General features: G+C 68.0%; 52 protein-coding genes and 3 pseudogenes (1 of these 55 only partly in view). 32 read left to right on the forward strand and 23 right to left on the reverse strand.

Going from position 1 to position 55260, the window contains the following annotated elements; translation table 11 throughout:
* On the forward strand, positions 1 to 461 hold a 461-nt coding region (locus tag J5837_RS09255; RefSeq protein ID WP_210536471.1), incomplete at its 5' end, for a hypothetical protein.
* A 183-nt stretch (positions 462 to 644) separates the two neighbouring features.
* Here J5837_RS09255 and J5837_RS09260 read toward each other — a convergent pair.
* From J5837_RS09260 to gshB, 3 genes are all read right to left on the reverse strand, one after another.
* Positions 645 to 2546: a CocE/NonD family hydrolase gene (locus J5837_RS09260; RefSeq protein ID WP_244755853.1), complete on the reverse strand. Its 1902-nt coding sequence runs from the start codon at positions 2544 to 2546 to the stop codon at positions 645 to 647.
* 83 nt (positions 2547 to 2629) lie between these two features.
* Positions 2630 to 3505: an energy transducer TonB gene (locus tag J5837_RS09265; protein WP_210536472.1), complete on the reverse strand. Its 876-nt coding sequence runs from the start codon at positions 3503 to 3505 to the stop codon at positions 2630 to 2632.
* Position 3506: 1 nt separating this feature from the next.
* Positions 3507 to 4454: a glutathione synthase gene (gene gshB, locus J5837_RS09270; protein WP_210536473.1), complete on the reverse strand. Its 948-nt coding sequence runs from the start codon at positions 4452 to 4454 to the stop codon at positions 3507 to 3509.
* 171 nt (positions 4455 to 4625) lie between these two features.
* Here gshB and pilG point away from each other — a divergent pair, with 171 nt between their 5' ends.
* The 11 genes and pseudogenes from pilG to J5837_RS09320 all read left to right on the forward strand — a co-directional run bounded on the left by pilG (position 4626) and on the right by J5837_RS09320 (position 16750).
* Positions 4626 to 5024 carry a twitching motility response regulator PilG gene (gene pilG, locus J5837_RS09275; RefSeq protein WP_210536474.1) on the forward strand — a complete coding sequence of 133 codons (399 nt, stop codon included), beginning with the start codon at positions 4626 to 4628 and terminating at the stop codon, positions 5022 to 5024.
* 8 nt (positions 5025 to 5032) lie between these two features.
* A complete protein-coding gene (locus tag J5837_RS09280) occupies positions 5033 to 5401 on the forward strand; it encodes a response regulator (RefSeq protein ID WP_210536475.1) in 369 nt (122 codons plus the stop codon).
* A complete protein-coding gene (locus J5837_RS09285) occupies positions 5401 to 5934 on the forward strand; it encodes a chemotaxis protein CheW (protein ID WP_210536476.1) in 534 nt (177 codons plus the stop codon). The genes J5837_RS09280 and J5837_RS09285 overlap by 1 nt, the downstream gene beginning before the upstream one ends.
* A 29-nt stretch (positions 5935 to 5963) precedes the next feature.
* Positions 5964 to 8000, forward strand: coding sequence for a methyl-accepting chemotaxis protein (locus J5837_RS09290; RefSeq protein WP_210536477.1), 2037 nt, complete (start codon positions 5964 to 5966; stop codon positions 7998 to 8000).
* 52 nt (positions 8001 to 8052) lie between these two features.
* Positions 8053 to 9822 (forward strand): annotated as a pseudogene (locus J5837_RS16630) (Hpt domain-containing protein); the annotation flags it as partial.
* 1398 nt (positions 9823 to 11220) lie between these two features.
* Positions 11221 to 13827 (forward strand): annotated as a pseudogene (locus J5837_RS16635) (response regulator); the annotation flags it as partial.
* Positions 13814 to 14860: a chemotaxis protein CheB gene (locus J5837_RS16570; protein ID WP_210536479.1), complete on the forward strand. Its 1047-nt coding sequence runs from the start codon at positions 13814 to 13816 to the stop codon at positions 14858 to 14860. The pseudogene J5837_RS16635 and the gene J5837_RS16570, both read left to right, overlap by 14 nt.
* Before the next feature lie 9 nt (positions 14861 to 14869).
* The gene (locus J5837_RS09305) at positions 14870 to 15340 is read left to right on the forward strand and encodes a chemotaxis protein CheW (protein WP_210536480.1); all 471 of its coding nucleotides are present in this window, start codon (positions 14870 to 14872) and stop codon (positions 15338 to 15340) included.
* 52 nt (positions 15341 to 15392) lie between these two features.
* Entirely contained in the window at positions 15393 to 15791 is a 399-nt protein-coding gene (locus J5837_RS09310; RefSeq protein ID WP_210536481.1) for an OsmC family protein, read from the forward strand.
* Complete coding sequence (locus J5837_RS09315; RefSeq protein ID WP_210536482.1) at positions 15788 to 16297, forward strand: L,D-transpeptidase family protein; 510 nt, start codon at positions 15788 to 15790, stop codon at positions 16295 to 16297. The genes J5837_RS09310 and J5837_RS09315 overlap by 4 nt, the downstream gene beginning before the upstream one ends.
* Positions 16298 to 16426: 129 nt before the next feature.
* On the forward strand, positions 16427 to 16750 hold the full coding sequence (locus J5837_RS09320) for an EF-hand domain-containing protein (RefSeq protein WP_210536483.1): 324 nt from the start codon (positions 16427 to 16429) through the stop codon (positions 16748 to 16750).
* A gap of 33 nt (positions 16751 to 16783) precedes the next feature.
* Here the strand turns inward: J5837_RS09320 and J5837_RS09325 are convergent, their stop codons facing one another.
* The gene (locus tag J5837_RS09325; protein ID WP_210536484.1) at positions 16784 to 17515 is read right to left on the reverse strand and encodes a 16S rRNA (uracil(1498)-N(3))-methyltransferase; all 732 of its coding nucleotides are present in this window, start codon (positions 17513 to 17515) and stop codon (positions 16784 to 16786) included.
* 178 nt (positions 17516 to 17693) lie between these two features.
* On the reverse strand, positions 17694 to 19097 hold the full coding sequence (bioA, locus tag J5837_RS09330) for an adenosylmethionine--8-amino-7-oxononanoate transaminase (RefSeq protein WP_210536485.1): 1404 nt from the start codon (positions 19095 to 19097) through the stop codon (positions 17694 to 17696).
* Between the two features lie 47 nt (positions 19098 to 19144).
* Between bioA and nudE the strand changes: the two genes are divergently transcribed.
* The 3 genes from nudE (at position 19145) to mazG (ending at position 21667) form a co-directional block, all read left to right on the forward strand.
* A complete protein-coding gene (gene nudE, locus J5837_RS09335; RefSeq protein WP_210536486.1) occupies positions 19145 to 19690 on the forward strand; it encodes an ADP compounds hydrolase NudE in 546 nt (181 codons plus the stop codon).
* On the forward strand, positions 19687 to 20481 hold the full coding sequence (gene cysQ / locus J5837_RS09340; protein ID WP_210536487.1) for a 3'(2'),5'-bisphosphate nucleotidase CysQ: 795 nt from the start codon (positions 19687 to 19689) through the stop codon (positions 20479 to 20481). The genes nudE and cysQ overlap by 4 nt, the downstream gene beginning before the upstream one ends.
* A gap of 364 nt (positions 20482 to 20845) precedes the next feature.
* Positions 20846 to 21667, forward strand: coding sequence for a nucleoside triphosphate pyrophosphohydrolase (mazG, locus tag J5837_RS09345; protein WP_210536488.1), 822 nt, complete (start codon positions 20846 to 20848; stop codon positions 21665 to 21667).
* Here the strand turns inward: mazG and J5837_RS09350 are convergent.
* From J5837_RS09350 to J5837_RS09360, 3 genes are all read right to left on the reverse strand, one after another.
* Positions 21658 to 21930: a DUF4242 domain-containing protein gene (locus tag J5837_RS09350; RefSeq protein ID WP_210536489.1), complete on the reverse strand. Its 273-nt coding sequence runs from the start codon at positions 21928 to 21930 to the stop codon at positions 21658 to 21660. The genes mazG and J5837_RS09350 overlap by 10 nt on opposite strands.
* A 66-nt stretch (positions 21931 to 21996) precedes the next feature.
* Positions 21997 to 22335, reverse strand: coding sequence for a DUF4242 domain-containing protein (locus J5837_RS09355; RefSeq protein ID WP_210536490.1), 339 nt, complete (start codon positions 22333 to 22335; stop codon positions 21997 to 21999).
* Between the two features lie 385 nt (positions 22336 to 22720).
* Positions 22721 to 25318, reverse strand: coding sequence for an ATP-binding protein (locus tag J5837_RS09360; protein WP_210536491.1), 2598 nt, complete (start codon positions 25316 to 25318; stop codon positions 22721 to 22723).
* A 189-nt stretch (positions 25319 to 25507) separates the two neighbouring features.
* Between J5837_RS09360 and J5837_RS09365 the strand changes: the two genes are divergently transcribed.
* Entirely contained in the window at positions 25508 to 25810 is a 303-nt protein-coding gene (locus J5837_RS09365) for an Mpo1-like protein (protein ID WP_210536492.1), read from the forward strand.
* Here J5837_RS09365 and J5837_RS09370 read toward each other — a convergent pair.
* The gene (locus J5837_RS09370) at positions 25800 to 26156 is read right to left on the reverse strand and encodes a DMT family protein (RefSeq protein WP_210536493.1); all 357 of its coding nucleotides are present in this window, start codon (positions 26154 to 26156) and stop codon (positions 25800 to 25802) included. The two genes, J5837_RS09365 and J5837_RS09370, sit on opposite strands and share 11 nt — an antisense overlap.
* A gap of 104 nt (positions 26157 to 26260) precedes the next feature.
* Between J5837_RS09370 and J5837_RS09375 the strand changes: the two genes are divergently transcribed.
* The 6 genes from J5837_RS09375 (at position 26261) to J5837_RS09400 (ending at position 33075) form a co-directional block, all read left to right on the forward strand.
* On the forward strand, positions 26261 to 26962 hold the full coding sequence (locus tag J5837_RS09375) for a response regulator transcription factor (protein ID WP_210536494.1): 702 nt from the start codon (positions 26261 to 26263) through the stop codon (positions 26960 to 26962).
* 53 nt (positions 26963 to 27015) lie between these two features.
* Positions 27016 to 28284, forward strand: a complete 1269-nt coding sequence (locus J5837_RS09380) for a sensor histidine kinase (RefSeq protein WP_210536495.1) — start codon at positions 27016 to 27018, stop codon at positions 28282 to 28284.
* A gap of 172 nt (positions 28285 to 28456) precedes the next feature.
* Complete coding sequence (locus tag J5837_RS09385) at positions 28457 to 29995, forward strand: efflux RND transporter periplasmic adaptor subunit (RefSeq protein WP_210536496.1); 1539 nt, start codon at positions 28457 to 28459, stop codon at positions 29993 to 29995.
* Positions 29992 to 30717 carry an ABC transporter ATP-binding protein gene (locus J5837_RS09390; RefSeq protein WP_210536497.1) on the forward strand — a complete coding sequence of 242 codons (726 nt, stop codon included), beginning with the start codon at positions 29992 to 29994 and terminating at the stop codon, positions 30715 to 30717. The genes J5837_RS09385 and J5837_RS09390 overlap by 4 nt, the downstream gene beginning before the upstream one ends.
* Entirely contained in the window at positions 30714 to 31949 is a 1236-nt protein-coding gene (locus J5837_RS09395; protein WP_210536498.1) for an ABC transporter permease, read from the forward strand. The genes J5837_RS09390 and J5837_RS09395 overlap by 4 nt, the downstream gene beginning before the upstream one ends.
* Positions 31950 to 32136: 187 nt before the next feature.
* Complete coding sequence (locus J5837_RS09400) at positions 32137 to 33075, forward strand: isoaspartyl peptidase/L-asparaginase family protein (RefSeq protein ID WP_210536499.1); 939 nt, start codon at positions 32137 to 32139, stop codon at positions 33073 to 33075.
* A 16-nt stretch (positions 33076 to 33091) separates the two neighbouring features.
* On the opposite strand, the gene J5837_RS09405 is transcribed toward J5837_RS09400, so the two are convergent.
* Complete coding sequence (locus J5837_RS09405) at positions 33092 to 33796, reverse strand: sel1 repeat family protein (protein ID WP_210536500.1); 705 nt, start codon at positions 33794 to 33796, stop codon at positions 33092 to 33094.
* Positions 33797 to 33866: 70 nt separating this feature from the next.
* On the reverse strand, positions 33867 to 34583 hold the full coding sequence (locus tag J5837_RS09410) for an SGNH/GDSL hydrolase family protein (RefSeq protein WP_210536501.1): 717 nt from the start codon (positions 34581 to 34583) through the stop codon (positions 33867 to 33869).
* A 229-nt stretch (positions 34584 to 34812) separates the two neighbouring features.
* Between J5837_RS09410 and J5837_RS09415 the strand changes: the two genes are divergently transcribed.
* From J5837_RS09415 to J5837_RS09450, 8 genes are all read left to right on the forward strand, one after another.
* On the forward strand, positions 34813 to 35196 hold the full coding sequence (locus J5837_RS09415) for a diacylglycerol kinase (RefSeq protein WP_210536502.1): 384 nt from the start codon (positions 34813 to 34815) through the stop codon (positions 35194 to 35196).
* A gap of 39 nt (positions 35197 to 35235) precedes the next feature.
* On the forward strand, positions 35236 to 35985 hold the full coding sequence (locus J5837_RS09420; RefSeq protein ID WP_210536503.1) for a TerC family protein: 750 nt from the start codon (positions 35236 to 35238) through the stop codon (positions 35983 to 35985).
* 99 nt (positions 35986 to 36084) lie between these two features.
* Positions 36085 to 36741: a LemA family protein gene (locus J5837_RS09425; RefSeq protein ID WP_210536504.1), complete on the forward strand. Its 657-nt coding sequence runs from the start codon at positions 36085 to 36087 to the stop codon at positions 36739 to 36741.
* Positions 36742 to 36760: 19 nt separating this feature from the next.
* On the forward strand, positions 36761 to 37663 hold the full coding sequence (locus tag J5837_RS09430; RefSeq protein ID WP_425504835.1) for a TPM domain-containing protein: 903 nt from the start codon (positions 36761 to 36763) through the stop codon (positions 37661 to 37663).
* Entirely contained in the window at positions 37663 to 38154 is a 492-nt protein-coding gene (locus J5837_RS09435; RefSeq protein WP_210536505.1) for a TPM domain-containing protein, read from the forward strand. The genes J5837_RS09430 and J5837_RS09435 overlap by 1 nt, the downstream gene beginning before the upstream one ends.
* Positions 38155 to 38223: 69 nt before the next feature.
* Positions 38224 to 39111, forward strand: coding sequence for a prolipoprotein diacylglyceryl transferase (lgt, locus tag J5837_RS09440; protein WP_210536506.1), 888 nt, complete (start codon positions 38224 to 38226; stop codon positions 39109 to 39111).
* Positions 39108 to 39902, forward strand: coding sequence for a thymidylate synthase (locus J5837_RS09445; RefSeq protein ID WP_210536507.1), 795 nt, complete (start codon positions 39108 to 39110; stop codon positions 39900 to 39902). Before lgt ends, J5837_RS09445 begins: the two co-directional genes overlap by 4 nt.
* A 4-nt stretch (positions 39903 to 39906) precedes the next feature.
* On the forward strand, positions 39907 to 40419 hold the full coding sequence (locus J5837_RS09450) for a dihydrofolate reductase (RefSeq protein WP_210536508.1): 513 nt from the start codon (positions 39907 to 39909) through the stop codon (positions 40417 to 40419).
* Between the two features lie 80 nt (positions 40420 to 40499).
* Here the strand turns inward: J5837_RS09450 and J5837_RS09455 are convergent.
* The 9 genes and pseudogenes from J5837_RS09455 to J5837_RS09495 all read right to left on the reverse strand — a co-directional run.
* Positions 40500 to 41348: pseudogene (locus J5837_RS09455) on the reverse strand (symmetrical bis(5'-nucleosyl)-tetraphosphatase); the annotation flags it as partial.
* 12 nt (positions 41349 to 41360) lie between these two features.
* A complete protein-coding gene (gene apaG / locus J5837_RS09460) occupies positions 41361 to 41741 on the reverse strand; it encodes a Co2+/Mg2+ efflux protein ApaG (RefSeq protein WP_210536510.1) in 381 nt (126 codons plus the stop codon).
* A gap of 22 nt (positions 41742 to 41763) precedes the next feature.
* Positions 41764 to 42564, reverse strand: coding sequence for a 16S rRNA (adenine(1518)-N(6)/adenine(1519)-N(6))-dimethyltransferase RsmA (rsmA, locus tag J5837_RS09465; RefSeq protein WP_210536511.1), 801 nt, complete (start codon positions 42562 to 42564; stop codon positions 41764 to 41766).
* A 198-nt stretch (positions 42565 to 42762) separates the two neighbouring features.
* On the reverse strand, positions 42763 to 43752 hold the full coding sequence (gene pdxA / locus J5837_RS09470; protein WP_210536512.1) for a 4-hydroxythreonine-4-phosphate dehydrogenase PdxA: 990 nt from the start codon (positions 43750 to 43752) through the stop codon (positions 42763 to 42765).
* Positions 43752 to 45113 carry a peptidylprolyl isomerase gene (locus tag J5837_RS09475; protein ID WP_210536513.1) on the reverse strand — a complete coding sequence of 454 codons (1362 nt, stop codon included), beginning with the start codon at positions 45111 to 45113 and terminating at the stop codon, positions 43752 to 43754. The genes pdxA and J5837_RS09475 overlap by 1 nt, the downstream gene beginning before the upstream one ends.
* Positions 45110 to 47569: an LPS-assembly protein LptD gene (lptD, locus tag J5837_RS09480; protein WP_210536514.1), complete on the reverse strand. Its 2460-nt coding sequence runs from the start codon at positions 47567 to 47569 to the stop codon at positions 45110 to 45112. Before lptD ends, J5837_RS09475 begins: the two co-directional genes overlap by 4 nt.
* Before the next feature lie 134 nt (positions 47570 to 47703).
* Positions 47704 to 48612, reverse strand: a complete 909-nt coding sequence (locus J5837_RS09485) for a histone deacetylase family protein (RefSeq protein WP_210536515.1) — start codon at positions 48610 to 48612, stop codon at positions 47704 to 47706.
* Positions 48613 to 48849: 237 nt separating this feature from the next.
* Positions 48850 to 49407 (reverse strand): cob(I)yrinic acid a,c-diamide adenosyltransferase, encoded by a 558-nt coding sequence (locus J5837_RS09490; protein ID WP_210536516.1) that lies wholly within the window; start codon positions 49405 to 49407, stop codon positions 48850 to 48852.
* Positions 49408 to 49539: 132 nt separating this feature from the next.
* Positions 49540 to 50130, reverse strand: a complete 591-nt coding sequence (locus tag J5837_RS09495) for a hypothetical protein (protein WP_210536517.1) — start codon at positions 50128 to 50130, stop codon at positions 49540 to 49542.
* A 145-nt stretch (positions 50131 to 50275) separates the two neighbouring features.
* Here J5837_RS09495 and ubiH point away from each other — a divergent pair, with 145 nt between their 5' ends.
* The gene (ubiH, locus tag J5837_RS09500; protein ID WP_210536518.1) at positions 50276 to 51484 is read left to right on the forward strand and encodes a 2-octaprenyl-6-methoxyphenyl hydroxylase; all 1209 of its coding nucleotides are present in this window, start codon (positions 50276 to 50278) and stop codon (positions 51482 to 51484) included.
* The gene (locus tag J5837_RS09505) at positions 51481 to 52656 is read left to right on the forward strand and encodes a UbiH/UbiF family hydroxylase (RefSeq protein WP_210536519.1); all 1176 of its coding nucleotides are present in this window, start codon (positions 51481 to 51483) and stop codon (positions 52654 to 52656) included. Before ubiH ends, J5837_RS09505 begins: the two co-directional genes overlap by 4 nt.
* Positions 52657 to 52766: 110 nt before the next feature.
* On the opposite strand, the gene J5837_RS09510 is transcribed toward J5837_RS09505, so the two are convergent.
* From J5837_RS09510 to J5837_RS09520, 3 genes are all read right to left on the reverse strand, one after another.
* Entirely contained in the window at positions 52767 to 53489 is a 723-nt protein-coding gene (locus tag J5837_RS09510; protein WP_210536520.1) for a hypothetical protein, read from the reverse strand.
* 175 nt (positions 53490 to 53664) lie between these two features.
* A complete protein-coding gene (gene rlmM, locus J5837_RS09515; RefSeq protein WP_210536521.1) occupies positions 53665 to 54705 on the reverse strand; it encodes a 23S rRNA (cytidine(2498)-2'-O)-methyltransferase RlmM in 1041 nt (346 codons plus the stop codon).
* A 100-nt stretch (positions 54706 to 54805) separates the two neighbouring features.
* Positions 54806 to 55260 carry the 3' portion of a nucleoside deaminase gene (locus J5837_RS09520; RefSeq protein ID WP_210536522.1) on the reverse strand. It continues 109 nt past the right edge of the window, so 455 of the gene's 564 nt are visible here — the last part of the coding sequence; the start codon falls outside the window, past its right edge — the gene reads right to left on this strand; its stop codon occupies positions 54806 to 54808.

Below are 55260 nucleotides of genomic sequence, written 5' to 3' on the forward strand. Positions count from 1 at the left end.
TTTGGCGTTGGGACCGGAGCAAGTTCATGCGTATATTGAAGGCCGCATTGATCTACTTCCTGATTGTCTTTGGCGCCGGCTTCGCTCTCGCCTTTGTCCGACTGCCCTTCCTGGTGCCACATTTCGGCGTTCGCATCGCCGAGCTGCTTGAAATGCCGGTCATGCTGGCCGTCATTGTTTGGGCGTCCCAGCGTCTGGTACGCCGCAACCCTGGACTTGGCCGCCTTGCCCGTCTGCTCTCAGGCCTGCTTGCGCTCTCGCTGCTCGTAGGCGCGGAGCTTCTGGTGGCCTATTCCCTTGAGGCTCGTTCCCCGGGCGAGTACATCGCATCCCGGGATCCGGTTTCGGGCGGTGTTTACCTGCTGTCGCTTGTATTCTTCGCCTTGGCACCTGCCTTGTGGAACGGCCGGTCGCGGCACAACAATTCATTCAAGTCGAATCCGCTTCGCGGCTCGGCTTAGTTCAGGCGGTAGCTGCTGCTGGTGCATCACCCAGCCCCGGTAGGCGAGGCCGACGGGGCTGCGCCTGACAGTTCGTTGATGCCGACGCCGCTTCGCGCTCTAACTTGATCTGGGCATTACGTGCGCGAGCGGCGCCTGCTCATGGCCGGTGACCGGAACAGCCCGCCAACCGGGCCGGGCGACTCAGTTCGCCGCCACCGGCAACACCACCGAGCTCGGCGTGTCCCCGCCGTAATACACGCTCTGCGTCGCCTTGACGTAGTCCGTCGGTTTCGCGTCGAAGATGTTCGGCACGAAGGTTTGCGGGTTGCGGTCGTACAGCGGGAACAGCGACGACTGCACCTGCACCATGATGCGGTGGCCCGGCAGGATCGTGTGGTCGACGTTCGGCAGGCCGAAGCGATAGCGCTCCACCTTGCCCGGCACCAGCGCGGCGGGCTTGTCGAAACCGTGCGCATAGCGGCCGCGGAAGATCTCGATGCCGACCGGCAACTCGAAGCCCGACATCTCAGGCGTATAGCCGTTGTCGTCCGGATACACATCGATCAGCTTTACCACCCAATCGCTGTCGGTGCCGCTGGTGGCTGCGTACAGATCGACCTGCGGCGCGCCCATGATGTGCACGGGCTTGTCCACCGGCTCGCTGAGGTAGACCAGGGTGTCCGGGCGATCGGTGACGAAGCGCTGGTCGTGCACCAGCCAGGTCGTCCACACGGCGCGGTCGCCCATATGCACCGGGCGCGGCACGAACGGCACCGGCTTGGACGGATCGGAAACGTATTCGTCATGGCCGCCCGAAGCTGGCGCGGCGAAACCGAGCGATCCATTCGCCTTGAGATAAAGCGGCGTCGGCTTGCCCGCCGGCCACTGCTGCGACGCATCCCACTTGTTGACGCCGGTCTGGTAGGTGACCACCGGAGCGATGCGCGGATCGGGCGCGCCCTTCAGGTAATGGTCGAGGAACGGCTTCATGTAGCGCGTGCGGAATTCCAGCGCGGTGTCGCCGGGGAATTTCAGCGCGCCGAGGCTGTCGCCCTGGTAGTTCACCCCCGAGTGCCGCCACGGCCCGATGACCAGGTGCAGCCGGTCCTTCGCGTTGGGCTTGTCCTTCAGCGCCTGGTACACCGCCGGTGCGCCATAGCTGTCTTCCTGGTCCCATTGGCCGACCACCAGCATCGTCGGCACCGTCAGCGGACGCGCGCCCAGCCACCTGTCCACGGCCTGCTCCGACCAGAACGGCGTGTAGGCCGGGTTCTGCGCGAGCTTCTGGTAGAACGGGAACTTGTCCACGCCCCACTGCCGCGCGTAGTCGCCGACCGAACCGGCGCGCAGGAATTTCAGGTAATCGTCGCTGCCGCCGGATGGCACGCTGCCGCCGCTGCCGGCATCGGTGGTCTGCCCGGTGATGTAGTCGAGGTTGGTCACGCGGAACGCGCCGTTGTGCAGCCAGTCGTCGCCGAGCCAGCCGTCGACCATCGGGCTTTGCGGCACCGCGGCCTTCAGCGCCGGATGCGGGTCGATCGTCGCCATCAGCGAGGTGAAGCCGAGATAGCTGGAACCGGTGATGCCGACCTTGCCGTTGCTTTCCGGGACGTGCTTCACCAGCCAGTCGATGGTGTCGTAGGCGTCGGTCGATTCATCGATGCCGGTGTCATTGAGCGGGCCGCGGATCGGCCGGTTCATCACGTACGCGCCTTCGCTGCCGTCGCGGCCGCGGATGTCCTGGTAGACGCGGATGTAGCCGTCGTTGACGAACTCGGCGTCCATCAGCGGCAGGATGTCGATGATGCGCGTGCTGGGGATGCGCAGGGTCGCCTTGGCAGCGTTGTACGGGGTGCGGCTGAGCAGGATCGGACCGTTCTTCGTGCCTTTCCTGAACACGATGACGGTGTAGAGCTTGGTGCCGTCGCGCATCGGGACCATCTCCACGCGGCGCACGTAGTCGTTCGCCTGTTCGACCTTCTTGTAGGCCGGATACATGTCCGGCGTCATCGGGGTCAGCGGCGTGTCCTGGGCGACGGCGGAAATCGCGCCGGCGAGGGCGACGCAGAGCAGGGCGGGGACGAACGAACGGGCGCGTGGCATGGCATCGCCTCTGCAAGAAGGGATGCCCCTATCTTCCGCGCGCAGCGCGGGCCGATGCAAGTTGCGGGTCCCGTTCGAAAGGATTACTGGTCGACGACTTCGCCGCCCGGCAGGAATTGCCAGGTGCGGGTGATGTGCAGGATGTCGATGTTCTCGTCGGTCTTCGGCAGCGGCGGGAACGGCGCGGCCAGCCTGACGATGCGCAGTGCGGTGGAATCGAGCAGCGGGATGCCACTGGACTGGATGATCCGGGTCTGTTCCACCGAACCGTTGCGGCGCACGGCGACGCTGATCACCAGCTGCCCGGCCAGGCGCTTGCGTCGCGCTTCGTCGGGATAGTTGAGGTTGCCCACGCGCTCGGCGCGCGCGACCCATTCGCGCAGGTATTCGGCGTACACGTATTCGCGCGTGCTGGCGGAGACGAACTTGCGCTTCGGCCGCTTGGCGTACAGCTCCGAACGCAGGTGGTACTCCGCCGCGAGCCGGGTCATTTCCGCGTCGTGCCGCTCCTTGCGCGGATCGACCTGCGGCGGTGTCGGCTCGGTGGGCGGGCGCGTCTCGGCGGGCGGCACGCTGGCGTCCGCCTCGCGGGTGCTGACGATGCGGGTTTGCGGCGGAGGCGTGGCGGCGGGAACGGCCACCTGCGGCGGCAGTGGCGCGGTGCCGGACGGATCGGGCGACAGCTTGCCGGGTCGGTCGTCGCGCGGGCGCTTGGCGAAGTCGCTGTCGCCGCCGCCCTGCTGGTTGGCCGCGGCGAGGAAGTCGGCCTGCTTCGGGGTCAGCGGCGTCGGCGTCTGCGCCAGCACCACGTCCAGGGTCGGCAGCACCGGCGCGGCGTCGGCCAAGGTGTAGCCGACGCCCAGCACCAGCAGCCCGTGCACGATCAGCGACAGCGCCAGGGTGGCGCCGAGGCGAGCGCTTTCGCCCGGCCGGGCCGATGCGGGCGCGACGGCCGCCACTTCAGGCCGCGAGCTTGCGTTCGATCGCGTCGAACAGCAGGCCGGCGATGTTCAGGCCGAACTGCGCATCGAGTTCGCGCACGCAGGTCGGGCTGGTGACGTTGACTTCGGTCAGGTAGTCGCCGATCACGTCGAGGCCGACGAACAGCATGCCGCGGCGTTTCATCTCGGGCCCGACCTGGGCGGCGATCCAGCGGTCGCGTTCGCTCAGCGGGCGGCCCTCGCCGCGGCCGCCGGCGGCCAGGTTGCCGCGGAATTCGTCGCCCTGCGGGATCCGCGCCAGCGCGTAGTCGACCGGTTCGCCATCGACCAGCAGCACGCGCTTGTCGCCGTCCTTGATCCCGGGGATGAAGCGCTGGGCCAGGGTCAGGTGGCCCGGCCCGACCAGGGTCTCGAGGATCACGTTGGTGTTCGGGTCGCCGGCCTTGACCCGGAAGATCGAGCGCCCGCCCATGCCGTCGAGCGGTTTCAGCACCGCCTCGCCGTGTTCGTGGACGAAGACCTTCAGCGCGGCGGGGTCGCGGCTGACCAGGGTCGGGGGGCAGCATTGCGGGAACAGCAGCGCGGCCAGCTTCTCGTTGAAGTCGCGCAGGCCCTGCGGGTCGTTGACCACCAGCGCACCAGCCTGCTGGGCGATGCCGAGGACATGGGTGTCGTACAGGTATTCGCCGTCGACCGGTGGATCCTTGCGCATCAGCACGACCTGGCCGGGGCCGAAGCGCCATTCGGCGAACTCGCCCAGCGTGTACCAGCCGGCCTTGTCCTCCTTCACCGTCAGGGGGGCCGCCGTGGCCACCGCCTCGCCGCCGCGCAGGGCCAGCCCGCCGGGGCGGACGTAGTACAGGCGGTGGCCGCGGCGCTGGGCTTCCAGCAGCATGGCGAAGGTGGTGTCCTTGGCGATCTTGATCGCGGCGATGGGGTCCATCACCACGAGGACGTCGAATGGCATGCGTGCGTGTTCCGCGTGTTTTTGTGCCCGCAGATGTTAGCAGGGCGGTAATGCGACGCAGGTCGCATCGCCGCGTTCAGTTTGCGCCGGAACTTGACAGGGTTCTCACAGACTGGGATATAGGAAGCTTCGCACCGCGGGAGTCTGCCGCCGCGTGCAGGGGAAAAACTTATGAATAACGAGAACCCGGCCGGCGTGTTCGGCGGCCTGAGGGTCATGGTCATCGACGATTCCAAGACCATCCGCCGCACCGCGGAGACGTTGCTGCGCCGCGAAGGCTGCGAGGTGGTCACCGCCACCGACGGTTTCGAGGCGTTGGCCAAGATCGCCGACCAGCATCCGCAAATCATTTTCGTCGACATCATGATGCCGCGCCTGGACGGCTACCAGACCTGTGCGCTGATCAAGGGCAATTCCGAGTTCAAGGACGTGCCGGTCATCATGCTGTCATCCAAGGATGGCCTGTTCGACAAGGCCCGCGGCCGCATCGTCGGCTCGCAGCAATACCTGACCAAGCCGTTCACCCGCGAGGAGCTGCTCGGCGCCATCCGCAACCACGTCAACGCCTGAAGAAGAACATGGCGCGCATCCTCCTGATCGAAGACTCACCCACCGACCGCGCGGTGTTCGCGCAGTTGCTGCAACGGCATGGCCACGAAGCCCTGATGGCGAGCAACGCCGAGGACGGGCTGGACATGGCCCGCGAATACCACCCCGACCTGGTGCTGCTGGACGTGGTCCTGCCCGGCATGAGCGGTTTCCAGGCGCTGCGCGCGATGCGCCGCGACCCGGAGACCAGCGGCATTCCGGTGGTCATCGTCAGCACCAAGGGCATGGACACCGACCGCAACTGGGGCCTGCGCCAGGGCGCGGCGGACTACTTCGTCAAGCCGCCGCAGGAAGACGCGCTGATCGCGCGGATCAACGAGCTGGTGGGAGCCGGCTGATGCGCGGGCCGTTCGACATCCTGGCGGAATACGAACGGCGCAGCCTGGGCCACGCGGTGGCGGCGCCGACGCAGGCCGCCGCGACGGACAACATCTGGCGCGGCGTGGCCTACCGGATCGGCACGCGCCGGCTGGTGTCGCGTTTCGCCGACGTGGTCGAGATCGTGCCGGTGCCGGCGGTGACCCCGGTGCCCGGCGCGCAGGCCTGGCTGCTGGGCGTGGGCAACCTGCGCGGCAACCTGCTGCCGGTGGTGGACCTGAAGCTGTTCCTCGAAGGCGAGCGCAGCGTGCTGCACGAAGGCCAGCGCGTGCTGGTGGTGCGCCAGTCCGGCGGCGACGTGGCCGTGCTGATCGACGAACTGTACGGGCAGCGCAGCTTCGACGAACACAACGAAGCCCCGATCGAAGGATCCGACCAGGGGCGCTACGCGCATTTCATCGACAACGCCTATCGCACCGGCGAGCAGATCTGGGGCGTGTTCGACCTGGACCGCCTGACCCGCACCCCTGAATTCCGTCAGGCCGCCGCCTGACCCGACCACGAAATACGGAACCGCAGCGCATGAGTACCGCTTCCAACACCGGCTTCCTCGACAGGCTGCGCAATGCCGGCACCGCCTTCTGGCTGGTGCTGCTGGGCTTGTCGGTGGTGCTGTTCGCCGCCAACACCGGTGTGGCCACCTGGCAGGGCAGCCGCCTGGCGGGCGCCAGCGCCGGCGCTTCGGACTTGCGCGTGCTGTCGCAGCAGTTGGCGGTGCAGGCGGACACGGCCGCCGGCGGCGACGCCGCGGCGTTCGAGGCATTCAAGCGTTCCAAGGCGGAAATCGAGAGCAATATCTCCAGCCTGCAGAGCCGCTACGGCAACGAAGTGGGCGTGTCCGACCCGATCAAGCAACTGGTCGCGACCTGGACGCCGCTGGGCAAGAACGCCGAACAGCTGGTCGCCGGCGAACCCGCGCTGCGCGCGCTGGCCAGCCAGGCCGATGCGTTCAACGCGCGCGTGCCGCAGCTGCAGGCGCGCCTGGACGAACTGGTGCGCGCGATGTCGACCAGCGGTTCGCCTTCGTCGCAGGTCTACATCGCGTTGCGCGAAGTGGTGCTGTCCGCCTCGATGGCGCGGCGCCTGTCGGACATCCGCGCCGGCGGCAGCAACACCGCGCTGGCCGGCGACGCGCTGCGCCGCGATGCGGCGCTGTTCGGCCAGGTCCTCGAAGGCCTGCGCAACGGCAACGCCGAACTGGGCGTCGCCGCGTTGCGCAACGGCCCGGCGCTGGCCGCGCTCGACCAGGCCGAAGTCGAATGGAAGGCCATGAGCGGCAACCTGCTCGCGATCCAGGGCAGTGCGCGCAACCTGTTCGCCGCGCAGGCGGCGGCGCGTGGCCTGGCCGCGGGCGCGGACAAGCTGCAGGACGACAGCAAGCGCGTGTTCGATGCACTGTCGTCGTTCGGTTCGGTGCGCGACACCCGCTGGTTCCCCAATTTCTGGATTTCGGTGGTCTCCGGCACCGTGCTGCTGCTGTCGATCGGCGGCCTGCTGTGGAGCCTGTACCGCAGCCGTCAGCGCGAGCAGGACACGCGCTACCAGGCGCAGGTGGAGTTCAACAGCCGCAACCAGCAGGCGATTCAGCGCCTGCTCGACGAAATCGTGACCCTCGGCGAAGGCGACCTGACCGTCAACGCCAGCGTCACCGAGGACGTCACCGGTGCCATCGCCGACGCCATCAACGCCACCATCGACGAACTGCGCCGCCTGGTGGCCACGATCAACGACACCTCGGTGAAGGTGTCCGCCTCGTCGCAGGAAACCCAGGCCACCGCGCTGCAGCTGGCCGAGGCCGCGCAGCACCAGGCTTCGGAAATCGATTCGGCTTCCAACCGCATCCGCGAAATCGCCGGCAGCATCGACCAGGTGTCGCGCAACTCCACCGAATCGGCCGACGTGGCCCAGCGTTCGGTGCAGATCGCCGCGCAGGGCGCCAGCGTGGTGCGCAAGACCATCCAGGGCATGGATTCGATCCGCGACCAGATCCAGGAAACCTCGAAGCGGATCAAGCGGCTGGGCGAGTCGTCGCAGGAAATCGGCTCGATCGTGGAACTGATCAACGACATTTCCGAGCAGACCAACATCCTCGCGCTGAACGCGGCGATGCAGGCGGCTTCGGCGGGCGAGGCCGGTCGCGGTTTCGCGGTCGTCGCCGACGAAGTGCAGCGCCTCGCCGAACGCACCTCCGGCGCGACCCATCGCATCGAGGCGCTGGTGCAGGCCATTCAGTCCGACACCAACGCCGCGGTCGGCTCGATGGAGCAGACCACCGCCGAAGTGGTGTCCGGTGCGCGCCTGGCCGAGGACGCCGGCACCGCGCTGGGCGAAATCGAACGCGTGTCGCAGGACCTCAACGCCTTGATCCGCAACATCTCCGGCGCGGCCCAGCAGCAGTCGGCCGCCGCGGGCGACATCACCCGGACGATGGGCGTCATCCAGCAGATCACCGCGCAGACCTCGCAGGGCGCGGGCCACACCGCCGAGTCGATCGGCCGCCTGGCCCAGCTCGCCGCCGACCTGCGCCGCTCGGTCGCCGACTTCAAGCTGCCGCAGTGAGACGACGCCGAATGCGCCCTTCCCACGACACGGCAGCCCAGCGGAGCGCGGCATGAGCGTCCTCCGCGAAGCCATCAGCCACGCCACCCTCGGCTGGGTGAAACCCGAGCTGGACGAGATCCTGCGCCAGTCGCGGATCGCGCTGGAACAGCACGCCGAACAGCCCGACGACGCCGGCAGCCTCGACGCCTGCGTCGACCTGCTGCACCAGGCCCACGGCACCCTGCGCATGCTGGAACTGGCGGCGCCGGCGATGGTCGCCGAGGAAATGGAGCGCCTGGCCCAGGCCCTGCGCGACGGCCAGGTCGAACACGCCGCCGAAGCCAGCACCACGCTGATGCGCGGCACCGTGTTGCTGCCCGACTACCTGGAGCGCCTGCAGAGCGGCCACCGCGACATTCCGATCGTGCTGCTGCCGCTGCTCAACGACCTGCGCGCCGCGCGCGGCGCGGCCGGGCTGGGCGAACATGCGCTGCTCGGCAGCGACGCGGGCGAGCACAGCGAAGCCGAGCTCGACCACGCCCGCGGCAGCCTCAGCGGGCGCAACCGCGCGTTGCTGGACAGCGTCGGCAGCGCGGTCAAGGAAGAGCTGTTGCAGGTCAAGGACGAGATGGACCTGTACCTGCGCGGCGCGCGCCAGCAGCCGGAACAGCTGCAGCCGCAGGTGGAGACGCTCAGCGGCGTCGCCGACACCCTGCAACTGCTCGGCCTGCAGGCCGCGCGCGACGGCGTGCTGGCCCAGCGCGACGCGCTGGCGCAAATCGCCGCCGGCGAACGCCCGGCCAACGAGGATACCTTGCTCGACATCGCCGGCGCGCTGCTGCGCGTCGACGCCGCGGTCGACGAACAGGCCAACCGACTCGGCGCGGTCGGCGACGAGGACGATGCCGAACTGGCGCGGCGCAACGAATCGCGCGCGCTGCTCGGCGTGCTGGCCAACGAGGCCCTGCTCAACCTGGCCGAGGCGCGGCGCCTGTTCGTCGCCTTCATCGAGACCGGCTGGGACCATGCGCAACTGGAACAGTTGCCGCGGCTGTTGCGCGAAGTCGGCGGCGCCCTGCGCATGCTGGAGCTGTCCGAAGCCAGCAACTGCCTCGGCGCTTTGCGCGCCTACATCCGCGACGAGCTGCTGCGGCACCGGCGCGTACCCGGCCCCCGCCAGCTCGATCACCTGGCCGACGCGCTCAGCAGCCTCGAGTACTACCTGGAAGCGGTGCACGACCAGCGTCCGCATCGCGACCACATCCTCGACATCGCCCGTTCCAGCCTCGAAGCGCTGGGCGCGTGGCCGCCTCCGGCCGACGCCTTCGCGGACGAGGAAGAAGAACCGCAGGTCGCCGTGCCGGCATTGGTCGTTGAGGAAACGCACGAGGATGCGACGGAATCGGAACCCGCCGTCGTCGAGGACGCACCGGCGGCGCAGGAATCCGCGGTCGAACCGGTCGAAGCGCCGGTCGAGGTTCCCATCGAGGCCCCGATCGCAGCCGAGGAAAGCGCTGTCGCGGCCGCGCCGCAGGACACCGGCTTCCAGGCGCGTGGCGAGGACATCGACGACGAAATCCGCGAAGTGTTCATCGAGGAGTTCGGCGAGGAAATCGCCAACCTCGACACCTTGCTGCCCGCCTGGCGCGCGGCGCCGGAAGAACTCGAACAACTGCGGCCGATCCGCCGCGTGTTCCATACCCTGAAGGGCAGCGGCCGCCTGGTCGGCGCCACCGTCCTCGGCGAATTCAGCTGGAAGATCGAAAACGCGCTGAACCGCGTGCTCGACGGCAGCCGCCCGCCCAGCGCGGCGGTGATCGAGCTGGTCGCCACGGCGCACCGCGCGCTGCCGCAATTGCGCGATGCGTTGCGCGGGCAGGGCACGGTGCAGACCGACCTGGCCGGCATCGAAGCGGTGGCCGATCGCGTCGCCGCCGGCGAGGAAGCTTTCCATCGCGGCGCGACCAGCATCGAGGTCGTGCCGGCGCCGGCACCCGTGGTCGAGGAGGCGCCGCAAGGCACCCCGGCTTCGGTCGACGCCGTGCTGCTGGAAATCCTCGACTCGGAAATCAGCAATCACCTGGCCACGGTCGAACGCTGGCTGGGCGACGTGCTCGGCAACGGCCTGCGCGCGGATGAGCGCCTGTTGCGGGCCATGCACACCATCAACGGCGCCTTCGCGATGACCGAAGTGCCGGAGATCACCGAGGTGACGCTGCCGGCCGAGGGCTACGTCAAGCGCCTGCTGGCCGCCGACCTGCCGGCCAGCGATGCCGGCGTCGCCGCCATCGCGCAGACCGCCGATGCCGTGCGCCGCGCCTTGGCCGCGTTGCACGAAGAACAACCGCGGGTCCCCGTGTTCACCGAGCTGGCCGCGCAACTCACCGCCCTGCGCGACGAGTTGCCGGTTCCGGCGGCCAGGCCGATCGACGTCTCCGACGATGAAGACGCGGAAACCGCGCGGGCGCGGGAGGCCTTCTTCGATGGCTTGCCGTCGATCGCCCCGCCGATGTCGCTGGACGAAGTCGGGGAGGACGAAACCGCCGCCGAGGCCGTCGATGCGGATGTCGGCAACGAGGCCACTGTGGCGCCGGTCGCCGACGAGGTCGATGTCGAAGAGATCGCCGTGGAAACGCCGGTGGTCGAAGAGATTGCTGTCGAAGCGCCAGTCATCGAAGAAATCGCCATCGAAGCACCGGTCGTCGAAGAAATTTCTGTCGAAGCGCCCAGCGCCGAATGGATCGCCGACGAAGCGCCCGACGTCGACGGGACCGAGGAGATCGCGGTCGAAGAGCCTGCCGCGCCAGCCAGCGAGTACGCGGGCGAAGCCGTGGAAACGCCCGCGACTGCAGGGGAAGATTCCGAGGTCGCGGCGGAAGCGGCTGCCGACGAGCCGGCGACGGCCATGGGTGGAACCGCTGACGCGGAAATCGTCGTCGACGATTTCGTGCCGCCGTCCGGTTACCGGGCGGAGACCTTCTTCAATTTCGGCATGACCTACGTGCGCACCGGCCACGCGCCGGAACCGCCGAGCGCACGTTCCGCGTCCACGCCGACCACGCATGCCGCGGGCGAAGCGGTGGCCGGGGAAGGCACTGCCGATGGCGAAGCCGGCACCCCGGCGTCGCTGCTGGAGCTGATGCCGCTCGACCCCGCATTCGAGACTTCGCTGCCGGACGGCGCGCAGACGACGGTAGAAGGCGAGCCGGTGGAAGTCGGTGCGCATACCGACATTCCGGACGAACTCGAACTGGAAGCGTTGGCGGTCGAGGCCCTGGTGTCCGGTGGCAACCAGCCGGGCGAAGACGAGATCGAGAATCCCGAACCGCAGCCGGTCGAACTGAACGAAGCGGAATTCGCCGGCGACGAGGCCAGCGAAGCGATCCTCGACGCCGAGATCGAAGCGGCCGCGCGCGAAATCGTTCCGGAAGCCGAAGCGCCCGCGCCGGGCGCACGGATCGGTTCGCGCCTGCCCGCCGCCGCCGAGGATCCGGACCTACCGCTGGACCTGGGCGAACACGACCCGGAACTGGTCGACGTGTTCATCGAGGAAGGCACCGACCTGCTCGACCACGCCGACGGCCTGCTCGCCCAGCTCGACGGCGGGGCGGAAGACCGCGAGCGCCTGATCGGGCTGCAGCGCGACCTGCACACGCTGAAGGGCGGTGCGCGCATGTCCGGCCTGTACGCGGTCGGCGAGCTCGGCCACGCCATCGAATCGGTCCTCCAGGTGGCGGTGCACCAGGGCGAATTGCAGCCCGGCGACGTGCCGTTGCTGGAACGCGGCTTCGACCGCCTGCACGCCATGTTGACCCGCGTCGCCGCGCGCCGCGCCATCGGCCTGCCGCAGGCGCTGATCGACGAGTTCGACCAGCGCGCGCGCCGGATGCCGCAGTCCGCGGAAGATGCCGAGGAAACCGTGGTCGACGAAGGCGTCGCCCCGCAGGCCCACGCGCCGCGCGAACTGAGGCCGCTGTCGGCGCCGATCGAAACCTGGAGCCCCGGCGACGACGACGACCTGCCGCAGCCGCTGGTGCAGGAGCAGGTGCGCGTGCGCGCCGACCTGCTCGACCGCCTGGTCAACCACGCCGGCGAAGTGGCGATCTACCGTGCCCACCTCGAACAGCAGCTCGGCGCGTTCCGCAACGCGATGGGCGAAATGGAGCAGACCAACGCGCGTTTGCGCGACCAGCTGCGCCGCCTCGACATCGAAACCGAAGCGCAGATCGTCGCCCGCTACCAGCGCGAGCAGGACCAGGGCGACCCCGCCTTCGATCCGCTGGAACTGGATCGCTTCTCCACCCTGCAACAGCTCAGCCGTGCGCTGTCCGAATCCGCAGCCGACTTGACCAGCCTGCAGGGCGTGCTCGACGACCTCGCGCGCCAGTACGACGCGTTGCTGCACCAGCAGTCGCGGGTGAGCTCGGAACTGCAGGACGGCCTGATGCGCACGCGCATGCTGCCGTTCGACACCCTGGCGCCGCGCTTGCGCCGGGTGGTGCGCCAGGCCGCCGAGGATGCCGGCAAGGCGGTCGAATTCCACCTCGACGGGGCCCACGGCGAACTCGACCGCAGCGTGCTGCAACGCATGACCGCGCCGCTGGAACACATGCTGCGCAACGCGGTCGCCCACGGCCTGGAAAGCGCCGAGGCGCGCGTCGCCGCCGGCAAGCCGGCGCAGGGCAACGTCACCCTCAGCCTGCTGCGCGAAGGTTCGGAAGTGGTGCTGCAGGTCGGCGACGACGGCGCCGGCCTCGACCGCGAAGCGATCCGCAAGCGCGCGGTCGACCGCGGCCTGCTCGCCGAAGGCGAAACCCCCGCCGATGCCGACCTCGACGCGCTGATCTTCGAATCGGGCTTCTCCACCGCGGATACGGTCAGCCGCCTCGCCGGCCGCGGCGTCGGCATGGACGTGGTGCGCAACGAGGTGCGCCAACTCGGCGGCACCGTCGACATCGCCACCGCGCCGGGCGAAGGCACCCGTTTCACCCTGCGCCTGCCGCAGACCCTTGCGGTGACCCAGGCGGTGCTGGTGCAGGTCGGCGATACCTTTTTCGCGGTGCCGGTGGCTGCGCTGCAGGGCGTCGGCCGCATCTCCCGCGAGCGCCTTGAGAACAACGCCGACGCGCCGTACCGTTACGGCGGCGAAGACTACGCGCTGCACGAACTCGGCGGCCTGGTCGGCCAGGCGCACGCGCGTGGCGAAGGCCAGGACCAGCTGCCGCTGCTGCTGGTCCGCGCCGGCCAGTTGCGCGCCGCGATCGCGGTGGACCAGGTGCTGGGCAGCCGCGAGATCGTGGTCAAGGCGGTCGGCCCGCAGATCGCCTCGATACCGGGCATCTACGGCGCCACCATCCTCGGCGACGGCCGCATCGCCCTGATCCTCGACCTGGCCCCGCTGGTGCGCCGCCATGCCGCGCAGCCGCAGCTGCCGCCGCAGGTGGTCCCGGTCGAAGAACGCCAGGTCCCGCTGGTGATGGTGGTCGACGATTCGCTGACCATGCGCAAGGTCACCGGCCGCGTGCTGGAGCGCCACAACCTCGAAGTGGTGGCCGCGCGCGATGGCGTCGATGCGCTGGAACGGCTGGCCGAACGCGTGCCGGACCTGCTCCTGCTCGACATCGAAATGCCGCGCATGGACGGCTACGAATTGGCCACGCGCATGAAGGCGGATCCGCGCCTGCGCAACGTGCCCATCGTGATGATCACCTCGCGCACCGGCGACAAGCATCGCCAGCGCGCCTTCGACATCGGCGTCGAGCGCTACATGGGCAAGCCGTACCAGGAGCCCGACCTGATGCGCAACGTCTACGACCTGTTGGGGCTGGCCCGTGCACGCGAATAACCCGCAAACGCGCGATTCCACGTCTTCGTCCGCCATCGCGCAAGGCGTGCGCGTGGCCCTGCTGGCCCGCCAGGGCGAGGTGCAGGACGCCTTGCGCGACGCACTGCGCGCGGCCGGCACCGAACTGGTGCTGGCGGGCGACCCGCGGCAGCTCGATCCGGAGACGTTGCGCCGCGCCGCGCCGCAGGCGGTGCTGGTGGCGCTGGATTCGGCGATCGAAGCCAGGTTGTCCGGCTTCGACGACGTGCTGTTCGACGACTCGGTGCTGGCGATCTACGAAGAGGCCGAACTGGTCCTGCGCCGCGATGCCTGGGAAAACGCGCGCTGGCTGCGCCACGTCATGGCCAAGCTGCATCGCCGCGACGACGTGCTGCCGCCGCGTGCGGCCGCGCCGCAGGACCTGGCGGTCGAGACGGTCGAGGCCTGCATCGGCAGCTGGATGATGCCGGCGGCCGACACGGCCGATGCGACCGACACGATCCACGTGGCCGAGATAGCCGAAGCGACCAAGCCGGCCAAGCCGTTCGCCGGCGTGGTGCTGGTGCTGGCCGGCATGGGCGGCCCCGACGCGCTGCGCCAGCTGCTGGGCGCGTTGCCTTCCGATTTCCACCAGCCGGTGCTGATCCGCCAGCGCCTGTACGGCGGCCATTACGACCACCTGCTGCGCCAGCTGTCGCGCACTTCCGCGCTGCCGGTGCAACTGGCGGAGCGGGGCGGGATGGCGTTGCCAGGCCGCGCCTACCTGTTGCCCGAGGGCACCATCGCGACGGCCGACGACGGCACGCTGCACTTCGCGCAGGGCGACGACGATTTCACCAGCGTGCCGCCCACGGGCAGCACGGTGTTGCTGTTGAGCGGGTGCGAAACCGCCCAGGCCGAAGCCGCGGCGGTGTGGGCGCTGGGCGGCGCGACCCTGGTCGCGCAATCGCCGGAGACCTGTTTCGACGACGCCGCGGCGCGGGCCCTGCTCGCGCTGGGCGGCGATGCCGCCGCGCCCGCCGCACTGGCGTGGCGCCTGAGCGCGCAAGCCTGAGGAACCATCGTGGCCTATACCAAAGACGAAATCCGCAGCGTGCTGGTGCAGACCGCCGCCGGCCGCCTGCTGCTGCCCAATGCCAACGTCGCCGAGGTGCTGGCCTGGGTCCGCCCCGCGCCGGTGGAGAACGCACCGTCCTGGCTGCTCGGCCGTTTCGAATGGCATGGCTGGCAGGTGCCGCTGGTGTCGTTCGCGCCGCTGGTCGGCCTGGCCGATGAAGCCGCGCGGGCCAACAGCCGCGTGGTCGTGCTGAAGGCGCTTGGCGGCAACGCCGAACTGCCGTACTTCGCGCTGCTGGCGCAGGGCTTCCCGCGACTGACCACGGTGTTGCGCGACGGCCTGCTCGCCGACGCCGCCGAGGAAGAGTTGCCGGCCGGCGTGCAGATGCGCGTGCTGCTTGGTGATGAAGCCGCCTTGCTGCCCGATCTGGACAACGTCGAAGCGAAGATCGGCGCCGCGCTGGCGCAGGCGGCGTAAGCGCGGCAACATCCACCGTGCCGGCACGAGCCGGCGCGATCCGCCCGCCGCGATGCAGATTTCCGCCTCGGTACGCCATTCCTCTGCCGGCCATGAAGCGGTGGTCCGCACCGGCGACGCCAGCCGCGCGTTGCCGATTCCCGCCAAGGCCGATGCCACGGGTTCCGCGGTCAACGGCGGCGAATTGCTGATGCTGGCGCTGGCCACGTGCTACTGCAAGGACCTGTATCGCGAAGCCGCGCGGCTTGGCGTCGCCATCGATGGCGTCGAAGTGGATGCCAGCGCGCGCTTCGCCGGCGTCGGCCTGGCCGCGAGCGACATCCGCTATCGCGTGCGTGTCGATTCGCCCGCCGACGCCGCGACCGTGGCCGACCTGATCCGCCATACCGACGCCGTGGCGGAAGTGCACAACACGTTGCGCGCAGGCGTGCCCGTGGCCCTGGTCGAATGAGCGCGCGGCCCGGCCGGTTGCATCGCGCGGCGGCCATGCTGCTGGCGCTGTTCGCGACCGATGCGGCGGCGAAGTTCCCGCCCGAGCTGGCCCCCGAAGCGCAGCGTGCCGACGCCATCCGCGTGTACAAGGCAGCGCGCAAGATGGAGTTGTTGCGCGACGGTCGCGTCATCCGCAGCTACCGCGTTCGCCTGGGAGGCGTTCCGACCGGACCGAAGCGCGAGCAGGGCGACCAGCGCACGCCGGAAGGCGAGTACGCGATCAGCTATCGCAATGCCGCCAGTCGCTTCCACCTGTCGCTGCGCGTGTCGTACCCGAACGCCGACGACCTGCGCCAGGCGCGGGCGCGCGGCGTCGATCCCGGTGGCGACATCATGATCCATGGCGGCACGCCGCCCGGCGAATCGCGCGACTGGACCGAAGGTTGCGTGGCGGTGAGCAACGCGGAAATCGAGGAAATCTGGCGATTGGTGCCGTTGGGCACGCCGGTCCGCATCGATCCCTGAGATTTGAGGGCCTCCCAACTCGCGGACTGAATCGCGGCTGCACGCTCCTCGCTCGATACCGGCCGATTCATCATCGATTTTCGACCGCGCTGCCAGCCTTTCAGCTCCACCCATGCGTGGAGGTTCGACATGAACGATTCGATGCGAAATTCCCCTGCCGTCGCGTTGGCGGCATTGCTCGCAATCGGCACGGCAGGCGCGCAGGAAGCGGCATTGCCGCACACGACCCAACTGCAGACCTCGCAAGGCCCGGTGACCGTGCGCTGGGGCCAGACGGCGGAATCCGGGCTTGCGCCGTTCCAGTCGCGGATCGCCGGCATGGACAAGGATGGCGACGGCATGCTCAGCCCGCAGGAAGCGGCGGGAGACGCCGCGCTGGTCCGGCAATTCAAGCTGATCGACCAGGATCGCGACGGCAGGATCAGCGCACGCGAACTGGCGAACTGGAGCTGATTGCAGCGCTGTAGATCGGGGCGTTACCCCGATCTACAGATCGCCGAAGCGCGCCTGCAATGCGGCGATGGCGGCCAGTCCAGCGGTTTCGGTGCGCAAGACGCGCGGGCCGAGGCGCAGGCCGCTGAAGCCCGCCATGCGCAGCAGTTCGCGGTCGCGCGGCGACCAGCCGCCCTCCGGGCCGATGGCGATGGTCACGGACGCCGGGGAAGGCGCGGACAGGGAAGCCAGCGCATGTTCGCCCTCCGGATCGAGGGTCAGTTTCAGCGTCGTGTCGACCTTGCGCGCGGCATCGGCGAGTGCGGCCGGAGCGGCGACCGCCGGCACCGTCGCGCGTCCGCTCTGCTCGCAGGCGGAAACGACGACGCTGCGCCAATGGGCGACGCGTTTTTCCGCGCGTTCGGCGTCCAGCTTCACTTCGCTGCGTTCCGAATTCACCGGCACGATGGCGGACACGCCCAGCTCGGTCGCCTTCTGCAGGATCAGGTCCATCTTTTCGCCGCGCGCCACGCCCTGCAGCAGGACGATGCGCAGCGGCGATTCGTTTGCGACGGCCGCCGAGGCGGAAACCTCGGCAACGACCTCGCGCTTGCCGACCGCGACCAGGGTCGCCGGGTGATCGCGGCCATCGCCATTGAACAGCACGCAGGCGTCGCCTTCGCGCAGGCGCAGCACGCGGGTCAGGTGCGCCGCCGCGGATTCCGGCAAGACGATGCGCGTGCCCGGTTTCAAGGGCACTTCGACGAAGCAGCGGGTCAGGCGCATATGCCATCCCCAGGAAAAGGGGCGTGGAATACCCCTCTTTGAAAAAGGGGGGCAGGGGGGATTTGCTTCTGCACTGAACGCAACAGCCAAGGCAAAAGCAAATCCCCCGGTCCGCTGCGCGGCCCACCCCCTTTTTCAAAGGGGGCAACAGCAAGGCCGGAATCGCAGGTTGGCGGGATCATGCGGTGGCTTCCTCGATCGCCGCGGCCGTGGTGTCCGCCAGCAGCGCCAGTTGCGCGTCGTCGATGCAGTACGGCGGCATCCAGTACAGCACGTCGCCGAGCGGGCGCAGCACCACGCCGCGCGCCAGCGCCGCGCGGTAGGCCCGCAGGCCGACACGCGAAGCCGAATCGAACGGCGTTGCCTTTTCCCCGTCGCGCGTGAGTTCGAAGGCGGCGATCATCCCGGCCTGGCGCACGTTGGCGACGTGCCGGTGCGCACCCACCTGTGTCGCCAGCGCACCCATCTTCCGGGCGGTGTCGCGATTGCGCGCGAGCACGTCGTCGGATTCGAAGATCGACAGCGAAGCCAGCGCCGCAGCGCAGGCCAGCGGATTACCGGTGTAGCTGTGCGAATGCAGGAAGGCGCGTTCGCGCGAATCGTCGAGGAAGCCGTCGTACAGCACCTGTGTCGCCAGCACCGCGGCCAGCGGCATGAAACCGCCGGTCAGGCCCTTCGACAGGCACAGCAGGTCCGGCTGCACGCCGCTCTGCTCGCACGCGAACATCGTGCCGGTGCGGCCGAAGCCGACCGCGATCTCGTCGGCGATCAGGAACACGCCATGCGCATCGCACAGTTCGCGCACGCGGCGCAGGTAGGCGGGGTGGTGCATGCGCATGCCGCCGGCGCATTGCACGCGCGGTTCCAGGATCAGCGCGCAGACTTCGCCGGCATGGCGGTCGAACAGGTCGGCCAGCCCGTCGGCGGCGCGCAACGCGCAAGCCTCGTCGCTTTCGCCGGCGCGCGCCAGGTAGGCATCCGGCGACGGCGCGAACAGCGCTTCGGCCAGCAGCGGCGCGTACACGCGGCGGTACAGGGGGATGTCGCCGACCGATAGCGCGCCAATGGTTTCGCCGTGGTAGCCGTTTTCCAGCGCGATGAATTTCGTGCGCCGGTCCTCGCCGCGGTTGCGGAACCAGTGGAAGGCCATCTTCAGCGCGACCTCGACCCCAGCCGAGCCGTTGTCGGCGTAGAACACCTTGGCCAGCGGTGCACGGCCCGGCTGGCGGGGGGCGATGGCCAGCAATTTCTCGGCCAGTTCCACCGCTGGCGCATGGCTGAAGCCGGCCAGGATCACCTGTTCCAGGGTCTGCGCCTGCCGCGCGATGGCCGCGGCGATGCGCGGCTCGGCGTGGCCGAACAGGTTGGTCCACCAGCTGCTGACCGCATCCAGGTAGCGGCGCCCGTCGTAACCGTGCAGCCACGCGCCGTCGCCGCGTTCGATGGGCACCAGCGGCAGGGTGTCGGGGTGTTCGCGCATCTGCGTGCAGGGGTGCCACAGCACGGCCAGGTCGCGCATGCGCCACGCATCCGCGACGCCGGCCTCTGCTACGATTCGAGGCGCATGTTCTTCCGTTCGCATCCCCCCATGATATCGGCCGCGTGCCGCCGCCGCACCGGCAGGCGCGCATGAGCCGCACCCCGCCGATCATCCACGGCACCCGCCGGCGTGCAGAAGACCGCAATGTCGAAGAACTCGACCTGGAGTTCAGCAACGGCGAGCGCCGCCTGTACCACCGCCTGGTCGCCGGCGGCCATGGCGCAGTGGTGGTGGTGCCGATGCTCGACGACGACACCGTGCTGCTGGTGCGCGAATACGCGGCGGGCACGTTGCGCTACGAGCTGGGGTTGGTGAAAGGCCGCATCGATGCCGGCGAAACGCCCGAGCAGGCGGCCGACCGCGAGCTGAAGGAAGAAGCCGGTTATGGCGCGCGTCGCCTCGACGTGCTGCGCGCGCTGACCCTCAACCCGACCTACATGAGCCACCAGTCGTGGCTGGTGCTGGCGCGCGACCTGTATCCCGAGCGACTGGTCGGCGACGAGCCGGAAGAACTCGAGGTAGTGCCATGGAAGCTCGACAGGCTGGATGAACTGATGCTGCTGGACGATTTTTCCGAAGGCCGCTCGCTGGCCGCGCTGTTCATCGCCCGCGAATGGCTGGGGAAGCAGGCATGATCCGCGTCGACGAAACCCTGCGCGAAGCGGCGATCGGCATCGCCCGCGCCGCCGGCGACGCGATCCTGCAGGTGTATGCGCAGGCTTTCGACGTCGAACACAAAGCCGACGCCAGTCCGCTGACCCAGGCCGACCTGGCGTCGCACCGGATCATCGTCGATGGCCTGCTGGCATTGACGCCGCAGTGGCCGGTGTTGTCGGAAGAGGCGTCGGACATTCCATGGATCGCACGGCGCGAATGGTCGACCTACTGGCTGGTCGATCCGCTCGACGGCACCCGCGAATTCGTCAAGCGCAACGGCGAGTTCACCGTGAACATCGCCCTGATCCACGGACACCGTCCGGTATTCGGCGTGGTGCAGGCGCCGGTCGGCGGTGCGTTGTGGCACGCGACGCAGGGTGGCGGTGCGTTCCGCCGCGATGGCGATGCCGAAGTCGCGCTGCAGACGCGCCGGCCGGCGCTGTCGCCGTTGCGGGTGGCCGCCAGCCGGTCGCATCGCGACCTGCGCACCGAAAGCGTGCTGGCGCGGATGGGCGATACCGAAATCGTCGGGCTGGGTTCGTCGTTGAAGTTCTGCCGGATCGCCGAGGGCGGGCTGGATGTGTATCCGCGCTTCGGGCCGACTTCGGAGTGGGATACGGCGGCGGCGCAGTGCGTGCTGGAGGCGGCGGGCGGGGCGTTGTTGGCGCCGGATGGGCGGGCGTTCGAATACAACCGGCGGGAGACGTTGTTGAACGGCGATTTCATCGCCTTGGGCGATCCGGCGTTGCCGTGGAGGGATTGGCTTTGAAAACCCTTTCCCCGTTTGCGGGGAAGGTGCCGAAGGCGATTGGGGGCGAGCCGGAGTCGATGCAATTCCGCTGCGATGTTGTGGCGAGTACAGGTAAGCAGAAGCATTTCGCGCTGACGCGCGAGTCACTTTCTTTGCTTGTGCAAAGAAAGTAACCAAAGAAACACACCCGCGGCACGCCCTTCGCTTCGCGAAGGGTTCGCCATCGAGGCGGGAATTTTCGGAAGCAGCATCCTGCTGCTCCGAAAACGGCGCACATCCCTGTGCGCCGCCCCTGCGGGGTTTATCCGCCTCGATGGCCGTGCCTCAAGGGACCGACGATCAAAAGCTGGACCAAACCCCCCAACAGCCAGTTTCGAATCCGATGACCAACCCCAAAGCTTCCATTGACGATCTCCTCGCCATCATGTCCCGCCTGCGTGATCCGCAGGGTGGATGTCCGTGGGATTTGGAGCAGGACTTCTCCACCATCGCGCCGTACACGATCGAGGAGGCGTACGAAGTCGCCGATGCGATCGACCGCGGGGACCTGGACGATCTGCAGGACGAACTCGGAGACCTGCTGTTGCAGGTGGTGTTCCATGCGCAGATGGCGCGGGAGCAGGGGGCGTTCGGTTTCGACGATGTGGTGGCGTCGATCTGCGACAAGATGCTGCGCCGGCATCCGCATGTGTTCGGCGATGCTTCGCGCGACGATGCGGCGGCGGTGGAGCGCAGTTGGCATGCGATCAAGCAGGCCGAGCGCGCAGCGGCGGGCGATGTCGACGATTCGGCGCTGGCCGGCATCGCGCGGGGATTGCCGGAGTGGCAGCGCGCGACCAAGCTGCAGTCGCGTGCGGCCAAGACCGGTTTCGACTGGCCGGGGCCGGAGCCGGTGATCGCCAAATTGCACGAGGAAATCGACGAAGTGCGGGCCGAATTCGCCAAGGGCGACGTGGCGGCGAACCATGCGCGGCTGCAGGACGAGATCGGCGATCTGCTGTTCGTTGCCGCCAACCTGGCGCGGCATGCGAGGGTCGATGTCGGCGCGGCGTTGCGCCATGCCAACCACAAGTTCGAACGGCGTTTCCGGGCGATGGAACGGCTGGCGCACGCCGACGGCGTGCGCCTGGCCGGACTCCCGCTGGATGCGCAGGAGGCTTACTGGGTCCGCGCCAAGGGCGAGGAAGCCGACGCTCAGAAGTAGAAGTACGGATCCAGCACGCGCACTTCGGTGATCTGGTTCACCGGCAGGCTGGTCAGTCCGGCCGCGCGGCGGATCGCCTCGGGCGACGGACCGTCGTAGACGCAGAAGGTCTTCTTCTTGTCGTCGCTGACGTAGGAATGGACCCAGGTGACGCCCTCGGTGGCGTTGGCGTCGACGACGCCCAGGCATGAGCTTGCGCCGTTGCGGTCGCAGGGAATCTGCAGGCCGGTCGGGAATTCGCGTTCGATGATGAAGCGGGGCATGGCTTGGTTCTCCGTAGGAAGGAATCGTCGGGATGGCCGCGCGGAGTCGCCCGCGCGGCCGGAGGGTCACTCGGCTTCGAGCGTCACCGGCATTTCGGCGATGGAATCCACCGTCATGTGGTTCGCCTTGGCCGCTTCGCGGATCGCCGCCTCGCTGGGACCTTCGTAGATGCACACGGTCTTGGTCCGGTCGGCGTTGGCGTAGGACTTGACCCAGCGCACGCCGTAGCGGGCATTGGTCTCGTTGACCGCGGCCTTGGTCTTGGCGTCCAGGTGGTCCAGCGCGCCCTTGGGGAAGGTGCGTTCGATGACGTAGCGATGCTGCTGCGGCGCGGTGGTGACCACAGCCGCGATGGCGCTGCCGCTCCAGGCGAGCAGGGCGACGAGGAGGAGGAGGGGTTTCATGGGAGTTCCTTTGCTTGATCGACGCAGCAGGATTGCTGCGAGGGAAAGCTTAGGAATCGCGCCGCGCCAGCACCTCGGCGGGTTTGCCCAGATTGCCCGGTGGCGTCGCCTATTTTTGGGCATCCGGATTCCAGCGTGGAATGGGATAGCGATCCCCTCTCCCCGCATGCGGGGAGAGGGTGCCGGAGGCGGGTGAGGGTCAGCCCGGAGCTGCTGTCGTTTCCCAAGCCAGGTCATATCGAGTGCGGGGAGATTCGGGTCTTTCGCACTCGAATTCCCGTCGCCGCCCAAAGCGCATCGGCTCCGGGGCGCCCCCTCATCCGGCCTGTCGGCCACCTTCTCCCCGCACGCGGGGAGAAGGAAATCCGCGACAGAATCCGGGGGCCTATTTTTCGCCGGCCAGCCCGGCCGCATGCGCGGCGGCGATGGCTTCGGCGCGGGTGCCGACGCCGAGCTTGGCGAAGACCGCGGCCAGGTGATGGTCCACGGTGCGCACCGAACGGTGCAGGCGTTCGGCGATCTGCGCGTTGCGCAGTCCGTTGCACAGCAGGACCAGGACCTCCAGCTCGCGCGATGTCAGGCCGTGCGGATTGGCCTGGGTGGATGCGCGCACGCCGCGCGGCAGGCCGCGCACGCCGGCGGCCTGCAACTGTCGGCGCAGGCGTTCGGCGTCAGCACGTGCGCCCAGGCGTTCGAAGGTCGCCAGCGCTTCGCATTGCGCGTCGCTGTCGCCGTCCGCCAGTGCGCGTGCGGCCTCGTAAGGGCATTCGAGCGCTTGCCAGGCGTCTGCGGCTTCGCGCCAGCGGCCGGCGAACTGCAGGGCGTAGGGCGCAGGCCACGGCAGTTCGTCCTCGAACGCGGCCCCTGCGCGCCATCGCCAATAGGCGACTTCGCCGCTGATCCAGCGCATGTAGGTGCTTTGCGATGCCAGCGGTCCGGCCAGGCGCACGGCCTGGGCGATGGCGGCGATATCGCCTTCCAGCCAAGCCGCTTCGGCCAACGCGGCGGCGACCGGTCCCAGGCGGATCAGGCTGCCGGTGGGCAAGGCCAGTCGCAGTGCGTCCTCCAGGGACTGCCGGGCCGCGGGATCGCCGCGACGCGCGCGGATCCTGCCAAGCACGACGAGGGCGGGAATGCGGCTGATCGGCGCGACGCCAGGGGCATTGGCGATGGCTTCGGCCTGGTCGGCGGCGCGGTCCCAATCGCCGCGCCACATCAGGGTTTCCGCGCGATGCGCGGACATGTAGCGCGTCCAGGCGTCCAGGTCGTGCTGTTCGCAATAGGCGATGCCGAGTTCGAGGTAGTCGGTCGAGACCTTATTGTCGTGCGCCGCCAGGCCGGCGTAGTACGACAGGTTGGTATAGGCCCTCGCGGCGTGTTCGTCGAAGCCGTTTTCGAGGGCCAGGGCCAGGCTGCGCTCCAGGATCCCGCGCCCGGCCGGGTCGTCGGCATTGAGCATCGCCGAACCGAGGTTGTTCAGCGCATGCACTTCGATGTCGCGGTCGCCGAGCTTGCGCGCCAGCGCAAGCGCGCGCTGCGACCATTCCTGCGCCTCGGCGGAACGGCCGGCGAGCATGTGCAGTTGCCCTCGGTTGCTGTAGGCCATCGCCAGCTCGCTGCCCGGCGGCAAGGGCTCCAGCACCGCGATGGCCCGCTCGCCATAGGCCTCGGCATCGTCGTTGCGCCCGTTGTACCAGGACAGTCGCGACAGCCAGCGCAGCGCATCGCCTTCGCGCAGGCCATTGCCGACATGGTGCCAGAGGCGTTGGGCGGCCAGGCGCGCATCGATCGCCTCGTCCAGCCGGTCGGTCACGTAGTTTTCGTAGGAAAGCGAATCCAGCAGGTGCGCGCGTTCCGCGTCGGCCAGGCCGCCGGCATGGGCCAATGCCGTGCGCAGATGCGCGGCGGCTTCCTTGTGCGCACCGCGCTGTTGCGCCTGTTGCGCCGCTTGCGGCGCCAGGCGCGTCACCGCGGCGGCGTCGCCGGCGCGCGCGGCATGGTGCGCGCGCCGCGCGAGCGACGCATCGGCACGCGGGTCGCTTTCCAGCGCTGCCAGCACGCGGGCGTGCAGGTCCTGGGCCAGCGTCGGCGGAAGCGAGGATTCGACCGCGACGCGCGCGAGTTCGTGGCGGAACGCAAGCGACTCGGCGGCAGCGACCAGAAGACCGGAGTTGAGGCATTCCTCCAGCGTGTCCAGCCTGGGCGCGAGCAAGGCGTCCACCAGCCAGCGCTCGATGCGTGCCGGCACCAGCGAAGCGAGCCGCACCACCGCCTGCGCTTCGTGCGACAGCCGCGCGTAGCGCGCCAGCACCAGGTCCTGCACGCCGCTGGGCACGCCTTCGACGCCGTGGCGCAGCACTTCGCTGACGAAAAAGGGATTGCCCTGGGTCAGCGCATGGATGCCGTCGGACGTGCGCAGCGCGTTGCGCGCCATCTCGTCGACCGCGGCCGCGGACAGGCGCGACAAGGCCAATCGCGTGGTCGACGCATGCGGCAGGACGCCCATCACGCCACGCAGCGGATGCGCGGCGTCGACTTCGTCGTCGCGATAGCTGACCGCCAGCAGGCAGCGGGTCTGGCCGATGCGGCGGCCGACGAACTTCAGCAGGTCGAGCGTGGCTTCGTCGGCCCAGTGCGCATCCTCGACGACGAGCAACAGCGGACGCGTCGCCGCCTGCAGTTCGCCGAGCACGGACTGGAACAGGGCGATGCGCTCGGCCCCGCCCGACAGCAGCGCGCCGAAACCAGCATCGGCGCCGCGCGCGATGTCGTGCAGCGGGGCCAGCGGGTGCGGGGTTTCCAGCGCATCGCAGGCGCCCCACCAGGTCGCGGCACCGGCACGTTCGCGCAGCGCGGTCAGCAGGCTGGTCTTGCCGATGCCGGCCTCGCCGCCGAGCAGGACGACATGCCCGGCGCCGTTGCCGGCGCCGTGCAGCAGGCCTTCGAGTTGCTCAAGCAAGGCGTCGCGTTCGACCAGTTTCATCGGAAGGAGGATGTCCTGCGCTCAAAGGGGCCGCGCCATCCGCCTGCCCATTCGTGATGAAACGCGGTCCGCTCGCGGTGCGGGACAAGTCCGCGCACCGGCAACGCCCGCCCATCGCGTTGAAGCGCGGTATGGCCGGGGGCAGAATCGCCGCGTCGGGCATGCGCGCCGACGCGACAGGAGCAGGGCATGACCGGTTTCGCCAGTTTCCGCGAGTTCTATCCGTTCTACCTGAGCGAGCACGCCAACCGCACGTCGCGGCGGCTGCATTTCGTCGGCAGTTGCGGCGTGCTGGCGTTGCTGGGACGGGCGCTGTGGAGCGGCAATGCCTGGTGGCTGCTCGCGGCTTTGTTCTGCGGCTACGGCTTCGCCTGGGTCGGGCATTTCTTCTTCGAGAAGAACCGACCGGCCACGTTCAAGCACCCGTTCTATTCGTTCGCCGGGGACTGGGTGATGTTCAAGGACATCCTGACCGGCAAAATCAGGTTCTGACCGCAGCCGGTTCGTAGAACATCAGGAACGCCGCGCCGACGATCAGGGCGAACGCGGCGTAGTGGTTCCACTTCAGCGGCTGGCCGAGGAACCACGCCGAAAAGCCGGCGAACACGACCAGGGTCAGGATTTCCTGGATCGTCTTCAGCTGCACCACCGAATAGGCCGAACTGCCGAGCCGGTTGGCCGGCACCATCAGCGAGTATTCGAAGAAGGCGATGCCCCAGCTGGCGAGAATCGCCAGCCACAGCGGCGATGCCTTGTACTTCAGGTGCCCGTACCAGGCGAAGGTCATGAAGATGTTCGAGCACAGCAGCAGGAGGAGGGGCAGCAGGCGGGCGGTCATGGGAGGAAACTGAATGGATTCCGGGCATGGTCGGGTTTTCCTTCACGCCGCGTCAACTCGGGCTTGGTTAGCTTCACAAAGCTGAAGTGTCGTGGAGGAATGGAATGCGCCATTCGCAGGAAACAGCCGGCCTGGTGCTGGTGGTCGAGGACAACCGGAATATCTCCGAGATGGTCGGCGAGTATCTGGAAGGCCGCGGTTTCGAGGTCGATTACGCCACCGACGGGCTGGACGGCTACCGCCTGGCGGTCGAGAACAGCTACGACGTGCTGGTGCTCGACCTGATGCTGCCGCGGCTGGACGGGCTGGAGGTCTGCCGGCGCCTGCGCAACGAGGCGCGCAAGTCGACGCCGGTGCTGATGCTCACCGCGCGCGACACCCTCGACGACAAGCTGACCGGCCTGGGCGCCGGCGCCGACGACTACCTGACCAAGCCGTTCGCGATCCAGGAACTGGAAGCGCGCTTGCGCGCGCTGATCCGCCGCGAACGCCGCCAGGTGGGTGCGGAGGTGCTGCGCGTGGCCGACCTGTCGCTGGACCCGGTCAGCATGCGCGCCACCCGCGGCGGCGGCGAACTGGTGCTGTCGCCGATCGGGCTGCGCCTGCTGACCATCCTGATGCGCGAGTCGCCGCGGGTGGTGTCGCGGCAGGAGATCGAGCGCGAGATCTGGGGCAATGGCCTGCCAGATTCCGACACCCTGCGCAGCCACCTGTACAACCTGCGCAAGGTCATCGACAAACCGTTCGACAAGCCGTTGCTGCACACCGTGCAGAGCGCCGGCTACCGCATCGCCGACATCGGCTGACCGGCGCGCGCGCAGCGACGGCATAATCGCGTTCCCGCTGCGCCGGAGTCGCCATGCCGCAAGGCCTTTCCCGCAAGATCCGCATCGCCTTCATCCTGCAGGCGGTGATGATCAGTCTGGCGATCGTGCTGAGCGTGTACCTGATCTCGGCGGTGGTGAAGCAGAGCCTGGTCAACACCGCGCTGCAGGAGGAAGCCGACCATTACTGGTCGCTGTACGAAGCCTCCGAGGCGCAGCCGCCGCCGAACACCTACAGCCTGCGCGGCTACCTGGTGCTGCGCGGCCGTTCCAACCTGCTGCTGCCGGAGAACCTGCGCACGCTGGCGCCGGGTTTCCACGAGTTGAAGGCCGACGACATGCTGGTGCTGGTCGACGAGCGCGCGCCCGGCCGGTTGTACCTGGTGTTCCTGCGCTCGCAGGCGGAACGGCTGGCGTTCTGGTTCGGCACGGTGCCGGTGGTGACCGCGCTGGTCGCGATCTACGTGGTGTCGTGGCTGACCTATCGCGCGTCCAAGCGACTGGTGTCCCCGGTCAGCTGGCTGGCGCGGCAGGTCGCGCATTGGGATCCGCGCCGGCCCGACACCAACGCGCTGGCGCCGGACCGGTTGCCCCTCGAGGTGCAGGGCGAGACCCGCCAGCTGGCCGCGGCGCTGCACCGGCTCGGCGAGCGGGTCAGCGCGCACATCGCCCGCGAACGCAATTTCACCCGCGATGCCAGCCATGAGCTGCGCACGCCGCTGACCGTGATCCGCATGGCCAGCGACATGGCCCTGAACGAGGACAGCACGCCGCGGGTGTCGCGCGCGCTGCATCGCATCCAGCGCGCGGGGCGCGACATGGAAGCGGTGATCGACGCGTTCCTGATCCTGGCCCGCGAAGCCGAAGTGGAACCGCAGAGCGAGGAGTTCGACCTGGCCGACCTGGTCGAATACGAGACCGAGAACGCCCGTCCGTTGCTGCTGGGCAAGCCGGTGGAACTGGAAGTCGACATCCAGGCCCACCCGCGCCTGCTCGCGCCGCCGCGGGTGATGCACGTGCTGGTCGGCAACCTGCTGCGCAACGCTTGCAGCTATACCGACCACGGCCGCATCGAGGTGATCGTCGAAACCGACTGCGTACGCGTGCGCGATACCGGCATCGGCATGAGCGAGGAGTCGCAGCAGCGCGCATTCGAACCGTTCTTCCGCGCCGACGAATCGCGTCCCCATGGCACCGGCCTGGGCCTGTCCATCGTCAGTCGCCTGTGCGAGCGCTTCGGCTGGAAGGTTTCACTGGAAAGCGAATTGGGGAAAGGCACCACGGCGACGATCCATTTCGCCTAGGAGCGCTGTGGTGGGAGCGGCCTTGGCCGCGAATGCTCTTGCTCTTCCAGCGGGAAAGGCATTCAAGGTCACCCCCAAGTGGGCACGGGAACCCCGCTGTTCCCGGCGCTGTCAACGGGATCGGCCGCCGTGCGTTAATGGCGGCGATCCATCCCTTCTTCCTGTCCACTCCATGAGCCAAACCGCCCGTTCCACCCCGCGTGCCCGCAACAAACTGGCGACCCGCGCGGTCGTCGCCGTCCTCGCGCTGCTCGTGCTGGCCGGCGGCTGGTGGTGGTGGAAGGGCCGCGAGGCCAAGGCCGAAGCCAGCGCCTGGCGTACCGCCACCGTCGAGCGTGGCGACATCCGCGTGGCGATCTCCTCGACCGGCACGCTCAGCGCCACCTCCACGGTGACCGTGGGCAGCCAGATTTCCGGCCAGGTCACCGACGTGCTGGTCGATTTCAACAGCCGCGTGAAGAAGGGCGACGTGCTGGCGCGCATCGACCCCAGCACCTACGAAGCGCAGATCGCCCAGGGCAACGCGCAGATCGCCGCCGCGCGCGCGTCGCTGGCCCAGGCCCAGGCCACGCTGAAGAACGCCGAACTGGATTACCAGCGCAAGGCCAGCCTCGGCCAGCAGAAGCTGGTCGCGCAGAGCGATGTGGACCTGGCCCGCGCCGCCCGCGACCAGGCCCGCGCCCAGCTCAACTCGGCACAGGCGTCGATCCAGCAGCAGACCGCTTCGACCCAGACCACCCGGGTCAACCTGGGCCGCACGGTGATCCGTTCGCCGGTCGATGGCGTGGTCCTGACCCGCAGCATCGAGCCGGGCCAGACCGTCGCGGCCAGCCTGCAGGCGCCGGAGCTGTTCACCATCGCCGAGGACCTGGCGAAGATGAAGATCGAACTGGCCGTCGATGAAGCCGACATCGGTCAGGTCAAGGTCGGGCAGAAGGTGACGTTCACCGTAGATGCCTTCGCCGATCGCCAGTTCAAGGGCGTGGTCGACCAGGTGCGGCTCTCGGCGACGACCACCAACAACGTGGTCACCTATCCGGTCGTGGTCAGCGTCGACAACAGCGACGGCACGCTGCTGCCGGGCCTGACCGTCAACGCCGAAATCGCGGTCAGCGAACGCAACAAGGTGTTGAAGCTGTCGAACGCCGCGCTGCGCTTCAAGCCGGCCGAGGGCTCGGCGCTGGCCCAGGCGGTACCCGAGCGGCCGTCGGGCGGCGGTGGCGGCAGCGGCATCATCGACGATCTGACCCGCACCGCGACGACGATGAAGCTCGATGCGCAGCAGCAGGCCGCGTTCGACGGCGCGGTCGCCGCGGTCAAGCAGCGTCAGGAAGCGCGCCGCGCGCAGGCGCAGCAGGGCGGCAACAGCATGTTCGGCGGTCCCGGCCCGGGCGGCCCGCGCATGGTGACGATGAGCCCGGCCAACGCCAGCGCGATGCAGGCGCAGATGCGCCAGCGCATGACCGAACGCTTCCAGCAGGACTTCGGCGCGTTCCGCAACACCCTGGACGACGCGCAGAAGGCGACCTGGGACGCCGCACTGGGCGCGTTGCTCAACGCCAAGCGCAGCACCGTGTACAAGCTGGTCGACGGCAAGCCGCAACCGGTGATGGTGCGGCTGGGCGCCAGCGACGGCAGCAGCACCGAGATTTCCGGCGGGGGCGTCGCCGAGGGCGACAAGATCGTCACCGGCGAGAAGGCGGCCGAATGAGCGCGGTCGCCGGAGCGGCGCATGCGGAAGCAGCGACGCCGGTCATCGATATCCGCAAGCTGGGCAAGGTCTACTCGCCCGGCAGCGAGGCCGAAGTCGTCGCCCTGAAGGGCGTCGACATGCGCGTTTTCCGCGGCGAGTTCGTCGCGATCATGGGGCCGTCCGGCTCCGGCAAGTCGACGCTGATGAACCTGATCGGCTGCCTCGACACGCCCACGTCCGGCAGCTATCACTGCGACGGCGTCGATGTGTCGACGCTGGATGCCGAGGAACTGGCGCAATTGCGGCTGGACAAGATCGGCTTCGTGTTCCAGGGCTTCAACCTGCTGCCGCGGATGAACGCATTGGAGAACGTGGCCATGCCGCTGGGCTACGCGCGGGTGCCGCCGCACGAACGCGCGCAACGGGCCCAGGAAGCCCTGGCCGCGGTCGGCTTGGCCGAACGCGCCAACCATCGCCCCAGCGAACTGTCCGGCGGCCAGCAGCAGCGTGTGGCGATCGCCCGCGCGCTGATCAACCGTCCGCCGTTGTTGCTGGCCGACGAACCGACCGGCGCGCTGGACAGCAAGACCGGCGAGGAAATCCTCGCCCTGTTCAAGCGCCTGCGCGACGAAGACCACACGGTCGTCCTGATCACCCACGATGCCGACGTCGCCGCGCACGCCGACCGGACCCTGGTGATGCGCGACGGCGAACTGCACGAACAGGAGCGGGGCACATGAACTTCTCCGATATCCTGCGCACCGCCGTGTTCGCCCTGCGCGGCAACTGGATGCGCAGCGCGCTGACTTCGCTGGGCGTGATCATCGGCATCGCCGCGGTGATCGTGATGGTCTCGGTGGGCCAGGGCACCCAGCGCGAGATCGACAAGCTGGTATCCGGGCTGGGCTCGCAGCGCCTCGACGTCAATCCCGGCGCCGGCCGCGGCGCCGGCGGCGTGCGCATGAGCGGCAGCAGCTTCTTCACCCTGACCGAAGGCGACGCCGAGGCGATCCGCAGCGAAATCCCGGAAGTGCAGTACGTCGCCGGCGCCGTGCGCGGCAACACCCAGGTCGTCTACGCAGAGAACAATGCCTCGACCAGTTGGCAGGGCGTGCAGCCGGACTACTTCGACATCAACGGCTGGACCATCGCCAATGGCGAAGGTTTCGACGCGCAGGACTATTCCAGCGCGGACAAGGTGGTGCTGCTCGGCGACACGGTGCGGCGCACCCTGTTCGGCGACGATACCGGCATCGGCCAGACGGTGCGCCTGGGCCGGGTGCCGTTCACCGTGGTCGGCACGCTGGCGCCGAAAGGCCAGGGCGGTTTCGGCCAGGACCAGGACGACGTGATCATGGTGCCGCTGGAAACCGGGCGCCGCCGCCTGCTCGGCGCGATGGGCCTGCCGACCGGCGCGGTGATGCAGATCGCGCTGACCGTGGCCGACGCCAAGGACCTCAACTACGTGCAGGGCGAAGTCGAGGCGCTGCTGCGCCAGCGCCACAAGATCGATCCGGGCAAGGACGACGACTTCAACGTGCGCAACATCAGCGAAGTGGTGAAGACCCGCACCGCGACCACCGACCTGATGTCGAAACTGCTCGGCGCGGTGGCGACCATCTGCCTGGTGATCGGCGGCATCGGCATCATGAACATCATGCTGGTGTCGGTGACCGAGCGCATCCGCGAGATCGGCTTGCGCCTGGCGGTGGGCGCGGGCCCCAGCGACGTGCGCCGGCAGTTCCTCGCCGAAGCAATGCTGATCTCGCTGATCGGCGGGGTCATCGGCATCGCCATCGGCGTGGTCGGCGCGTTGCTGGTCGGCCATTTCAGCGACCTGCCGGTGGCGTTGAACGGCAAGGTGGTGATGCTGGCCGCGGCCTTCTCCATCGCCACCGGGCTGTTTTTCGGCTATTACCCGGCGCGCAAGGCTTCGCAACTCGATCCGATCGAGGCACTGAGGCAGCAGTAGCGCTTTCCCTTCTCCCTCCGGGAGAAGGTGCCCGAAGGGCGGATGCGGGCGGGAGAGTGACGGCGATGGGAGCATTCCGTAAGCATGGGTCGCTCCCGCCCTCATCCGGGGCTTCGCGCCACCTTCTCCCGATGGGAGAAGGGTAAAAGCGGTATCCTTCGCGCTTCGATTACCGGCTCTTTCCTAGATGACTTCTTCCCCCTTTGCTCTCGCCATCCACGGCGGCGCGGGCGTGATCGAGCGCGAACGGCTGAGTGCCGAAGAGGAGGCCGCGATTCGCGCCGACCTGGATCGTGCGCTCGAGGCGGGTTACAGGGTGTTGCGCGATGGCGGCAGCGCACTGGACGCGGCGCAGGCGGCGGTGGTCGCGCTGGAGGAATCGCCGCGCTTCAACGCCGGCAAGGGCGCGGTGTTCGATGCCGAAGGCCGGCACGAACTGGACGCTTCGCTGATGGATGGCCGGACCCGGCGCGCTGGCGCGGTGGCCGGCGTGGCCACGATCCGCAACCCGATCAAGCTGGCGCGCGAAGTGATGGAGCACTCGCCGCACGTGATGCTGATCGGTGCGGGCGCCGAGAACTTCGCCGATACCCGGCCCGGCATCGAGCGCGTGCCCAACGACTGGTTCGATACCGACGCTCGCCATGCGCAACTGCTGGAGACGCAGGCCCGCGAGCGCGCGGAAGCCGATGCCGCGAACCTGAAAGGCAAGTATTTCGGCACCGTCGGTGCGGTCGCGCTGGACATGCACGGCCATCTCGCCGCGGCGACTTCGACCGGCGGCATGACCAACAAGAAATGGGGCCGGGTCGGCGATTCGCCGTTGATCGGCTGCGGCACCTGGGCCGACGCGCATTGCGCGGTGTCTGGCACGGGCTGGGGCGAGTTCTTCATCCGCAACGCGGTCGCGCACGATATCGCCGCACGCATCGCCTACGGTGGTGCATCGCTGCAGGAAGCGGCCGACGCGGTGATCCTGCGGGTCGTGCCGGAGTCCGGTGGCGACGGCGGCGCCATCGCCATCGACGCGCAGGGCAACATCGCCCTGCCGTTCAATACCTCGGGCATGTACCGCGGCTGGATCGCCACCGACGGCAGCCGCGGCACGGCGATTTTTTCGAGTTGATGCGCAGGGCCAGGCGCTAGGGTTTTCCTACTTGCTGCATTGGGCCGACCTGGACCCGATCTTTCCAGCCTTCGAAGTACGGCTCCGCCAGTTGATTCAGCGCTTTGACGGACTGTTCCGCGGGCGGACACTGCGCGTTGCCGTCGCTGTCTCTGACAAAGGCAGTAATCCCGACTAGGCATATCCCCGGGTTAAATACTGGGTTGCCGGCCAGGGCGCGGACCTCGCGATTGAACCGGCGCTCGGCTCGCCTGGCGGCAACGTCGTCTCGATAGTGCTGCAAAAGGCCCGCATATAAAATATTGCCTTGCTGGCGCTCGTCGGTCGAAGCGACTGCATAGGCGCCTTTCAGCACGCCCAGATATGTCGGGTTCCCGCGTTCAGCGGCCAACCCCAGCCATGCAAGTCCCGCGGGCCGGTTTTTTGCAAGGCCGTCGCCATTGAAATAGGCAATACCCAGCAGGTGCTGCGCGGGTTTGCTTCCCCAGCCGGCGGCAAGCAGCAGCAATTCTTCGGCTCCTTTGTAGTTTCCCCTACCCCACATCTTGCGGGCCACGCAATAGTTGAAATCGCCGGGCAGGAACTGATACGTCGCTCCGTTGCATTCTTCATTAGCCAAAAGCTTGCCGGCGTTGGAGGACGGCGATTGCGCGTATGAGTCGATATTCGCCACTCCCGCAGTAAGCAGCAAGAATGGAATAAGATGACTTTTCCTATTCATAACGTCTCCTGAACATGCAGCGGATCGACTTGGGGAAATTCTTTGGCCCTGAAATCGTGTCCGGTACGGTTCAAGGGGGGGTGGATCGCAGGTAGGGGCTAATGGCATCGCGCCAGATCGCGTAGCCCGCGGCATTCATGTGCAGGCGGTCCCCGACGAACAGTTCCGCGCGCGGCTGTCCGTTGGCATCGAGCATTGGCGTGAACACGTCAATGAAGACGACGCGCTTCTGCTTCGCCGCTTCGGCGCGGATCAGCGCGTTGGCTTCGCGTTGCGCGTCGAGCAGGTGCGCGCGCGACGGGCTGGGCTTGCACGACACAAACGCGATCGGCACCGACGGCAGGTCGCGGCGCACGCGGCGGACGAAGGCGAGGAAGTCGTCGTGCAGCTGCTGCGGGCTGCGCCCGTTGGCGATGTCGTTGTCGCCGGCGTAGAACACGATCAACCGCGGCTTGTACGGCACCACGATGCGATCGGCATACCAGGTGCTGTCGCGGATCTCCGAACCGCCGAAGCCTCGGTTGATCACGGCAACGCCGGGAAAGTCCTCGGCCAGGGTCTTCCACAGTCGGATCGACGAGCTGCCGACGAACAGCACCGCGCCGCGCGGCGGCGGATGGACGGCGTCTTCGGCGGCGAAACGGGCCATGTCGGCGGCCCATTCGGCGTTCGACACCTGTTCTGGCACGCGCGGCGCGGCGACTTGCGCGGGCTGGCTGGCGCAACCGGCCAGCAGCAGCGAGGCGAACAGGCCGAACAGCCAGGCTTTCACGGGCGAAAACTTCATCGCAAGGCTCCGGAACCGGGACGAGGCGCGACCATCGCCCATCGGCGGCGGAATGTCGAGCGCAGGGCCCATGCCTGCGGGGTGTCGCGTTCTTGTGGCAGAATCGGCCCACCGATGGCCGATTCCGACCTGACGCACCTTTGCACCTGCCGCGCGCCCGCCACCACGGGCCGCCCTGCGGCATTCCACCCCTCCGGGAAACCTCCTGTCTCACGCACCGGCGCCGCCCATGGCTGACGAATTCGGACACCTGCCGCGCGGACCGCGGCGCATCTTCAAGGCCACGCAATGGTCGCTGCAGGGACTGCGCGCGGCGTGGCTGCACGAGTCGTCGTTCCGGCTCGAGGTCTACCTGTTCATCGTGCTGGCGCCGCTTGCATGGTGGCTGGGCGACACCGCGGTGGAACGCGCCCTGCTGATCGGTTCGATGCTGCTGGTGCTGAGCATCGAACTGCTGAATTCGGCGGTGGAGGCGGTGATCGAGCGTTATGGCGCCGAACACCACGAGCTGGCCGGGCGCGCCAAGGACATGGGCTCGGCGGCGGTATTCGTGCTGATGATGAACGTGTTGCTGTGCTGGGGCCTGATCCTGGGTCCGCGGCTGTTCCAGTAAGTGTTTCCGTTACGCCTTTGTCTTGAGGATTGATTGCCGATGAGTTTCGATTTCCTGGCCGACCCGAACGTGTGGTTGACCCTGGTCACCTTGAGCGCGCTGGAAATCGTGCTGGGCGTGGACAACCTGGTGTTCATCTCCATCGCCGTCAGCAAGCTGCCGGAGCACCAGCGTTCCACCGCGCGCCGCTTCGGCATCGCCGTCGCCTGCGTCACCCGCATCGCCCTGCTGGTCTCGCTGGCGTTCCTGGCGCGGATGCAGAACGACCTGTTCCACATCGCCGGCATGGGCATTTCGGTGCGCGACCTGGTGCTGATCCTCGGCGGCATCTTCCTGTTGTGGAAGGGCATCGGCGAGATCCGCGAGCTGATCTCGGGCGGCGAGGACCACGATCCGTCGACGACCAAGGCTTCGGGCGTGTTCTGGATGGTGATCGCGCAGATTGCGGTGATCGACATCGTGTTCTCGCTGGACTCGGTGATCACCGCGGTGGGCATGGCCAACCACATCCCGGTGATGGTCGCGGCGATCCTGCTGGCGGTGGCGATCATGCTGCTGGCGGCGAATCCGCTGGGCGAATTCATCGACGCCAACCCGACGGTGAAGATGCTGGCGCTGGCCTTCATCGTGCTGATCGGCGTGGTGCTGATCCTCGACGGCATCGACGTGCACGTGCCCAAGCCCTACGTCTACTTCGCCATGGGCTTTTCGGTGGCGGTGGAGTGGCTGAACCTGGTGATGCGCAAGCGCGCTGCGGCACGGCACGTGGAAGGCGCCGGCAAGTGGTAGGACGCGAAACGGGTTTTTAATGCTTTTGGTCCGGCAGTTGCGCGCCGCCCCGGGCGATGCTGCAATGGCCGCGTCCCGTCCACCGGAAGGAAAACCGCCATGCGCGCGCTTTCGCGACTGCTCCTGATCGCCGGCCTGATCGCCCTGCTGTCGGGCTGCGGCTACAACACCATCCAGCAGAAGGACCAGGCGGTGAAGGCCGGCTGGTCCGAAGTGCTGAACCAGTACAAGCGCCGCGCCGACCTGGTGCCGAACCTGGTCGCGACCGTCAAGGGTTACGCCAGCCATGAGCAGCAGGTGCTGACCCAGGTCACCGAAGCGCGTTCCAAGGTCGGCAGCATCAACGTCAACGCCGACGACCCGGCCTCGCTGGCGCAGTTCCAGCAGGCGCAGGGCGAACTGCAGAGCGCGATCGGCCGCTTGCTGGTGGTCAGCGAGAACTACCCGCAGCTGAAGGCCGACCAGAACTTCCTGCAACTGCAGGCGCAGCTGGAAGGCACCGAGAACCGCATCACCGTGGCGCGCCAGCGTTACATCGCCACGGTGCAGGACTACAACACCTACGTGCGCTCGTTCCCGCAGCTGATCACCGCGAAGATCTTCGGTTACAAGGAAAAGCCGAACTTCAGCGTGGAGAACGAGGCGCAGATCTCCAACGCCCCCGCGGTGGACTTCGGCACGCCCGCGCCCGCCGCGCCGGCCGCACCCGCGGCTCCGGCGGCGCCGCAACCCCCGCAGCCCGCGCCGGCCAACTGATCCGCTTACGGTAACGGCCGTGCGCCACATCGCCCGCTGGCCGGGCCTGCTGCTGGCCTTGTGGTTCGCCTGCGCCGTGGCGTGGGCGCAGCAGCTGGCCTCGATTCCCGCGCTGACATCGCCGGTGGTGGATACCACCGGCACGCTGGATGCCGCGCAGAAGCAGCAACTGGAACAACAGGCGCTGGCCTTGCAGCAACGCAAGGGCAGCCAGTTGCAGATATTGATCGTGCCGACCACGCAGCCCGAAGACATCTTCGACTACAGCCAGCGCGTGTTCGACACGTGGAAGCTGGGACGCAAGGGCGTCGACGATGGCGTGCTGCTGGTGGTGGCGAAGGACGACCGGCGCGTGCGCATCCATCCGGGCTATGGACTGGAAGGCGCGATTCCAGATGCCACCGCCAACCGGGTGATCCAGGAATACCTGGTGCCGAAGTTCCGTGCCGGCGATTTCGGCGGCGGCCTGGTCGATGCGACCGGGGCGCTGGTCAAACTGATCGACGGCGAAGCGCTGCCCGAGCCGGTCAGCACGCATCCCGCCGGGCGCGATCGCGGCGGCAACTGGCTGTTCGCGCTGTTCGCCGCGTTCATCGTGGCCAACATCGTGCGCGGGATCTTCTCGCGCACGCCGGCGGGCCTGCGGGGCCTGTTCACCGGCGGCGCGGCCGGCGGTGTGGCCTGGCTGATTTCGTCGGCGTGGCTGATCGGCGGCCTCGCCGGGTTCCTCGGCCTGTTGTTCGGCCTGCTGTCGATCGCGCCGGGCCGTTACGCCCGCCATCGCGACTGGGGCGGGTGGGGCGGCGGAGGTGGCGGTTGGGGTGGAGGCTCTGGCGGAGGTGGCTGGGGCGGTGGTGGAGGCGGCGGCTGGTCGGGCGGTGGCGGCATGTCCGGTGGCGGCGGCGCGTCCGGGAGCTGGTGATGAGACTTCTACGCCACCTGTTCGCGCGTTCCGCCCGTTCGCTGTTTCCCGAGGACAGCCTGCACCGCATCGCCGACGCGATCGCCGCCGGCGAACGCCGCCACACCGGTGAGGTGATGTTCGCAGTCGAGTCGGAACTGACGCTCGGCCAACTGCTGCGCAAGGTGCAGGCGCGCGACCGCGCGATGGACGCCTTCGCCCGCCTGCGCGCCTGGGACACCGAGGCGAATAACGGCGTACTGGTCTACCTGCTGCTCGCCGACCATCGCATCGAGATCGTCGCCGACCGCGGCCTGTCCGGCAAAGTCAGCGCCGAGCAATGGCGCGGCGTGTGCCAGCTGATGGAGGAACGCCTGCAGGCCGGCGAACCCGAGGCGGCGGCGATTCGCGGGGTCGATGCCGTCGCCGACCTGCTGGCGGCGCATTTCCCGCAAAACGGCGACGGGCCGGACATCGACGAACTGCCGAACCTGCCGCGCATCCTCGACTGACCCGGCGGTCAGGCAAGGACGGCCCCACTCAGGCAAAATGGCTGCCTCGTTCCGCCCGATGCCTCCTGCATGATCTACCTGCACCAGATCGACCCCATCGCCTTCTCGCTCGGGCCGCTGAAAGTGCATTGGTACGGCATCGCCTATGCGCTGGCCTTCGCCGCCGCGTGGTTCCTCGGCCGCTCGCGCGTGCGCGCCGGGCGCCTGCCGGGCGTCGACGACAACGGCTATGGCGACCTGATGTTCTACTGCATGCTCGGCGTGGTGCTGGGCGGACGCATCGGCTACATCCTGTTCTACGACCTGCCGACCTACCTCGCGCATCCGCTGCAGGTATTCAAGGTCTGGGAAGGCGGCATGAGTTTCCACGGCGGCCTGCTCGGCGTGCTGCTGGCGTCGTGGTGGTGGGCGCGCCGGCACAAGCTGCATTTCTTCGACGTGATGGATTTCGTCGCGCCGCTGGTGCCGGCGGGACTGGGTTTCGGCCGCCTGGCCAATTTCGTCAACGGCGAGCTGTGGGGCAAGTACACGGGAACGAACTGGGGAGTGATCTTCCCGACCACCGACCCGAACGTGTCCGGGCTGGGTTTGAACGCCACGCAACTGCAGGCGCAGTACGCGGCCGGGATGCTCGACCGGTTCGCCCGCCATCCGACCCAGTTGTACGAAGCGCTGCTGGAAGGCCTGGTGCTGTTCTGCGTGCTGTGGTGGTATTCGCGCAAGCCGCGTCCCCGTTACGCGGTGTCGGGGTTGTTCGCGCTGCTGTACGGCGTGTTCCGCTTCGCCGTCGAATTCGTCCGCGTACCCGACCAGCAATTGCAGTACCTGGCCGGCGGCTGGCTGACCATGGGCCAGTTGCTCAGCCTGCCGCTGGTGGTCGTGGGCCTGTACTGGCTGTGGCTGTCGCGGCGTTCGCCGACCCTGCAGCCGGTGGTCGCCGCGGAGAAGCAGGCATGAGGCAATACCTCGACTTGTTGCGGTACGTGCTTGAGAACGGCGCGGAGAAATCCGACCGCACCGGCACCGGCACGCGCAGCGTGTTCGGCTGGCAGATGCGCTTCGACCTAGGCGAAGGCTTCCCGCTGGTCACCACCAAGAAGCTGCACCTGCGCTCGATCATCCACGAACTGCTGTGGTTCCTGAAAGGCGAGACCAACATCGCCTACCTGAAGGAAAACAAGGTCAGCATCTGGGACGAATGGGCCGACGAGAACGGCGAACTCGGCCCGGTCTACGGCAAGCAATGGCGTTCCTGGGAAGGCGCAGACGGCCAGGCCATCGACCAGATGAAATGGCTGGTCGAGGAAATCAAGCGCAATCCGGATTCGCGCCGCCTGGTGGTCAGCGCCTGGAACGTCGCCGACCTGCCGAAGATGGCGCTGATGCCATGCCATAACCTGTTCCAGTTCTACGTGGCCAACGGCAAGCTCAGCTGCCAGTTGTACCAGCGCAGCGGCGACATCTTCCTCGGCGTGCCGTTCAACATCGCCAGTTACGCCCTGCTGACCCACATGGTCGCGCAGGCGACGGGCCTGCGGGTCGGCGATTTCGTGCACACGCTGGGCGACGCGCACCTGTATTCGAACCATTACGAACAGGCCCGCGAACAGCTCTCGCGCACGCCGCGGCCGTTGCCGACGTTGCACCTGAATCCCGACGTGACCGATCTGTTCGCGTTCAAGTTCGAGGACATCGAGATCCACGGCTACGACCCGTTGCCTGCGATCAAGGCGCCGGTGGCGGTGTGAGCCAATGAGGGTTTCGCTGGTCGCCGCCCTGGATCGCAACAACGCCATCGGTCGAGACAATGCGATGCCGTGGCACCTGCCCGACGACTTCAAGCATTTCAAGGCGCTGACCTTCGGCAAGCCCATCCTGATGGGCCGCAAGACCGCCGAATCGCTGGGTCGCGCGCTGCCTGGGCGGCTGAACCTGGTGCTGACCCGTTCGGGACGCGTGCCGTTCGAGGGTATGCAGGCGGTGGCCTCCATCGATGAGGCGAAAAAAATCGCTCTCAATTCGGGTGCTGAAGAACTCTGCGTCGTTGGCGGCGCAGAGATATATGCGCTTACGCTGCTATCGGCCGACGTCCTGCATCTGACCCATGTCGATGCTGAAGTCGAAGGTGCGGATGCGTTCTTCCCGACATTCGATGCATCGCAATGGCGGGTTGCGAAACGTGAGCTGCATGAGGCCGATGCGAAGCACGCCTTTGCGTTCGAGTTCGTCGATTACCGACGGATTCCGCCCGTGGGAGCGACGTAAGTCGCGAATCGTGGCCGGGGAAGATCAAAGGCGTCGCGACTGACGTCGCTCCCACGACCGGGATTCCCAAGGCATCAATCCTTCGGCAGCTGCCCCTTCGGCGGCGGCGGTACATCGCGACCCGGCACCTGCACGATGCGGATCTCGTCGCTGTCCAGCTGCAGCGCGGTCAGCTTGCCGCCCCACACCGCGCCGGTATCGATGGCGTGGACGCCATGGCCGATCATCAGGCCCAGCGTCGACCAATGCCCGCAGACGATCTTCAGCTCGCGCTGCGCGCGGCCGGGCACCTCGTACCAGGGATACAGGCCTTGCGCCTGCATGCCGGGCGCGCCTTTTTCCTCGACCGCCATCCGCCCGCGCGGCGTGCAATAACGCATGCGGGTGAACACGTTGATGATCGCGCGCGAGCGGTCGTGTCCGCGCAGCCCCGGCGACCAGTCGGGCTTGTCGCCGTACATGTTGCGCAGCAGTTTGCGGTAATCGTCGCCGTGCAGCAGCTGCTCGACTTCCCGCGCATGCTTCTCGGCCAGCGCGGCGGTCCACTTCGGCGCAAGGCCGGCGTGGATCATCATCCAACCCAGCGCATGGTCGCTGTGCAGCAGCTTCTGCGAGCGCAACCAACCGAGCAGTTCGCCGCTGTCCTCGGCCAGCACCACGCGCTGCAGGTCGGGATTGACCTTGCGCTGCTCGCCCGGGCTGCGTTCGCCGATGGCCAGCAACGACAGGTCATGGTTGCCCAGCACGACCACGCTCCGTGCGCGCAAGGAATGCACCAAGCGGAGGGTTTCCAGCGATTGCCCACCGCGATTGACCAGGTCGCCGCAGAACCACAGGGTGTCGGCGGCGGGGTCGAAGCGGATTTTCTCCAGCAGGCGCTGGGTGACGTCGTAGCAGCCTTGCAGGTCGCCGATGGCCCAAACGCTCATCCGCGGCCGGCCTTAATGCAGGGTTCGCGGCACCGACAGCGCGAACGGCGCGATCGGGGCGTCGAAGCGGGTGCCGTCGTCGGCGAGCATGCCGTAGCTGCCGCGCATCGTTCCTTGTTCGGTTTCCAGCACCGCACCCGAGGTGTATTCGAAATCGTCGCCCGGCCGCAGCCATGGCTGTTCGCCGACCACGCCTTCGCCGCGCACTTCCTCGGTCTTGCCGTTGGCGTCGGTGATCACCCAGTGGCGGTCGATCAGCCGCGCCGGCACCCGCCCACGGTTGCGGATGTGGATGGTGTAGGCGAACACATAGCGTCCGTCCTCCGGCGCGGACTGGTCGGCGAGGAAGCGGGTGGCGACATCGATGTCGATGGCGTATTCGGAGGCGTCCATGCGCACAGTCTAGCAATTGGGCCTAGGCGGGCAAATTCGCCAGCTTCACGAAATCCGCGACTTCCACCTGCTCCGCTCGCGCATCCGGACGCAGGCCGGCTGTTTCGATCAGCGCGGCATCGCAGACGCCGGACAGCGCGTTGCGCAGGGTCTTGCGGCGCTGGCCGAACGCGGCACGCACCACTTCCTCGAAACGTTTCGGGTCGCGTACGCCGATTTCGCCCGCCGGTTTCGGCACCATCCGCACCACCGCCGAGTCGACCTTCGGCGGCGGCCGGAACGCGCCCGGCGGCACGTCGAACAGCGGCACGACCTCGCAATAGGCCTGCAGCATCACGCTGAGCCGGCCGTAGACTTTGCTGCCGGGCCCGGCGGCCATGCGATCGACGACCTCCTTCTGCAGCATGAAGGTCATGTCGCGGATCGCCGCGGCGTGTTCCAGCGCATGGAACAGGATCGGCGAAGACAGGTTGTAGGGCAGGTTGCCGACCAGCCGGATCGGTCCGCCGTTGTGCGCCAGTGCGGTGAAGTCGACGGCCAGCACGTCGCGATGGATGACTTCGAGCGTGCCATGCGCGCGCGCGGCTTCGGTCAGCGGGAAGATCAGGTCGCGGTCGAACTCGATGACGGTCAGTTCGCCGTGGCGGTCCAGCAGCGGGAAGGTGATCGCGCCCTGGCCGGGGCCGATCTCGACCAGCCGGTCGCCAGGCCGGGGATCCACCGCCAGCACGATTTTCTCGATGTAGCCGCGGTCGGCCAGGAAATGCTGGCCGAACTGCTTCTTGGCAGCACCGAATTCGGTGGCGGGGGAGCGCGGGTTCATGCGGGAATTATGCGATAACAGACCCTTCCCCGCTGGCGGGGAAGGTACCGAAGGCGGATTGAGGACGCGCCGGAGCCCATCAATTTCCGTTGCGACGGCGCATCGAGTGCAGGAAAGGCAAAGGGTTCGCGCTAGCGCGAGGGTCACTTTCTTTGCTTGTGCAAGCAAAAGCAAAAAAGCAGTCGAGCAAGCTCGACTCTACGAAAGCGCAGCGCGCGCGGTTGCGATCCGTGCGCAGGTTTCCACCGCGGCGAACAGGCTGGATGGATCGGCGAGTCCCTTTCCGGCGAGGTCGAGCGCGGTGCCGTGGTCGACGGCGACGCGCGGATAGGGCAGGCCCAGGGTCAGGTTCACCGCGCGCTCGAAACCGCTGTATTTCAGCGTCGGCAGGCCCTGGTCGTGGTACATGGCCAGGACCGCGTCGAAGCCGACCAGCTTCTGCGGCAGGAACGCCGTATCAGCCGGTAGCGCCCCCACCAGCGCAAAGCCTTCGTCGCGCAGCGCGGCCAGCACAGGTTCGATGGTTTCGATCTCCTCGCGGCCCAGCAGGCCCGCTTCGCCGGCGTGCGGGTTCAGGCCCAGCACGGCGATGGTCGGGCGGGCGATGCCGAAGTCGCGGCGCAGCGCAGCGTCGGTGATGCGCAGCGTTCGTTCCAGGCTTTCGCGGGTGATCGCGTCCGGCACTTCGCGCAAGGCGAGGTGGGTGGTGGCCAGGGCGACGCGGACCACGTCGTTGGCCAGCATCATCACCACGTCGCAGCCAGCGCGTTCGGCCAGGCGTTCGGTGGTGCCGGTATAGGCGAAACCGCCGGCATTGATCGCGGCCTTGTGCATCGGTCCGGTGACCAGCCCGGCGAACTCGCCGTGCAGGCAGGCGTCGGAAGCGGCGTCGAGGGCGGCGATCACCGCCGCGGCGTTGCGCGGACTGGTCTGGCCGAAAACACTGGGCGCGGAATTCGGGAATTCACGCAGCGGCAGGTCCCCCGGCCGCGTCGCGACTGCGCTTTCCTCCAGCAACTGCAGCGGCAAACGCAAGGCATCGGCCGCGGCGCGCAATGCGGCCGCGTCGCCGAAGGCGGTCAGCGTGCAATCGTCGCGCGGCCGTTGCGCCAACCGCACGCAAAGCTCGGGACCGACGCCCGCCGGTTCGCCGGGAACCAGCGCCAGCTTCGGTCCCGTACCGGCCATCAGCCGCCGCTGGGTGCGGGCGTCGCCGGCGCCGGGGCGGGCGCAGTCGTGGGCGTCGCCGCGGCATCCGCCTGGTTGCGGAAACTGACGAAGGCTTCGCCGCGCATTTCCTGCAGGAAGCGGTTGTATTCCTCTTCCAGCTTGCGCCGGCCGATGGTTTCGCGCACCTGCGAACGGCGGTTGGCGTCGCCGACGTCGCTCTGGCGGCTGCCTTCGCGCTGGACGATGTGCCAGCCGGCTTCACTGCGGAACGGCTCGGTCACCTGGCCGTCCTGCAGTGCGGCGATCTTCTGGCCGAAATCCGGACCATAGGCGTCGGCCGGGAACCAGCCCAGTTCGCCGCCGTTGTCGCGGGTGTTGGTGTCTTCCGACGCTTCCTTGGCGACCGCGGCGAAATCGGCGCCGCCGGCGACGCGCGCGCGCGCGGTATCGATCTTGGCCTTGGCCGCTGCCGCGTCCTGGGTCGGGGTGATCCGGACCAGGATGTGGCGCGCGTGGTATTCGGTGACCATCTTCGGCGCGGCCTGGCTCGCGTCGCGGGTTTCCACCAGCTTCAGCAACTGGAAGCCGCTGGGTCCGCGGATCGGGCCGACTACCTGGCCTGCGTTCATGCCTTTCAGGGTTTCGACGAAGGCGGGCGGGATTTCATCGACGCTGCGCCAGCCCAGGTCGCCGCCTTCCAGCGCGTTGGGGCTGTCGGAATAGCGCACCGCGGCGGCGTTGAATTCCATCTCGTTCTTGTCGAGCAGGGCCTTGATGCCATCGACTTTCTTCTGCCCGGTGGCGATCTGCTCGGGCGTGGCGCCTTCGGGCAGGGCGACCAGGATGTGCGCCAGATGGTACTGGGTACCGCCGCTGGCCTGGGCGGCCATTGCGGCATTGACCTCGGCCTCGCTGACCTGGATGCGGCTCTGGGCGAAGCTCTGGCGCAGCCGCTGCACGGTGATTTCGTCGCGCACCGAGTTGCGGAATTCGTCGAACGACAGGCCGTCGGCGGCGATGCGCTGGCGCAGGCCGTCGATGGTGGTGCCATTCTGCTGGGCGATGCCGGCAACGGCGTTGTTGAGCTCGTCGTCGGTGACGGTGATGCCGCTGCTGTTGGCGCGGGCGACTTGCAGTTTCATCAGCACCAGGCGCTCCAGCACCTGGCGTTCCAGCACGTTCTGCGGCGGCAGTTGGCCGGGCTGGTTGGCGTACTGCTGGGTGACATTGCGCACGGCGCGGTCGAGTTCGCTCTGCAGGATCACGTCCTCGTCGACCACTGCGGCGATGCGGTCCAGCGGTTGCAGGGTCTGCGCGGAGGCGGCGACGGCGCCACCGAGCGAAGCGATGACGAGAAGACAGGCGATGGATTTCTTCATGGCAGGGTAGGGTCGGAGGTTTCCGGGTTCTGGTGGCGGATCGAGGCCGGCGGCACCAGGTAGAGGTCGTCGCGGTAGTAGCCGAGGATAGCGCGTCGCAGGGTGCGTTCGGTGTCCTGGCCGGCCGAACCGAGGCCTTTCAGTTCGAATTCGACCTGGATGGAGTTGTTGAGTTCGCCCTCGCGGTTGCGCACGTAACGCCGGCCCAGCACGCGCACGCTCATGCAGCAGCTGTCCCACTGCACGCCGGCCAAGGCTTCGAGCAGCTTGTGATCGCGCAGCGAGTGGTAGTAGCGGCCGACGACGCTCCAGGAAGGCGTGACCGGGTACAGGAAGGAGAAATCGGCTTGTTCCAGCAGGTCGCTGCCGTCGCTGGTGTTGCGCCGGTAGCGGTAGCCGATGTTGACGACGCCGTCGCCGCCGATCAGGTAGCGCGCGCGGATCGTCGCCAGGTCCTCGCGGCGGAACTTGGGATCCCATTGGTAGGCGGCGGCGATGTTCCAGCGGTCGCTGGGCGCGTACTGCGCCTCGGCCACCCAGGCCGACTTGCCGCGCTCGATGATCGGTTCGCCGGGCACCGTCACCTGCGAACCATCGAAATAGCGGATCTGGCCGAGGCTGACGGCGAGTTTTTCCTTGCCGTCGGTCTGGCGGATCAGGCGTGAGGTCAGGGCCAGGGTCAGCTGGTTGGCATCGGCCTGGCGGTCTGCACCGGAATAGCGGTTGTCGCGGAACAGCGAACCCCAGCTGAAGGTCATCGGCGCGGTGTCGAACAGCGGCAGTCCATCCTGGTCGCGGTAGGGCGCATTGAGGTAGAACAGGCGCGGTTCCAGCGTCTGCAGGTAGGGCTTGTCGCCGACGGTGGCGTCGCGGTCGAAGAACATGCCCGCATCGATCGTGCCGATCGGCAGGCTGCGGCTGGGCGATGTATTGCGGAACTCCGCAATCATCGCCGGGGTGACGCCTGCTGCGTCGACGCCGTACTTCGTCATTGCCTGCGAGATGGCCAGTTCGTCCGCCTTGCCGCCATCCAACTGGTAACCGGTGTAGCGCCAGGCCAGGGTCGGCGTGATGAACCAACTGGGACCTTGGAGCGGCGTCGATACGTAGGGCATCAGATCGAGGCGGCTACCGCCGTAGCGTTTCTGCACTTCGCCGGTGTATTCGAACCCGTCGTCGGTGAAGCGCTTCACCTTCAAGTCGTCGCGGGCGAAACGGACGGCTTCGGTATGTACGCCGGCCTTCAGCCAGCGCCCGAAAGGTTGTTCCCAATTGAAGAACGCGCGCGGCAGGCGATGGTACGGCAGCGAGTCCTCGGTCAGCGTGTAATCGCTCAACTGGTAATAGTCGATCTGTGCGCCGGCATCCCAGTACTGGCCGCGTCCCCAGACGCCGGCCGTGCTGGTCATCGAGTACGCGGCTTGCCCGTACAGCGAATTGCCGAAGTCTTCCAGGTAGCGTTGGTCGCTGATCCAGTTCAGGTCGGCGCGGGCCTGCCACTGCCCGCTCAGGTTGTGCTCGCCCTTGAAAGCGACGCGCCCGCGATCGCGGTCGCGCAGCTTGTCGTTGGACATGTAGGTCGTGTCCAGCACGCCCTTGCCGTCCGGGTACAGGTAACGGAATTGCGCGCCCAGCTGGAAGCCGCGCTTGCTCATGTAGCGCGGGGTCAGGGTTGCGTCGTAGTTCGGCGCCAGGTTCAGGTAGATCGGTTGGCGATAGTCGAAGCCATTGCGCCCGGAGCTGCTGACCGCCGGATACAGCAGGCCGGTGTGGCGGCGGTCGTCCACGGGGAACTTGATCCACGGCACGTACAGCACCGGCACCTTGCCGATGCGCACGATGGCGTTGCGGGCCACGCCGAAGCCTTCATCGGTATCCACGTCGATGCGGTTGGCGCGCAATTCCCAGCTGCGCTGGCTCGGCGCACAGGTGGAATAGGTTGCGCCATTGAGCTGGCCGCTGGGCCCCTGCATGACGATGCTGTCGGCGCCGCCATTGCCGCGCCGCGACACCAGCTGGTAGCGCAGGTTGTCGATCTGGTGGGTGTCCTTGTCGGTGCTGCCGTGCGCCTTCTCGGCGATCACGCGCATGCCCGAGTCCTGGTAGCGGACGTTGCCGGTGGCCTCGTAGGTGCCGGCTTGCTGGTCCAGCTTGAAATTGTCGGCCTTCAGGTACTGGTCGCCGCGGACCAGTTCGACGTTGCCGTCGTACACCGGGTTGTTCTCGGTGCCGCTGAGCATGTCGCCTTCGATGTTGGTATTTTCCTGCGCCCGCTTCTCGCGCGCCTGTTCGCCGGTCAGGCCGGTGGCCGGCGGCGGGGCGCCGGGAAAGACGGGCACGGCATCGCCGATCGGGCACAGGCCCCAGTTGTCGGGCTTGCCTTCATCGGCTGCCATTGCCGGCAGGGCCAAGGCAATGCTGAACGGGATGGGCAGCAGGCGGAGGGCTCGGCGCACGCAGTCGGGAATCCGGGCGGAAAACGGCCGTTAGCTTGCCGCATGAACCGCGAGCCGGCAATGAAAGCCGTCGGCCGGTGTCGGGCGGGGTTCAGGCGTCCCGAAGGTCGTCCTGCGCTCCGGCGGGGCCCGGTTCAACGCAGTTCGGCCACATGGGCCACGCTGCATTCGCGCAACGCGTCGAGGCTGTAGCCGCCCTCCAGCATCGACACCACCCGGCCGCCGGCATGGCGGCGGGCGATGCGGCGCAATTCGCGGGTCAGCCAGGCGAAGTCATCGGTTTCGAGCATCAGGTCGGCCAGCGGGTCGTGCATGTGCGCATCGAAGCCGGCCGACACCAGCAGCAGCTGCGGACGGAAATCGTTTAGCCAAGGCAGCAGTTCCTCGGCCCAGACGTTCTGGAAGCGGAACCCGCCGCTGCCGGGCGGCAGCAGGACGTTGCGCACGTTGCCGACGCCGCGCTCGTGGGGGCTGCCGGTATGCGGGTAGATGCCGGATTCGTGGCTGCTCAGGTAGGCCACCCGGGGCTCGTTGCGGAAGATGTCCTGGGTGCCATTGCCGTGGTGCACGTCGAAATCGACCACGGCAATGCGTTCCAGGGCATGCCGTTCCAGCGCATGGGCAGCGGCGATGGCGACATTGTTGAGCAGGCAGAAGCCCATCGCGGCGTTCGGGGTGGCGTGGTGGCCCGGCGGACGCACGGCGCAGAAGGCGGTCTCGCTTTCGCCATTCATCACCGCATCGACCGCGGCGATGCCGGCCCCGGCCGCACGCAGGGCCGCGGCGCGGGAGTCGGGGCTGGCGATGGTGTCGGGGTCGAGCACGCGGTAGCCGGTGAAGCCGGTCGCCAGTGCGCTATCGATCAGGGTGTCGTCATGCACGCGGCGCAGGTCGCCGAGCCGGGCGGCGGGCGCTTCGCGCCAGTCGAGGTCGCCGTGGTGCTCGCGCAGGGCTTCCAGCACCGCCTGCAGCCGCGCCGGGCACTCCGGGTGCTCGGGGCCGGGGTCGTGCAGCAGGCAGGCGGGGTGGGTGTAGATGATCACGTTATGAGTGTTGCCTGCGGCCTGATCGATGGTCCGCCGAAGGTATTCGACGTGGGAGTGGGGGCGTAGCCACCGGTCAGTCGCGAATATCGAAGCCGTAAAGTTTCAACAACAGTGTTCTGCAGGAAAGCAGTGATGCCGATTTTTTCGAATCGACATGGGAATTGGCGGATAGGTCGCTCCGCAATTCGCGACTGACCGGTGGCTACGCCCCCACTCCCACGCCGGATTCCGTTGTTATCCACGCCTTCTCTCATGCCGCCACAACACCTCGCCTTGCCCATCCGCACGGGCAAGCACCCGCGACAGCACGAACAGCAGGTCGGACAGGCGGTTGAGGTAGCGGATCGCCTCGGCGCGCACGCTTTCGTGCCGCGACAACGCCACCGTCGCGCGTTCGGCGCGGCGCACGATGGTGCGGGCCAGGTGGCAGCGCGCGGCCGCTTCGCCGCCGCCGGGCAGGATGAAATCCTTCAGCGCCGGCAGGTCTTCGTTGTAATGGTCCAGCTGCCGTTCCAGCGCATCCACGTCGGCATCGAAGATCGCCGCGTGGCCGGGAATGCACAGCTCGCCGCCCAGGTCGAACATCTGGTGCTGCACCGTGGTCAGCAGGTCGCGGATGTCGTCGGGCACCTTGTTCGCCGCCAACACCACGCCGATCGCCGAATTGGCTTCGTCGACCGTGCCGTAGGCTTCCACGCGCGGCGAATCCTTGGCGACGCGGCTGCCGTCGCCGAGGCCGGTGCTGCCGTCGTCGCCGGTGCGGGTGTAGATCTTCGAAAGACGATTACCCATCGCTGGAGACCCTGCCTGTGGGAGCGACGTGAGTCGCGAATGCCTTTGCTCTATTTGATACTTGGCAGAAGAGCTTCGCGGCTTGCCGGTCACGACGACATGTCGTGACCACTCCCACAGGGAGGCTTTTCGTCAAGCCGACTTGTCTTGCGGCTTCAGCGCGCGCGCCGCGGCAACGACGCCGACGTGCAGCACGGCGGCGATGCCGGTGTAGATGGCGGCGGTGCGGGCGTACGGCAGCAGCCACTCGGTGTAGTTCTGCCACCAGCCGGCGAAAGTCGGGTTGGCGACGCTGTCGCTGATCCAGTAGAAGCTGCCCTGGGCCAGCAGCTGGCACACCACAACCGACACCAGCAGGCTGGCGACCAGCACGCCGAGGAACTTGCCAGTGGACTGGGCGTAGAAGCGGCGGGCGATGCCGCCACCCAGCCACAGCGCGAAATAGGCCGGGACCAGGAACCAGTACGCGGCCGACACGCAGTAATGGGCGAAGAAATCGATGCCCTGGCCGTGGATCACCCACCAGTCCACGCCCACCGCCAGCGCCATCAGCAGCGGGAAAGCCCACCTGGTCCAACTGCGCAGGTAGAAGCCGCCGATGAAGAACACCGCCCATGAGGCATCCGGCACCGGCATGAAGTGGAACGGCAGGTTGCTGCGGGTCACCGCCATCAGCAGGGCCAGCAGGGCGAGGATCACGGCGCGGGTCTGGTTGGTATTCATCTTGGGGCGGTCATCCGGAAGACTCAGGCGCTCATTCTAGCCAATACCCACCTCGTAGGAGCGGGCCCTGCCCGCGAGGCCTTCTCTCGTGAAAGCCAGCGCGGGCAAGGCCCGCCCCTGCAAGGGCTGCCGGTATCATGGCCGCATGACCCAACACGATGTCCTGATCGTCGGCGGCGGCCTGGTCGGCGCCAGTCTCGCCATCGCCCTGGACCGCTTCGGCGTGGACACCGGCCTGGTCGAAGCCGCGCCCGCCGGAGCACTGCCGGCGGTGTTCGACCAGCGCAACCTCAGTTTCGCCGCCGCCACCGTCAATGCGCTGACCGCGCTGGGCGTGATGCAGAAGCTGCGCGCGCCGACCGGACCGATCCGGCGCATCCACATCAGCCGCGAAGGCGATTTCGGCCGGGTGAAGCTCGACGCGGCGAATTACGGCCGGGAGGCCTTTGGCCAGGTCGTCGTCGCCCGCGATTTCGGCGAGGCGCTGGAAGCCCGGCTCGGCGAACTGTCGCGCGTGACCCGCTACCGCCCGGCACGCTTCGTCGGCCTCGGCGAAGGCAGCGATGGCAGCTTGCGCCGCGTGCGCATCGCCGACGCGCAGGGCGAACGCGAAATCGCGGCCAAGCTGCTGGTCGCCGCCGACGGCACCCGCAGCGGCCTGCGCGACGCGTTGGGCATTGGCGCGGACGAACACGACTACCAACAGACCCTGTTCGTCGCCCGCATCCGTGGCGAGCGCGCGCCGGATGGGACGGCCTACGAGCGTTTCACCGCTACCGGTCCCACCGCGTTGCTGCCGCGCGGCGACCGCCACTTCGGCCTGATCCACGGCGTCGCCCGCGAAGACGCCGAAGCCGTCGCCGCGCTGGACGATGCGGTCTGGCTGGCACGTGTGCAGGCGGTGTTCGGCTGGCGCGCGGGACGATTCCTGTCCAGCGGCGAACGCAGCACCTATCCGATCGTCCAGGTCGTGGCGCAACGCCTGGTGGGCGAACGCGCGGTGCTGCTCGGCAATGCGGCGCAGACCATCCATCCGATCGGCGCGCAGGGCTTCAACCTGGGCCTGCGCGACGCGCTGTCCCTGGCCGAATTGATCGAATCTGGCGAAGACCCCGGCGCTTCCGCCTTGCTCGATGCCTATGCGTTGCGTCGCCGTGAAGACCGAGCACGCACTCTGCGGTTCTCCGACGGCCTGGCCCGCGTCACCGGCGGCGGAGCGCCCCTGCTTGGTCCGTTGCGCAGCTTGGGCCTGCTGGCCGCCGACAGTGCGCCGGCACTGCAGTCGTTCCTGGTCGGTGGCGCGATGGGCTTCCGCGGCGACGTGCCGGCGCTGTGCCGGGAGAACGCCGCATGAGCCGCCGCAACCGTCTCGATGCCGTCGTCGTCGGCGGCGGCGTGGTCGGGGCCGCCTGCGCGCTCGCGCTCGCCAGGCAGGATTTGCGGGTCGCTCTGGTCGAAGGCCGCGAACCCGCGCCCTGGTCGGCGGCAACGCCGGATTTGCGCGTGTACGCCTTCGCCCCGGACAACGCCGCGCTGCTCGACGACCTCGGCGCATGGATGTCGGTGCGCGATGCGCGCGCGTTCGCCTACCGGCGGATGCGGGTATGGGATGCGGCCGGTGGCGGTGAACTGGCTTTCGACGCCGATGCGCTGGGCCGTGCGCAGCTGGGCTGGATCGTCGAAAACAATTTGCTGCTCGACCGGCTGTGGAGCGCGCTGGCGCCTGCCGGCGTGCAGATCGTCTGCCCGGCGCGGGTTGCCGGAATGGAGCAGGATGAAGTCGGCGTCCGCCTGACCCTGGACGACGGCACTCGTCTCGATGCGAACATCGCCATCGCCGCCGATGGCGCCGACTCGACCCTGCGCGAACGCGCCGGGCTCGAAGTTTCCGCCCACGATTACGCGCAGCGCGGCGTGGTCGCCTTCGTCGAAACCGAAGCGCCCAACGAAGCGACCGCGTGGCAGCGGTTCCTGCCGAGCGGACCGCTGGCCTTCCTGCCGTTCGGCAAGCAAAGCTCCATCGTGTGGACCTTGCCGAACGACGAGGCCGCGCGCGTGCTGGCGCTGGACGAACAAGCCTTCAATCGCGAACTGACCGCCGCTTTCGGCGCGCGTCTGGGCGAAGTGCGCGTGGTGTCGCAACGCGCCGCCTTCCCGTTGCGCCGGCAGTTGGCGAAGGCTTACGTCGCCGGCCGCGTGCTGCTGGTCGGCGACGCGGCGCACGTAGTGCATCCGCTGGCCGGGCAGGGCGTCAACCTGGGTCTGCGCGATGTCGCTGGCTTGCGCGATGCGGTGGTCGATGCAAAGTCGCGGCGCGCGGACTGGACTTCGCCGCACCGCCTCGCGCGCTGGGCACGCACGCGGCGCAGCGAGAACGCCGCGGCGGCCTACACCTTCGACGGCATCAACAAGCTGTTCTCCACCAACGAAATGCACGCCACGTTGCTGCGCGGGCCGTTGCTCGGCCTGGCGGGCAAGCTGCCGCCACTGGCGGATCTGCTGTGGCGGCGAGCATCAGGTCTTTAGGTTTGTCGTCATTCCGGCGGTTCAAGCCGGAATCCATTTTGCTTTTGCATCTACTCAATGAGGAGCAAGAGCGAAATGGATCCCAGCGTTCGCTGGGATGACGGCAGAAATCAGCCCGGAATGAACGGGAATACGATCTTCAGCAACCCCTTCAACCCACCCTCGGCCGTGCTGGAGATGGCCTTTGCGCCGAGGCTGTTCAGGGCATTGCGCGCGTCTTCCCAGCGCAGCTTGGTCACGTCCTTCTTCAGCAGGTCGGCCACTTCCTCGGCGGTCGGCGCCAGCTTCTTCAGTTCCCTGGTGATCTTTTCCGCGTCCGGCTGCAGATAACCCCACTTCTCGGCGATCTTCAGCAGCGTATCGAAGCGCACGGCGACGACTTCGCGGTTGCGCTCGTAGACCGGCAGCGCGCCGACATCGAGGATCGCCTGTTCGAAACGTTGTGCGTCGTCCGGGTGCTCGATGCGGACGGCAAGGAAGCCCTCCTTGCGGCTGCGTTCGCTGACGTGCTTGGCGCCCGAACGCAGGTTGGCCTCGGTCAGCACGGTGGCGACGATGCGGCGCAGCGCGGCGTCGTTCTCTTCGGGCACCAGCGCGCGCCAGCGGGCGTAGCCGTCTCGGCGCAGGGCCTTGACCTTGGCCGGGGTGACCCGCAGTTTCAGGGCGACGGCGGCGTTGGACTCGTCGCGGCCGATCGCGCCGTCGCGTTCCAGCAGCACGAAGATCAGCAGTTCGAGGTCGCGCTTGGTCAGCGACTGGAAACCCTGCAACAGGGTCAGGCGCAGGAATTCGTTGCCGAACGCGGCGGGGTCCTTGAGTTCGAGAGTCTGCATGGGGTGTCTCCGGCTAGGAACCTAGCTTGCCATGGCCGTGTAGCAGGGGATGAGAAATGGCCGGCGGATTGCGCAAACGGTAGGGCGGGTCTCGACCCGCCTTTGGCGATCGCGATGTCCGCGACGGCAGGCCGGAGCCCGCCGCCGTATCAAGCACGGGGCAGGCGCTACATGATTACTCGGGTGTTGCGAACACCGTGATCTCTTCACGATCGTGGTAAAGCTGCTTGGCGCGTACCGTCAGCGGTTTTCCGGCCTTTTCCGCGAACAGGTCCAGGCACAGCCGCGTCTCGTCCCAGCGCTTCTTCATCGGCAGCTTCAGGTTGAAGATCGCATGCCGGCACCAACCTTCGCGGAACCACGTCGCCAAGCGCTCGGCCACGCGGCGCGGTTGTTCGACCATGTCGCAGACCATCCAGTCCAGTGGGCGCGGCGGTTGCCAGTGGAAGCCATCGGCACGCAAGTGGTCGACCAGGCCGGTCGCCATCACGTGTTCGCGCAGCGGGCCGTTGTCCACGCTGGTCACGCGCAGGTGATGGCGGGTCAGCACCCAGGTCCAGCCGCCCGGTGCGGCGCCGAGATCGGCGGCGGTCATGCCGGGCTTCAGCAGTCTCCCCCGCTCATCCGCATCGAGCAGCGCCAGCAGCGCTTCTTCCAGCTTCAGCGCCGAACGCGATGGCGCATCGTTCAACAGCTTCAGGCGCGGGATGCCCAGCGCCCATGGCGCGCTGTCGCGCGCCTCGCCGCGGGCGAGAAAGACGTGATCGCCCTGCACGAATACGACATGCAACCGCGGCAGGCGCGGGTCTTCCTTGTCGGTCAGGAAGCCCTGCTTGCGCAGCGCGGGCCGCAGGGCATTGCCGAAGCTGCGGGCCAGCCCGGCCAGCGGCTTGGCCTCGTCCGAATCGGGATGCTCCACCCAAAGGTCGCCATAGCGCCCGCCGCCGGCCAGCGCGGCGAGGATCGGGGTGATGCGATCCTTGGGGTCGATGCCGCGCAGTTCGGCGATCAACGCGAGCTTCTGCCGCGCGAACACCAGCTCGCGCCACGGCAATACGGCGGACAGCCGCGCGTCGTCGCTGGCGAAGACCACGTAGCCAGCGTTGCGCGTGGCCTTGGCGTAGCCGGCGATGCCCGCAAGCGCCGCCCGTTCGCCCAATTCCGCGGCGAGTTCCGGTTCGAAGCCCTGGCGGCAGTAGCAGAGGAGACCGGTCATGTAGGGGATTCTTGGGAAAAAATCGTTCGTGGGAGCGGCCATGGCCGCGATGGCTTTTCTGGCGAATGCATCGCGGCCATGGCCGCTCCCACGAAGTGGGTCAGTATTTCGCGCCATCCGTTTCGCCATAGGTCCGCAGCACGTCGCGTGCGGCGTCGCGGTGCAGGTCGCGCACGACTTCGATGCCGCGGCGGCTCAATTCGCCGACCCAGTCCGCGGGCAGCGGGCCTTCGTCGAACGGGGTCAGCTCCTCGACGTCCTCGGCGCGCGCGCCGATCAGCAGGCGGTCGATGCCCGCCCACACGGTCGCGCCATAGCATTGGCAACACGGCTGCGATGAAGTCGCCAGGGTCACCGGGCCGTCGAACATGGCGTTGATGCGGAAGGTCTGCAAACGCTGTTGCGCGAGCATGTAGGCGACGTTCTCGGCATGGGCCAGCGAGGTGCTCATCGGCACCACGCGGTTGACCCCGACCGAGACGATGCGGTGGTCGGGCGAGAACACCGCGGCGCCGAACGGGCCGCCGCTGCCGTGTTCGATGTTCCGCTTCGACA

It is taken from the genome of Pseudoxanthomonas helianthi (genome assembly GCF_017939625.1).
GTDB lineage: Bacteria > Pseudomonadota > Gammaproteobacteria > Xanthomonadales > Xanthomonadaceae > Pseudoxanthomonas_A > Pseudoxanthomonas_A helianthi.

Excerpts from the sequence above, each read along its gene's own strand:
- J5837_RS09510 (WP_210536520.1), bottom strand. The coding sequence starts at position 53,489 with ATGCAGACTCTCGAACTCAAGGACCCCGCCGCGTTCGGCAACGAATTC.
- J5837_RS09360 (WP_210536491.1), bottom strand. The coding sequence starts at position 25,318 with ATGAAACTGGTCGAACGCGACGCCTTGCTTGAGCAACTCGAAGGCCTG.
- rlmM (WP_210536521.1), bottom strand. The coding sequence starts at position 54,705 with ATGACCGGTCTCCTCTGCTACTGCCGCCAGGGCTTCGAACCGGAACTC.
- ubiH (WP_210536518.1), top strand. The coding sequence starts at position 50,276 with ATGACCCAACACGATGTCCTGATCGTCGGCGGCGGCCTGGTCGGCGCC.
- J5837_RS09435 (WP_210536505.1), top strand. The coding sequence starts at position 37,663 with ATGAGACTTCTACGCCACCTGTTCGCGCGTTCCGCCCGTTCGCTGTTT.
- pdxA (WP_210536512.1), bottom strand. The coding sequence starts at position 43,752 with ATGGCCGGTACGGGACCGAAGCTGGCGCTGGTTCCCGGCGAACCGGCG.
- J5837_RS09400 (WP_210536499.1), top strand. The coding sequence starts at position 32,137 with ATGACTTCTTCCCCCTTTGCTCTCGCCATCCACGGCGGCGCGGGCGTG.
- J5837_RS09390 (WP_210536497.1), top strand. The coding sequence starts at position 29,992 with ATGAGCGCGGTCGCCGGAGCGGCGCATGCGGAAGCAGCGACGCCGGTC.
- J5837_RS09375 (WP_210536494.1), top strand. The coding sequence starts at position 26,261 with ATGCGCCATTCGCAGGAAACAGCCGGCCTGGTGCTGGTGGTCGAGGAC.
- J5837_RS09490 (WP_210536516.1), bottom strand. The coding sequence starts at position 49,407 with ATGGGTAATCGTCTTTCGAAGATCTACACCCGCACCGGCGACGACGGC.
- J5837_RS09450 (WP_210536508.1), top strand. The coding sequence starts at position 39,907 with ATGAGGGTTTCGCTGGTCGCCGCCCTGGATCGCAACAACGCCATCGGT.
- J5837_RS09420 (WP_210536503.1), top strand. The coding sequence starts at position 35,236 with ATGAGTTTCGATTTCCTGGCCGACCCGAACGTGTGGTTGACCCTGGTC.
- lgt (WP_210536506.1), top strand. The coding sequence starts at position 38,224 with ATGATCTACCTGCACCAGATCGACCCCATCGCCTTCTCGCTCGGGCCG.
- J5837_RS09350 (WP_210536489.1), bottom strand. The coding sequence starts at position 21,930 with ATGCCCCGCTTCATCATCGAACGCGAATTCCCGACCGGCCTGCAGATT.
- J5837_RS09385 (WP_210536496.1), top strand. The coding sequence starts at position 28,457 with ATGAGCCAAACCGCCCGTTCCACCCCGCGTGCCCGCAACAAACTGGCG.
- J5837_RS09280 (WP_210536475.1), top strand. The coding sequence starts at position 5,033 with ATGGCGCGCATCCTCCTGATCGAAGACTCACCCACCGACCGCGCGGTG.
- J5837_RS09425 (WP_210536504.1), top strand. The coding sequence starts at position 36,085 with ATGCGCGCGCTTTCGCGACTGCTCCTGATCGCCGGCCTGATCGCCCTG.
- J5837_RS09505 (WP_210536519.1), top strand. The coding sequence starts at position 51,481 with ATGAGCCGCCGCAACCGTCTCGATGCCGTCGTCGTCGGCGGCGGCGTG.
- J5837_RS09410 (WP_210536501.1), bottom strand. The coding sequence starts at position 34,583 with ATGAAGTTTTCGCCCGTGAAAGCCTGGCTGTTCGGCCTGTTCGCCTCG.
- J5837_RS09365 (WP_210536492.1), top strand. The coding sequence starts at position 25,508 with ATGACCGGTTTCGCCAGTTTCCGCGAGTTCTATCCGTTCTACCTGAGC.
- J5837_RS09405 (WP_210536500.1), bottom strand. The coding sequence starts at position 33,796 with ATGAATAGGAAAAGTCATCTTATTCCATTCTTGCTGCTTACTGCGGGA.
- J5837_RS09495 (WP_210536517.1), bottom strand. The coding sequence starts at position 50,130 with ATGAATACCAACCAGACCCGCGCCGTGATCCTCGCCCTGCTGGCCCTG.
- J5837_RS09475 (WP_210536513.1), bottom strand. The coding sequence starts at position 45,113 with ATGAAGAAATCCATCGCCTGTCTTCTCGTCATCGCTTCGCTCGGTGGC.
- gshB (WP_210536473.1), bottom strand. The coding sequence starts at position 4,454 with ATGCCATTCGACGTCCTCGTGGTGATGGACCCCATCGCCGCGATCAAG.
- J5837_RS09415 (WP_210536502.1), top strand. The coding sequence starts at position 34,813 with ATGGCTGACGAATTCGGACACCTGCCGCGCGGACCGCGGCGCATCTTC.
- pilG (WP_210536474.1), top strand. The coding sequence starts at position 4,626 with ATGAATAACGAGAACCCGGCCGGCGTGTTCGGCGGCCTGAGGGTCATG.
- J5837_RS09260 (WP_244755853.1), bottom strand. The coding sequence starts at position 2,546 with ATGCCACGCGCCCGTTCGTTCGTCCCCGCCCTGCTCTGCGTCGCCCTC.
- J5837_RS09395 (WP_210536498.1), top strand. The coding sequence starts at position 30,714 with ATGAACTTCTCCGATATCCTGCGCACCGCCGTGTTCGCCCTGCGCGGC.
- J5837_RS09370 (WP_210536493.1), bottom strand. The coding sequence starts at position 26,156 with ATGACCGCCCGCCTGCTGCCCCTCCTCCTGCTGCTGTGCTCGAACATC.
- J5837_RS09445 (WP_210536507.1), top strand. The coding sequence starts at position 39,108 with ATGAGGCAATACCTCGACTTGTTGCGGTACGTGCTTGAGAACGGCGCG.
- J5837_RS09285 (WP_210536476.1), top strand. The coding sequence starts at position 5,401 with ATGCGCGGGCCGTTCGACATCCTGGCGGAATACGAACGGCGCAGCCTG.
- J5837_RS09310 (WP_210536481.1), top strand. The coding sequence starts at position 15,393 with ATGCAGATTTCCGCCTCGGTACGCCATTCCTCTGCCGGCCATGAAGCG.
- J5837_RS09355 (WP_210536490.1), bottom strand. The coding sequence starts at position 22,335 with ATGAAACCCCTCCTCCTCCTCGTCGCCCTGCTCGCCTGGAGCGGCAGC.
- J5837_RS09380 (WP_210536495.1), top strand. The coding sequence starts at position 27,016 with ATGCCGCAAGGCCTTTCCCGCAAGATCCGCATCGCCTTCATCCTGCAG.
- apaG (WP_210536510.1), bottom strand. The coding sequence starts at position 41,741 with ATGGACGCCTCCGAATACGCCATCGACATCGATGTCGCCACCCGCTTC.
- J5837_RS09315 (WP_210536482.1), top strand. The coding sequence starts at position 15,788 with ATGAGCGCGCGGCCCGGCCGGTTGCATCGCGCGGCGGCCATGCTGCTG.
- J5837_RS09290 (WP_210536477.1), top strand. The coding sequence starts at position 5,964 with ATGAGTACCGCTTCCAACACCGGCTTCCTCGACAGGCTGCGCAATGCC.
- bioA (WP_210536485.1), bottom strand. The coding sequence starts at position 19,097 with ATGCGAACGGAAGAACATGCGCCTCGAATCGTAGCAGAGGCCGGCGTC.
- mazG (WP_210536488.1), top strand. The coding sequence starts at position 20,846 with ATGACCAACCCCAAAGCTTCCATTGACGATCTCCTCGCCATCATGTCC.
- rsmA (WP_210536511.1), bottom strand. The coding sequence starts at position 42,564 with ATGAACCCGCGCTCCCCCGCCACCGAATTCGGTGCTGCCAAGAAGCAG.
- nudE (WP_210536486.1), top strand. The coding sequence starts at position 19,145 with ATGAGCCGCACCCCGCCGATCATCCACGGCACCCGCCGGCGTGCAGAA.
- cysQ (WP_210536487.1), top strand. The coding sequence starts at position 19,687 with ATGATCCGCGTCGACGAAACCCTGCGCGAAGCGGCGATCGGCATCGCC.
- J5837_RS09320 (WP_210536483.1), top strand. The coding sequence starts at position 16,427 with ATGAACGATTCGATGCGAAATTCCCCTGCCGTCGCGTTGGCGGCATTG.
- J5837_RS09325 (WP_210536484.1), bottom strand. The coding sequence starts at position 17,515 with ATGCGCCTGACCCGCTGCTTCGTCGAAGTGCCCTTGAAACCGGGCACG.